57 protein-coding genes (1 of these 57 running past the window's edge) are annotated in these 57,178 nt (G+C 45.0%); 26 read left to right on the plus strand and 31 right to left on the minus strand.

Annotated features, from left to right (window positions below):
• From FIV04_RS17550 to FIV04_RS17575, 6 genes are all read right to left on the minus strand, one after another.
• Positions 1-230, minus strand: partial view of an L-ribulose-5-phosphate 3-epimerase gene (locus FIV04_RS17550; RefSeq protein ID WP_152469913.1) — the beginning only. The gene continues 655 nt to the left of window position 1, outside the view; the window shows 230 of its 885 coding nt (coding positions 1-230); it begins with the start codon at positions 228-230; the stop codon falls past the left edge of the window.
• Between the two features lie 8 nt (positions 231-238).
• Positions 239-886 carry a 3-keto-L-gulonate-6-phosphate decarboxylase UlaD gene (locus FIV04_RS17555; protein WP_152469914.1) on the minus strand — a complete coding sequence of 216 codons (648 nt, stop codon included), beginning with the start codon at positions 884-886 and terminating at the stop codon, positions 239-241.
• 3 nt (positions 887-889) lie between these two features.
• The gene (locus tag FIV04_RS17560) at positions 890-1,711 is read right to left on the minus strand and encodes a pyridoxal phosphatase (RefSeq protein WP_152469915.1); all 822 of its coding nucleotides are present in this window, start codon (positions 1,709-1,711) and stop codon (positions 890-892) included.
• A gap of 20 nt (positions 1,712-1,731) precedes the next feature.
• Positions 1,732-2,430 (minus strand): L-ribulose-5-phosphate 4-epimerase, encoded by a 699-nt coding sequence (locus FIV04_RS17565; RefSeq protein ID WP_152469916.1) that lies wholly within the window; start codon positions 2,428-2,430, stop codon positions 1,732-1,734.
• A 9-nt stretch (positions 2,431-2,439) separates the two neighbouring features.
• Positions 2,440-2,907 carry a PTS sugar transporter subunit IIA gene (locus tag FIV04_RS17570; RefSeq protein WP_152469917.1) on the minus strand — a complete coding sequence of 156 codons (468 nt, stop codon included), beginning with the start codon at positions 2,905-2,907 and terminating at the stop codon, positions 2,440-2,442.
• A 72-nt stretch (positions 2,908-2,979) separates the two neighbouring features.
• Positions 2,980-4,812, minus strand: a complete 1,833-nt coding sequence (locus tag FIV04_RS17575) for a PTS ascorbate-specific subunit IIBC (RefSeq protein ID WP_152469918.1) — start codon at positions 4,810-4,812, stop codon at positions 2,980-2,982.
• A 342-nt stretch (positions 4,813-5,154) separates the two neighbouring features.
• Here FIV04_RS17575 and ulaR point away from each other — a divergent pair, with 342 nt between their 5' ends.
• The 3 genes from ulaR to FIV04_RS17590 all read left to right on the plus strand — a co-directional run bounded on the left by ulaR (position 5,155) and on the right by FIV04_RS17590 (position 7,409).
• Positions 5,155-5,910, plus strand: a complete 756-nt coding sequence (ulaR, locus tag FIV04_RS17580) for an HTH-type transcriptional regulator UlaR (RefSeq protein WP_152469919.1) — start codon at positions 5,155-5,157, stop codon at positions 5,908-5,910.
• A 122-nt stretch (positions 5,911-6,032) separates the two neighbouring features.
• Positions 6,033-7,100 carry an L-ascorbate 6-phosphate lactonase gene (gene ulaG, locus FIV04_RS17585; protein WP_152469920.1) on the plus strand — a complete coding sequence of 356 codons (1,068 nt, stop codon included), beginning with the start codon at positions 6,033-6,035 and terminating at the stop codon, positions 7,098-7,100.
• Positions 7,101-7,166: 66 nt separating this feature from the next.
• A complete protein-coding gene (locus tag FIV04_RS17590) occupies positions 7,167-7,409 on the plus strand; it encodes a hypothetical protein (protein WP_152469921.1) in 243 nt (80 codons plus the stop codon).
• Positions 7,410-7,414: 5 nt separating this feature from the next.
• Here FIV04_RS17590 and FIV04_RS27180 read toward each other — a convergent pair whose 3' ends face one another.
• The 4 genes from FIV04_RS27180 to FIV04_RS17610 all read right to left on the minus strand — a co-directional run bounded on the left by FIV04_RS27180 (position 7,415) and on the right by FIV04_RS17610 (position 9,585).
• A complete protein-coding gene (locus tag FIV04_RS27180) occupies positions 7,415-7,711 on the minus strand; it encodes a hypothetical protein (RefSeq protein ID WP_253895514.1) in 297 nt (98 codons plus the stop codon).
• A 42-nt stretch (positions 7,712-7,753) separates the two neighbouring features.
• The gene (locus FIV04_RS17600; RefSeq protein WP_152469922.1) at positions 7,754-8,092 is read right to left on the minus strand and encodes a Fis family transcriptional regulator; all 339 of its coding nucleotides are present in this window, start codon (positions 8,090-8,092) and stop codon (positions 7,754-7,756) included.
• A gap of 218 nt (positions 8,093-8,310) precedes the next feature.
• On the minus strand, positions 8,311-9,288 hold the full coding sequence (locus FIV04_RS17605; protein WP_152469923.1) for a Gfo/Idh/MocA family protein: 978 nt from the start codon (positions 9,286-9,288) through the stop codon (positions 8,311-8,313).
• 3 nt (positions 9,289-9,291) lie between these two features.
• Positions 9,292-9,585, minus strand: coding sequence for a putative quinol monooxygenase (locus FIV04_RS17610; protein WP_152469924.1), 294 nt, complete (start codon positions 9,583-9,585; stop codon positions 9,292-9,294).
• 112 nt (positions 9,586-9,697) lie between these two features.
• Here FIV04_RS17610 and FIV04_RS17615 point away from each other — a divergent pair, with 112 nt between their 5' ends.
• A complete protein-coding gene (locus FIV04_RS17615) occupies positions 9,698-10,579 on the plus strand; it encodes a LysR substrate-binding domain-containing protein (protein ID WP_152469925.1) in 882 nt (293 codons plus the stop codon).
• Here FIV04_RS17615 and FIV04_RS17620 read toward each other — a convergent pair.
• The 3 genes from FIV04_RS17620 to soxR form a co-directional block, all read right to left on the minus strand.
• The gene (locus FIV04_RS17620; protein WP_152469926.1) at positions 10,571-11,767 is read right to left on the minus strand and encodes a winged helix-turn-helix domain-containing protein; all 1,197 of its coding nucleotides are present in this window, start codon (positions 11,765-11,767) and stop codon (positions 10,571-10,573) included. The two genes, FIV04_RS17615 and FIV04_RS17620, sit on opposite strands and share 9 nt — an antisense overlap.
• A 111-nt stretch (positions 11,768-11,878) precedes the next feature.
• Entirely contained in the window at positions 11,879-12,529 is a 651-nt protein-coding gene (locus FIV04_RS17625; RefSeq protein WP_152469927.1) for a DsbA family oxidoreductase, read from the minus strand.
• A 125-nt stretch (positions 12,530-12,654) separates the two neighbouring features.
• Entirely contained in the window at positions 12,655-13,101 is a 447-nt protein-coding gene (gene soxR / locus FIV04_RS17630) for a redox-sensitive transcriptional activator SoxR (protein ID WP_152469928.1), read from the minus strand.
• 84 nt (positions 13,102-13,185) lie between these two features.
• Between soxR and FIV04_RS17635 the strand changes: the two genes are divergently transcribed.
• Positions 13,186-14,388 (plus strand): MFS transporter, encoded by a 1,203-nt coding sequence (locus tag FIV04_RS17635; protein ID WP_152469929.1) that lies wholly within the window; start codon positions 13,186-13,188, stop codon positions 14,386-14,388.
• 78 nt (positions 14,389-14,466) lie between these two features.
• Here FIV04_RS17635 and FIV04_RS17640 read toward each other — a convergent pair whose 3' ends face one another.
• Entirely contained in the window at positions 14,467-15,264 is a 798-nt protein-coding gene (locus FIV04_RS17640; RefSeq protein WP_152469930.1) for a Cof-type HAD-IIB family hydrolase, read from the minus strand.
• A 120-nt stretch (positions 15,265-15,384) separates the two neighbouring features.
• Complete coding sequence (locus FIV04_RS17645) at positions 15,385-15,924, minus strand: TetR/AcrR family transcriptional regulator (RefSeq protein WP_152469931.1); 540 nt, start codon at positions 15,922-15,924, stop codon at positions 15,385-15,387.
• A 142-nt stretch (positions 15,925-16,066) separates the two neighbouring features.
• Between FIV04_RS17645 and FIV04_RS17650 the strand changes: the two genes are divergently transcribed.
• From FIV04_RS17650 to arsB, 3 genes are all read left to right on the plus strand, one after another.
• On the plus strand, positions 16,067-16,588 hold the full coding sequence (locus tag FIV04_RS17650; protein WP_152469932.1) for an HPP family protein: 522 nt from the start codon (positions 16,067-16,069) through the stop codon (positions 16,586-16,588).
• A gap of 138 nt (positions 16,589-16,726) precedes the next feature.
• Positions 16,727-17,065 (plus strand): helix-turn-helix transcriptional regulator, encoded by a 339-nt coding sequence (locus FIV04_RS17655; protein WP_152469933.1) that lies wholly within the window; start codon positions 16,727-16,729, stop codon positions 17,063-17,065.
• A gap of 130 nt (positions 17,066-17,195) precedes the next feature.
• Entirely contained in the window at positions 17,196-18,251 is a 1,056-nt protein-coding gene (arsB, locus tag FIV04_RS17660; RefSeq protein ID WP_152469934.1) for an ACR3 family arsenite efflux transporter, read from the plus strand.
• 102 nt (positions 18,252-18,353) lie between these two features.
• On the opposite strand, the gene FIV04_RS17665 is transcribed toward arsB, so the two are convergent.
• On the minus strand, positions 18,354-19,235 hold the full coding sequence (locus tag FIV04_RS17665; protein ID WP_152469935.1) for a LysR family transcriptional regulator: 882 nt from the start codon (positions 19,233-19,235) through the stop codon (positions 18,354-18,356).
• A gap of 119 nt (positions 19,236-19,354) precedes the next feature.
• Between FIV04_RS17665 and FIV04_RS17670 the strand changes: the two genes are divergently transcribed.
• The 6 genes from FIV04_RS17670 (at position 19,355) to FIV04_RS17695 (ending at position 26,561) form a co-directional block, all read left to right on the plus strand.
• Positions 19,355-19,786, plus strand: coding sequence for a PACE efflux transporter (locus tag FIV04_RS17670; RefSeq protein WP_152469936.1), 432 nt, complete (start codon positions 19,355-19,357; stop codon positions 19,784-19,786).
• Between the two features lie 546 nt (positions 19,787-20,332).
• A complete protein-coding gene (locus tag FIV04_RS17675; protein WP_150869894.1) occupies positions 20,333-21,187 on the plus strand; it encodes an MIP/aquaporin family protein in 855 nt (284 codons plus the stop codon).
• A 59-nt stretch (positions 21,188-21,246) separates the two neighbouring features.
• The gene (gene glpK, locus FIV04_RS17680) at positions 21,247-22,773 is read left to right on the plus strand and encodes a glycerol kinase GlpK (protein ID WP_152469937.1); all 1,527 of its coding nucleotides are present in this window, start codon (positions 21,247-21,249) and stop codon (positions 22,771-22,773) included.
• A 201-nt stretch (positions 22,774-22,974) separates the two neighbouring features.
• Positions 22,975-23,760: a DeoR/GlpR family transcriptional regulator gene (locus tag FIV04_RS17685; protein WP_032550593.1), complete on the plus strand. Its 786-nt coding sequence runs from the start codon at positions 22,975-22,977 to the stop codon at positions 23,758-23,760.
• Positions 23,761-23,997: 237 nt separating this feature from the next.
• On the plus strand, positions 23,998-25,557 hold the full coding sequence (glpD, locus tag FIV04_RS17690) for a glycerol-3-phosphate dehydrogenase (RefSeq protein WP_152469938.1): 1,560 nt from the start codon (positions 23,998-24,000) through the stop codon (positions 25,555-25,557).
• 194 nt (positions 25,558-25,751) lie between these two features.
• Positions 25,752-26,561: an SDR family NAD(P)-dependent oxidoreductase gene (locus FIV04_RS17695; protein ID WP_152469939.1), complete on the plus strand. Its 810-nt coding sequence runs from the start codon at positions 25,752-25,754 to the stop codon at positions 26,559-26,561.
• A gap of 73 nt (positions 26,562-26,634) precedes the next feature.
• Here the strand turns inward: FIV04_RS17695 and FIV04_RS17700 are convergent, their stop codons facing one another.
• From FIV04_RS17700 to FIV04_RS17710, 3 genes are all read right to left on the minus strand, one after another.
• The gene (locus FIV04_RS17700; RefSeq protein ID WP_152469940.1) at positions 26,635-27,528 is read right to left on the minus strand and encodes a LysR family transcriptional regulator; all 894 of its coding nucleotides are present in this window, start codon (positions 27,526-27,528) and stop codon (positions 26,635-26,637) included.
• A 161-nt stretch (positions 27,529-27,689) separates the two neighbouring features.
• Positions 27,690-27,926, minus strand: a complete 237-nt coding sequence (locus FIV04_RS17705) for a YdcH family protein (RefSeq protein ID WP_150869889.1) — start codon at positions 27,924-27,926, stop codon at positions 27,690-27,692.
• 174 nt (positions 27,927-28,100) lie between these two features.
• The gene (locus FIV04_RS17710) at positions 28,101-28,973 is read right to left on the minus strand and encodes a radical SAM protein (RefSeq protein WP_152469941.1); all 873 of its coding nucleotides are present in this window, start codon (positions 28,971-28,973) and stop codon (positions 28,101-28,103) included.
• 595 nt (positions 28,974-29,568) lie between these two features.
• On the opposite strand from FIV04_RS17710, the gene FIV04_RS17715 reads away from it, so the two are divergent.
• Positions 29,569-30,345: an SDR family oxidoreductase gene (locus FIV04_RS17715; protein WP_152469942.1), complete on the plus strand. Its 777-nt coding sequence runs from the start codon at positions 29,569-29,571 to the stop codon at positions 30,343-30,345.
• A gap of 26 nt (positions 30,346-30,371) precedes the next feature.
• Positions 30,372-31,358, plus strand: coding sequence for an AraC family transcriptional regulator (locus tag FIV04_RS17720; RefSeq protein ID WP_152469943.1), 987 nt, complete (start codon positions 30,372-30,374; stop codon positions 31,356-31,358).
• 62 nt (positions 31,359-31,420) lie between these two features.
• On the opposite strand, the gene FIV04_RS17725 is transcribed toward FIV04_RS17720, so the two are convergent.
• A complete protein-coding gene (locus tag FIV04_RS17725) occupies positions 31,421-32,404 on the minus strand; it encodes an HAD family phosphatase (protein ID WP_152469944.1) in 984 nt (327 codons plus the stop codon).
• A gap of 143 nt (positions 32,405-32,547) precedes the next feature.
• On the minus strand, positions 32,548-33,771 hold the full coding sequence (locus FIV04_RS17730) for an MFS transporter (RefSeq protein ID WP_152469945.1): 1,224 nt from the start codon (positions 33,769-33,771) through the stop codon (positions 32,548-32,550).
• A gap of 151 nt (positions 33,772-33,922) precedes the next feature.
• On the opposite strand from FIV04_RS17730, the gene FIV04_RS17735 reads away from it, so the two are divergent.
• The 5 genes from FIV04_RS17735 to FIV04_RS17755 all read left to right on the plus strand — a co-directional run bounded on the left by FIV04_RS17735 (position 33,923) and on the right by FIV04_RS17755 (position 41,266).
• Positions 33,923-34,690 carry an ABC transporter ATP-binding protein gene (locus FIV04_RS17735; RefSeq protein ID WP_032550602.1) on the plus strand — a complete coding sequence of 256 codons (768 nt, stop codon included), beginning with the start codon at positions 33,923-33,925 and terminating at the stop codon, positions 34,688-34,690.
• Positions 34,691-34,705: 15 nt separating this feature from the next.
• Complete coding sequence (locus tag FIV04_RS17740; protein ID WP_253895521.1) at positions 34,706-35,617, plus strand: iron-siderophore ABC transporter substrate-binding protein; 912 nt, start codon at positions 34,706-34,708, stop codon at positions 35,615-35,617.
• The gene (gene fhuB, locus FIV04_RS17745) at positions 35,614-37,611 is read left to right on the plus strand and encodes a Fe(3+)-hydroxamate ABC transporter permease FhuB (RefSeq protein WP_152469946.1); all 1,998 of its coding nucleotides are present in this window, start codon (positions 35,614-35,616) and stop codon (positions 37,609-37,611) included. The genes FIV04_RS17740 and fhuB overlap by 4 nt, the downstream gene beginning before the upstream one ends.
• A gap of 211 nt (positions 37,612-37,822) precedes the next feature.
• Positions 37,823-38,779: a GntR family transcriptional regulator gene (locus tag FIV04_RS17750; protein WP_152469947.1), complete on the plus strand. Its 957-nt coding sequence runs from the start codon at positions 37,823-37,825 to the stop codon at positions 38,777-38,779.
• Between the two features lie 330 nt (positions 38,780-39,109).
• A complete protein-coding gene (locus tag FIV04_RS17755) occupies positions 39,110-41,266 on the plus strand; it encodes a TonB-dependent receptor (protein ID WP_152469948.1) in 2,157 nt (718 codons plus the stop codon).
• Between the two features lie 77 nt (positions 41,267-41,343).
• Here the strand turns inward: FIV04_RS17755 and FIV04_RS17760 are convergent, their stop codons facing one another.
• Both FIV04_RS17760 and FIV04_RS17765 read right to left on the minus strand, forming a co-directional pair.
• Positions 41,344-42,876, minus strand: a complete 1,533-nt coding sequence (locus FIV04_RS17760) for a phospholipase D family protein (RefSeq protein WP_152469949.1) — start codon at positions 42,874-42,876, stop codon at positions 41,344-41,346.
• A 177-nt stretch (positions 42,877-43,053) separates the two neighbouring features.
• On the minus strand, positions 43,054-44,637 hold the full coding sequence (locus tag FIV04_RS17765) for an ATP-binding cassette domain-containing protein (RefSeq protein WP_152469950.1): 1,584 nt from the start codon (positions 44,635-44,637) through the stop codon (positions 43,054-43,056).
• Between the two features lie 444 nt (positions 44,638-45,081).
• Between FIV04_RS17765 and FIV04_RS17770 the strand changes: the two genes are divergently transcribed.
• Positions 45,082-46,047, plus strand: coding sequence for an aldo/keto reductase (locus tag FIV04_RS17770; RefSeq protein ID WP_152469951.1), 966 nt, complete (start codon positions 45,082-45,084; stop codon positions 46,045-46,047).
• Positions 46,048-46,220: 173 nt separating this feature from the next.
• Here FIV04_RS17770 and FIV04_RS17775 read toward each other — a convergent pair whose 3' ends face one another.
• Positions 46,221-46,739: a lactoylglutathione lyase family protein gene (locus FIV04_RS17775; RefSeq protein WP_150869877.1), complete on the minus strand. Its 519-nt coding sequence runs from the start codon at positions 46,737-46,739 to the stop codon at positions 46,221-46,223.
• Positions 46,740-46,922: 183 nt separating this feature from the next.
• On the opposite strand from FIV04_RS17775, the gene FIV04_RS17780 reads away from it, so the two are divergent.
• On the plus strand, positions 46,923-47,831 hold the full coding sequence (locus tag FIV04_RS17780; protein ID WP_152469952.1) for an AraC family transcriptional regulator: 909 nt from the start codon (positions 46,923-46,925) through the stop codon (positions 47,829-47,831).
• On the opposite strand, the gene FIV04_RS17785 is transcribed toward FIV04_RS17780, so the two are convergent.
• A complete protein-coding gene (locus tag FIV04_RS17785; RefSeq protein WP_152469953.1) occupies positions 47,824-48,387 on the minus strand; it encodes a TetR/AcrR family transcriptional regulator in 564 nt (187 codons plus the stop codon). The genes FIV04_RS17780 and FIV04_RS17785 overlap by 8 nt on opposite strands.
• 93 nt (positions 48,388-48,480) lie before the next feature.
• On the opposite strand from FIV04_RS17785, the gene FIV04_RS17790 reads away from it, so the two are divergent.
• From FIV04_RS17790 to FIV04_RS17800, 3 genes are all read left to right on the plus strand, one after another.
• On the plus strand, positions 48,481-49,014 hold the full coding sequence (locus FIV04_RS17790; protein ID WP_152469954.1) for a dihydrofolate reductase family protein: 534 nt from the start codon (positions 48,481-48,483) through the stop codon (positions 49,012-49,014).
• A gap of 93 nt (positions 49,015-49,107) precedes the next feature.
• Positions 49,108-49,572: an ASCH domain-containing protein gene (locus FIV04_RS17795; protein WP_152469955.1), complete on the plus strand. Its 465-nt coding sequence runs from the start codon at positions 49,108-49,110 to the stop codon at positions 49,570-49,572.
• Positions 49,573-49,651: 79 nt separating this feature from the next.
• Positions 49,652-50,149, plus strand: coding sequence for a hypothetical protein (locus tag FIV04_RS17800; protein WP_152469956.1), 498 nt, complete (start codon positions 49,652-49,654; stop codon positions 50,147-50,149).
• A 77-nt stretch (positions 50,150-50,226) separates the two neighbouring features.
• Here FIV04_RS17800 and FIV04_RS17805 read toward each other — a convergent pair whose 3' ends face one another.
• Genes FIV04_RS17805 through FIV04_RS17830 form a run of 6 tightly spaced genes read right to left on the minus strand, consistent with a single transcriptional unit; the run spans position 50,227 to position 57,151 of the window.
• The gene (locus FIV04_RS17805; RefSeq protein WP_150897395.1) at positions 50,227-51,021 is read right to left on the minus strand and encodes a TrmB family transcriptional regulator; all 795 of its coding nucleotides are present in this window, start codon (positions 51,019-51,021) and stop codon (positions 50,227-50,229) included.
• Positions 51,022-51,079: 58 nt separating this feature from the next.
• The gene (locus FIV04_RS17810) at positions 51,080-51,997 is read right to left on the minus strand and encodes an ROK family protein (protein WP_152469957.1); all 918 of its coding nucleotides are present in this window, start codon (positions 51,995-51,997) and stop codon (positions 51,080-51,082) included.
• 5 nt (positions 51,998-52,002) lie between these two features.
• Entirely contained in the window at positions 52,003-53,778 is a 1,776-nt protein-coding gene (locus FIV04_RS17815; protein WP_152469958.1) for a glycoside hydrolase family 13 protein, read from the minus strand.
• A 17-nt stretch (positions 53,779-53,795) separates the two neighbouring features.
• Complete coding sequence (locus FIV04_RS17820) at positions 53,796-54,629, minus strand: sugar ABC transporter permease (RefSeq protein WP_032550624.1); 834 nt, start codon at positions 54,627-54,629, stop codon at positions 53,796-53,798.
• Between the two features lies 1 nt (position 54,630).
• Entirely contained in the window at positions 54,631-55,914 is a 1,284-nt protein-coding gene (locus FIV04_RS17825) for a carbohydrate ABC transporter permease (RefSeq protein ID WP_152469959.1), read from the minus strand.
• Positions 55,915-55,924: 10 nt separating this feature from the next.
• Positions 55,925-57,151, minus strand: a complete 1,227-nt coding sequence (locus tag FIV04_RS17830) for a maltose ABC transporter substrate-binding protein (RefSeq protein ID WP_032550627.1) — start codon at positions 57,149-57,151, stop codon at positions 55,925-55,927.
• Positions 57,152-57,178: the final 27 nt, after the last annotated feature.

Below are 57,178 nucleotides of genomic sequence, written 5' to 3' on the forward strand. Positions count from 1 at the left end.
CACATCGACTGCAACGGCACTTGATGCTCTTCACACAAGCGGCGTAGGCCATAGACCTCTTCATCGCACCAGTCTAAACGGCTGCGTCTTTCATCAGATTCATCGACCGAAATTTCAAGGAAATCAAAGCCTAACTCTTTCGTTGTTTTTAGCTTCTCTTCCCAACTTAAGTCATTCGGGAGGGCTTTTTCATAAAGCCCGACACGATGGCGCGTTAAGTTTTGGTACATGACGCCTCCTAGTTCCAATAGCGGTTGATTTGCTCTTTCAGTGCTTCAGCAGTTTCTTGACCCTTTTCACCTGCCAACGCGCGGCCAGCAATGAAGGTTTTCGCTTTAATGCCTTCGAATAGGTACAGATCTGCTGGCACGATGCCACCTGTGATAGAAAGCTCGATACCCAGCTCAGACAGAGCACGCATTTTCACTAAGTCCGCTTCTGTCCAGCCCACACCCGCCAACTCAGCGTCACGAGAACGGTGGTAGATCGCTTGTGTAATACCTAGGTCAACCCATGCTTGAGCATCTTCCATTGTCCAATTACCGTAGATCTCGATTTGAATTTCGCCATTGAACTCATCAGCGACTTTCTTACACGCATCAATGGTCGCAATGTGCGCTGCTGCTGAAACTGTAATCCAGTCAGCGCCTGCTTCAAATGCCATACGAGCCAGAATTGCGCCGCCATCTGTGGTTTTCATGTCACACACTAAGATATGGTCAGGGTGGTTTTTACGCAGTGTCGAAACCGCCTTCATTCCTTCAGCAAACGCAAGGATAGTCCCCACTTCAATCACGTCTACGTAGCTCTCTACGTTGTTCGCCACTTCAATAGCAGCAGGCAGGTTCGTTTGGTCTAGGGCTATTTGAATCATTGGTTTAGTCATGGTTTATCCTTTAATTTGTTCACGTATTAGATGGGCAAGGCCATCTTGATTGTTGTCTGTTTTGCATACGGCTTGAGCGTTCGATTTGACGGTGTCGTCAGCATTAAACATCGCTACGCCTAAGCCTGCGTATTGAAGCATTGATATGTCATTGTGATTGTCGCCAATGGCAATCACTTGAGAGGGCTGAAGCCCCAGTTCATTCACGTATTCAGCAAGGCGTAGGCCTTTACTATTTCCCTTGGCGGCAAAGTCGATTCGGTTCAACCACGAACGTTCGCCATTAAAGTGGCCTTTGACCCAAGGCGTTTGCATCAAGCGATCAACCGACTCTTGCTCCCCTTCCACCACAAACTTCCACACAAACTCGGTGTTCTTCGCCGTTTCGGAGAATGAATCCACGCGATAGATATTTGGCTTATGGTGCTCTGGCGCTTGCTCAGCCCACTCTTCCAACGCCAACATGTAAGCGAATGGGTTGTAGTTGGAGTAAGTCATCGCATCGGTGATGTACATCACCATCTTGAGCTTGTATTCCTGTGCTAAGTCGATGAACGTCAGGGCATGTTCATGCTCAATTGCGTTCTGAGTTAAAACGGTCTCGGTTTGGTAGTCATACACGTAGGTTCCGTTGCAGCAGATAATTGGAGTGTCTAGCCCTAACTCATAGTAATAAGGCCTTGCTGCGGTGTGATGCCTACCAGTCACGATCATCACATGGCAATGTTGCTTGGCCTCTTGGATCGCTTTTTTCACTTCAGGATGGATAGTGTGATCATCGGTCAACACGGTTCCATCAAGGTCTAACGCCAATACTTGATACATCGCCTCTCCTCACATCACGCTTATTGCTGCCCGTAGTAAGCATTTTCACCGTGCTTACGTAGGTAATGTTTGTCTGATAGCTCCGGCTGAATCTTAATGCCGCTGTTCAGCGAGCGTGTTGCCAATGCCATTGCCGACACTTCCTCTAACACCACCGCGTTATGTACGGCGTCTTTGGCATCTTTGCCCCAAGAGAAAGGCGCATGCCCCGCCACAATCACACTCGGTACTGCCATCGGGTCGATACGACGCTGGATAAACTCTTCGATGATCACCAAGCCAGTGTTCTTCTCATATTGATCAGCAATTTCGCTGTTCGAGAGCTTACGAGTACATGGGATATCACCGTAGAAGTAATCAGCGTGTGTCGTACCGAGAGCTGGAATATCAATGCCCGCCTGCGCCCAAATTGTTGCACTGCGAGAGTGGGTATGAACAATGCCACCGATGTCTGGGAATGCTTTGTAGAGCTCTAGGTGAGTAGCAGTATCACTTGAAGGATTCAGCTTGCCTTCAATGATGTTGCCCTCTAAATCCACTACCACCATGTCGTCAGCCGTCATGTCACTGTATTCAACACCTGAAGGTTTAATCGCTATCACGCCATTTTCACGGTCAAACTCAGAAACATTACCCCAGGTAAAAGTCACTAAGCCGTACTTAGGAAGCTGCAAGTTCGCTTCTAAAACACGTTGTTTCAATTGGCTATATTTGGACATATCGACTCCTTAAGCCGCTTCAGCTTGTGCGAGCGCCATATCAATCAGGTTCGCCACATCTTGCGGTGTTTTACATGCACGTAGTTTTGAGAAATCTTCATCAAACTCGATTAGGTTCGCGACCTGCATCGTGCCTTCGATGTGTTCTTCTGAATCTTTACCTGCCAAGGTAATCAGCACATCGACTGGCTCGTCTACATCATCAAATAGAATTGGGGTTTCTAAGACTGTTAATGCAAAGCCTGTTTTGATCACGCCATCTTCTGGGCGGCAGTGTGGTAGAGCAAATGCATCGTGAATACAGATGTATGGGCCTTCAGCCGAAATCGCTTTGATGATCGCGTCGTAGTAACGCTCTTCAGCCACACCAGCTTTAACTAGTGCATCAGTACCGATTTTGATAGCCGACTGCCAGTCGGTTGCTTTTGCATTAAGTTGGATTGAGTTGTTGCTAATCAGAGATTCTTTCAAGTTCATTGTTTTGCTCACTTAGTAATTTGTTATTAGTATTTTTATTAGCCCAGCAGCTTTGCCGCTGGGCTAATTCAATTATTTATGGAAGTTGTTTTCGATAAGTGAAATCAGCTCATCACCAAAGGTTTTCACCATGATCATGTTCTTCACTGCTAGCTGCTGTTTACCTTCTGGTAGGTTGGTAATCTTTTCAGCCAGCGCAACCGAAGTAACGATGATGTCGAATGAACCTAAGTGTGATTTGTAGTCTGTGATTGCACTGTTGAATGTGGTTGCTGGAACCCCTTTCTTATCTAAGAACTCTTTGATCTTCTTAGAACACATCATTGAAGAACCTTGACCAGAGCCACAGCACACGAGAATTCTTACTGGTTTCTGTTCAGTGGCGCTGCTCGCTTGTGGAGCCTCAGCCACCGCTTGAGATTTCACAGTCGTTTCTGATTTAGGCGTTTGAGAATTAGGCGCTTCAACCTCAACTTCTACGCCTTCTGGAGTTACTGCTGTCATGGTTTGCGCTTGTTGCGCTTCGCCGTCTTCTTCAGCACGCAGTGCTTTCGATGCGAAGTACATGTAAACACCCGCTAGTGCGACAACAACAAAGAAGAACATGCTAGAGCTAGAGATACCTTGCATGATTGGTGGGAATACGAGAGCCCAGTCAGCCATACCCATCCAGCCGTTAAACTCAGTGCCTGACTGCGCGAAGATGTGAATCGCCCAAGCTGAACCAACCACCTCGATGATGCCCATCACGAAACACATCTTCATCACCGCTTTCCAGCCACCGAAGTGGTTAGCGAACACACCAATCGTTGCGTTAGAGAAGAACATCGGAATGAAGCCAGGGATAATCATGATTGGCGCATCGAAAGCCAACATCGCCAATACTGCTGTGAATTGACCCACAGCACCCCAAAGGAAACCGAATACCATTGCGTTTGGTGAGTATGCGTAGATAGCCGCACAGTCAATCGCAAGAACCGCATTCGGGATTAGGCGTTGAGAAATACCGTTGAACGCTTCAGAAAGCTCAGCAACGAACATACGTACACCGGTTACGATAACTTGAATCGCTACTGCGAATTTCAGACCCGTTTCGAAGATGTAGATAAGCCAGTGCGTGCTACCCGCCATCTCTTGAAGGTTATCAAGACCGAAAGAGAGAAGAATGATGCCGAAGAATGCCGTCATGACTAACGTAGTCGCAGCAATACTGTCGTGGAAGATGTGTAGCCATTTCGGTAGGTTAATGTGGTCTACACTGTCGTTCTTATCACCTAACTTCGGAGCAACTTTCGTTGCAACCCAAGATGCAAACTGCTGTTGGTGACCGATAGAGAAGCCAGCTCCGCCTGTCACTTCTTGTGTAGGCTTGAACATGATGTTGGAAGAGATGCCCCAGTATAGAGCCATCAAAATTGCAGAGTAGATGATGGTTTCCCACATACCTGCGCCAAGCACGAAGTAGAAAACAGCAATCAAGCCAGCTTGTTGGAACATAATGTGTCCCGTAAGCATGATAGTGCGGATACCTGTAACTCTGCGGAAGGCAACCAATAGAATGTTGATGCCCAGTGCCATAAGGACTGCGTATCCAACCCAAGAGTAATTGTCACCCATGGTTTCCATGGTGGCCATCATGGAGGTGTAAGGGTCGATTACCGAGCCTGTCAGTCCATGTATTTCACTCATCTTTTCGATAACAGGTTTAAAACCTGCTACCAACGTTCCCGCCCCCACTTGAACAATCATAAAACCAACTATGGTTTTGATTGAACCGGAGATAACGGTTGTTGCGTCACGTTTGAGAAGGATGTAACCGAGACAAGTTACGATACCAAGCAGCAAAGGTGCTTTGGTCATAACCTGACTGTAAAAAATATAGAAGATATCGTATAAGAACTCCATATCTTTACCCCTGATATAATTTGTATTTTTAATGGTTTGTAGGTTTCAGTGATGTCTTGCTTTTGCTCACGAGACAAACTTTAACAATCAAAAGTAATCATTCAATGCTCATTTATGATTACTTTGATTTATATCAATTATCCACTTCAATAATATGGTTAATTGAGCTTCGGATCACATCAAAAAATAAAAAACACAACAAAAACAATGAGTTAAATAAGCATGTGATTAAAGTCTGATTTTACTTATCTGGATATTTGACAATCACGAACGTGATTATTAGAATCAAAACAAATCAAAAGTAATCATAAAGTTGTCACAAAGACAAATAGAGTGATAAATATGAATGAAGTGCAAAGACACAACGGCATCCTGTCGTTACTGGAAGAAATGCAGACGATTAACGTCTCTCATATTATTGATAATTTTAGTGTTTCACCGGCTACAGCTAGACGTGATATCGCAAAATTAGACGAGCTAGGCAGACTTCGAAAGGTACGAAATGGCGCCGAAAGAATAGAAAACCAAAAGAGAAAGTGGTCACCGCTCAATATCAACAGTACTGAGTTTTATGAAGAGAAAGCTCAAATAGCGCATGCCGCTGCCGAGCTTTGTCAGGCGGGTGACACCGTCGTCATAAACTGTGGTTCAACCGCGTTCCTACTGGGTCAGCAGCTGTGCGGGGATGATGTTCAGATCGTGACAAACTATTTCCCACTCGCTAGCTACTTGATCAACGAAGATCATGACGACGTGATCATCATTGGTGGCCAGTACAACAAGGCACAGAACATCTTTTTAAACCCAGCACCAAACTCATTGGGTGGCTATGCAGGTAACTGGATGTTTACGTCTGGTAAAGGGCTAACTGATGCGGGTCTCTATAAAGCCGACATGCTAACCGCCGTTGCCGAGCAACAGATGTTGGAACAAGTCGATAAGTTAGTCGTTGTGGTAGACAGCTCTAAAGTTGGACAAAGGACCGGAATGCTGTTTTGCGATACTAAGCAAATAGACATCGTAATCACCGGTAAAGATGCCAACCCAGACGTGGTTAAAAAGATTGAAGCTCAAGGGACGCAGGTCATCTTAGTGTAAATCTAATGGGCTAACCCGCCCTCAAATAATAATAAATTTCAGCTCAGTGCCTTAGTCCAAATTAAGGCGCTCGGCTCCCTACATCCAAAATTAATCAAATTATTGAAATAAAAGGTATTATCATGAGCAATGTAAACGAAATCACTCGCGAATCTTGGATCCTAAATACATTCCCTGAGTGGGGCACATGGTTAAATGAAGAGATTGAACAAACTGTAGTTGAACCAGGCACATTCTCTATGTGGTGGCTTGGCTGTACAGGTATCTGGTTAAAATCTGAAGAAGGTGCAAACCTATCAATGGACTTCTGGTGTGGTACTGGTAAGAAGACACAAGCGGTTCAAAAAATGAAAAACCAACACCAAATGATGCGTATGGGTGGTGTTGAAGCACTTCAACCAAACCTACGTACTGCTATCTTCCCGCTAGACCCATTTGCGATTAAAGAAATTGATGCAGTAATGGCATCGCATGACCATGGCGACCACATCGATATCAACGTTGCGGCAGCAGTTCTACAAAACTGTGGCGATCACGTGAAATTCATTGGTCCTAAAGCGTGTGTTGATTTATGGATGAAATGGGGTGTGCCAGAAGATCGTTGTGTTGTTGCTAAAGTTGGTGACGAGATTCGCATTAAAGACGTAAACATCAAGGTTCTAGACGCATTCGACCGTACAGCGCTTGTCACTCTTCCAGAAGGTACGTCTTCTATCGATAAAGACATTCTGGATGGCATGGATGATCGCGCAGTGAACTACTTGGTAGAAACAACTGGCGGCTCTGTTTACCACTCTGGTGACTCTCACTACTCGAACTACTACGCGAAGCACGGTAACGACCACAAAATCGATGTAGCGCTGCTTTCTTACGGTGAGAACCCACGTGGCGTGACTGACAAAATGACGTCTTCAGATATTCTTCGTGCTGCTGAGTCTCTAAACTGTGAAGTAGTGGTTCCATTCCACCATGATATTTGGGCTAACTTCCAAAACGACCCACGTGAAATCGAAATACTATGGAATATGAAGAAAGAGCGTCTTCAATACGGCTTCGCACCTTTCTTCTGGCAAGTGGGTGGTAAGTACACTTACCCAACAGACAAAGGTCGCATGCACTATCAGCACTTCCGTGGCTTTGCTGACATCTTCAAGAATGATCCAGAACTGCCTTACCGCGCATTCCTGTAATCATTAACCTCACTCAATAAGGGAGCACTTTGCTCCCTTTTTTAATATTCAAATAAGGAAGTTGGTATGTTGCTACGTGAATTCAAAGAGCACTTTGAGCGAGGCGACCTAGATGAAGCAGTTGGCGTAATATCCCCAGAGAAGAGTGGCTATTACCTTTTAGTAAAGAGCAGAAAATGGGGCGTACAAAGCTTCCTTGAATCAGGAAAAGCCGCCAAACCTAGAGTATTTAAAACGCAATACGCCTTGATGAATGCCGCTCAATCGATTGGGTTCCAGTGCTCTGATATTCATATTCACGCTTTGTAATAGGATTAATCTTGCGCTCTAAGCACCTTCACAATACGAACCGCAAAGAAAATCACTAGGCTCGTGACATAGATCTTGCCAACCCAAAACCCCAGATTAATAAGCTGATTTTCCTGCTCAATTAAAACTTGGTACTCGGCATTTGAGAGGTAAGGGTCATCAAAAGGAGCAACGCTCGCTCCCCAAAACATCCAAACAAACCAAACCATAACGCCAATGACCAGAAACATCGCTAGTAATGAGAGTTGTTTAAGAGCATCGAGCAGTGTTTGCGTATTAAACAACCATTGAGCTTTTTTCACTTTATGTCCTCTATCGTGGGGGAAACACTTGAAACGAGACGACTAGAGTCTCAAGTTCCACTTGCCTTGGTGGTCACGGTCGCAGTTTTCTTGAGTGTCGTAACTGATGTGTTTATCAGCATTCTTTAGTTTAATTCCAACCTGATTGAATGCATTTTGAATGACCGTAGCGACTTCCTGTTGGCCTCCACTCTCTAAGAAATGGGTTCTATCTTGATTGGTATCGAATACACCAACGATTTTCAGGCTCTGAGGAAAAGAAGAGAAGTTGACCGTATGAGTCACCCACAGAAAACCATCGTAGCTTTTCAACGTATCTTCACAAACGTCGGTGAGTGCGTCTCTGATTTGGTTTTCAATTTTCTTATCCGATTTGCGCATGAAGCAACGTTCCTATTTAACACCTTAAAATATAAGGCTTTTACAACTCACATTTGTTAAGCCGTATTGGACACTGCGGCTGTTTGAATTGCAAAGTATTTATAGGAAATCAAAAGGGAAAATATTTGGGGGAATATGTGAGAAAAAACGACCCACGTTGATTAGCAAAGCTATACAGCAAGGTAATCAAGCATGAGTCGTACATACAAGTCTGAGGGTTAAACGCTCGCTGCTTGTTCCCAATCCGTCAGCAACTTCATGATTGTGTGTGAGTTTTGGTGAGTTGCCATTGGCGCTGCAAGTCCCTTGTTACCTTGCTCAACCGCTTGGCGGATATTGCGCACTTGATAATGGAAGCCATCGCCTTGCGCTTCAACTTTCACTTCACGCTTCGACGTTTCGTAGATCTCAACCGTGAATCTGTTTTCTTCAGTCGGTAACCATGGGTTGCTATCGAGCGTGATACAGCCTTTGCTACCTAGAATCGTAAAACCATGCTTTAGCCCATGGTCTTCTGCAGTGTGGATTTGAGCGGTAAAGCTATCATTGAAGCGCATCATCGCTGACGATTCGCAGATATTACCATCGTGACCGCGTCGACCGATTGCAGAGATCTGTAGGTTTTCAAACACACTCTCGCCAAACTGGTGCTGTGCGACAGAGTGAATCAGAGACATCGGGTAACAACCTAGATTGTACAATGCGCCTTTACTTTCTGGATTCACAAACTGATCAATCGCCGCGATGTATGACGCTTGAATCGAACGTACTTCACCAATATCGCCACTTGCTAGCTCTTTATGAAGCGAAGCGATAAGAGGATGGTTTAGATACATCAAACCTTCAGCAAAAAATACATCCGCGTCTTTAACAGCCTTTAACGCCGCGTCTGTTTTCTCCATATCAACCGACAACGATTTTTCACACAGAATCGCTTTGCCTTTTTGAGCGGCTTTAATCACGTAATCATGGTGAACGTGGTTTGGTAGCGCAATGTAGATGATATCAACCGACTCATCTTCGATTAGAGCGTCATAGCTATTAAAAGTGACGGCTGGCTGATATTGCGCAGCAAACTCGTTCAGTGTTTTCTCTGTACGCCCTGCAACTGCGTACAACTCACTTTGAGCATCACCTTTGATTGCATCAGCCATGACACCCGAAATAAAGCTAGTACCTAGGATTCCCCATTTCATCGCTTACTTCTCCTGCTTCTGAGTTTCAAATGCTTGTACCAGTTCAGTCATATCGGCCTGAATAAAGGCCTGCGTATGAGGCATACCAAAGTGTTGATTGATCGCTTCACGATCAGCGTACTGCTCAAGCAGGATAACTCTATCACTCTGCTTTTCATCATAGGTTGCAATCGCTTGTAAGCAACCCGGTTCACTCTGCATGTCTAAACAGAACTGCTCAATCGCTTCGATGGCTACAGCACGCTCAATGTTTGGCTTTATTCTTAGTTCAGCCGTTACGAAGATAGGATTCGTCATTTTCATCTTTCCACAGTTTTAGATCCTCACCAATATAATTACCCCTTAATAATTGATAAACTCACGTTTCGTTTATTATTTGTAAACTAAGAGTGTTTAATAAGGTTTTATCATGGACAAACTGACTAGCATGAAAGTGTTCGCTTATGTGGTTGAGCACGGCAGCTTCCGACGCGCCGCGAACCACTTTGCCCTCTCGGCAACCATGATCAGCAAACATATTCACTCGTTAGAAGCCGGCCTGAATACCCAGCTGCTTCATCGCACTACACGCAAACAGTCTTTAACCGACTCGGGCAAGCTCTATTACCGCGAGTGTAAACGGATACTGGAAGATATCAGTAACGCAGAAAACCTGATTCAGACACTCGAAAACAAGCCGCAAGGAACGGTGAAAATTAACAGCCCTATCACTTATGGAAAGAAGGTGTTAGCTCCCATCATTGCCAAGTTCTTAAGCCTGCACCCAAGTATTAACGTTGAACTGATGCTCAACAATGACCTCGTTGATCCTTACTCTTCGGACATCGATTTGATTGTGCGTATTGGGGAGCTCACCGACTCTAGTTTGGTTGCTCGTCATCTGGGCGATTATGAGATGATTTATGCCGTTTCCCCCTGCTATTTAAACAACCATCCTAAGATTGAATCGGTCGATGACTTAACTAACCACCCATCTTTAGGTTTCAGTTACTCTAGCCGCGGTGATAGCCAAACTAAGCAGACTGCAATTCACTCTGGAACCTCAGACCACGTTCGATTGCATTCAAATAACGGGGATGTACTTCGCTATGCGGCTTTGCAAGGTGTCGGCGTGTTACTTCAACCTAGAATTTTGGTTGAAGAGGAGTTAGAAAAAGGAACATTGAAAGAGATTTTGCCAGGATGCGCGCCCAAACCGAAACCGGTTCACCTGCTGTACAAGACTAAGCAACTCTCTTTGAAAAATAGAACTTTTGTCGATTTTTTGCTGAGCGAGCTAAACCTAACCTAATAGAGCCTTTAAGCGCTGTGTTAAAACATCACGAACCGCCTGTGGCGTAGACTGATGAACAACGCAATGTGAGCATTGATTAAACGCCATGAAGTGCTTCAGCTCCTGTACTAAGGCTTCAACAAACGACTCAAGCTGTTTAACCTTACTTTCGAGCACTAGGTTGTTGATGTGTAAACACCCTTGTTTACGGTCGACTTTACAATCCATGCGAGCTACCAACTCACCCTGCCACAGCAAAGGCAAGCTAAAATAGCCATATTGACGCTTGGCCTCTGGGACATAACATTCGATCAGATAGTCAAAGTTGAACAGGGCATTCATTCGCTTTCTTTGAATCAGAAGATTATCAAAGGGCGATAAAATTTTGAGCTTACCTCGGCTCAATGGTCGCTTGAGCAGATCGAGTGAATGTGGAAGTAAATAGTAAGTTTGCTGATCAATAGCAACCTCTAACACCTCCCCCTCCTCCAGCATCTGCTGTAACACTTGGTTAAGCAGCGGCTTGACGTTCTTCAGTAGGTAACTCATTTCCGAAACAAGCCCCACTCCATTCGCCTGTAAAAATTGGACGATCAGATAACGAGCGTATTCGTGCTCGCTGGGCACGCTGGTATCAATGTGGCTAGGAACTACGCGCTCGGTTAAATCATACACCTTGTGAAACTTAACCCGCTTAGGCACCATCAAGTCGCCCTGCATAAACAAGGTTTCCAACGCTTGTTTGGCAGGTTTACCGCCCCATCCACCTTTGTTAGCCCGTTCACCCTCAAAGTCTTTGGCCATTAACGGACCTTCTTGCTCAATTCGTTTGAGCACATCGTCCATCAAGCTTTGATCTTTCTTATACCAGTGTTTCAGCTGTCCTGTTTTAAAGCCGTTTTTACGATACAGGCTGTAGCGATAATCACGCATTGGTAGATAAGCGGCAGCGTGCGACCAATACTCAAAGACCTGCTTTTGTTCGAGCAGTACATCAAGATCTTTAGGTTGATAGCGAGCATTTCGATTCCAAAGCGTATGGTGATGAGCACGCTGGACCACTGAAATAGTGTCAATTTGGATATAACCAAGCTGCTCAAGAGCTGACAAAGTGACTGCTTTTGAGGGCTGTTTAACCTGCTTAGGCGGCAACAGTTGAGAGTGCAGAATAATTTTTCGAGCTTGGGCGAGAGACAGCGAATCCATAAAGATCCTGAGAATAACGAAGGGAATAAAAATAGCCTATCGATTCATATGTTTGCTGTAAAACGACGTAGTCACAAAACAGCAAACACTTTCAATAGGCTGTGCAGATGGTTATGACTCTTGTTCTAGCTCTTCGAGTAAGATCTGTTTATACGTTTCTACCGTTTGTGCACCAGTCACAGCGCTGGTTCGGTTGATCACAACCGTAGGAACAGAAGAGATACCTAATCTTTGCCATTGGAACTCTTGCGCCTCTACTTGCTCGATGTAAGAGGCCTGACTCAAGCGCTCAAGCGCTTTTTCTGCGTCTAGACCAACTTGTTCTAACTCGCCTTTCACCACATTGAGATCAGAAAGGTCTTTCTGTTCGCTAAAGTGTGCAGTGAAGAAACGCAGTTTAAGGTCGGTTTGTTTGCCATGCTCATTAGCATATTCAAGCAATACGTGAAGGTGACGAGAATTTACCATTCTCATCTCATCGTAAAAATCGAATGTAAAGCCGACCTCTTTACCACGTTCAGCGATATTTAGACGATTTTGCTGACTCTGCTCCGCACTGATTTGGTATTTACGCATCAGATGCTCACGAAGGTTTTCACCCTCTTGTGGCATGTCTGGGTTTAGCTCAAAAGGCTGCCAAGTAAGCCCAACCTTCTGTTCTAGTCCAAGCTCTTGAATCGCCTTTTCCAAATTCTTGTAACCAACCACGCACCAAGGACACATGACATCGGAAACTACATCTAACTGGATTTTATTACTCATCGTTTTTCACTTAGTACTCTACGTACAGTTATGCTGGTCGAGATAATATAGATAATTATGAACAGTCGTTCAACCATAAATTAGTTCTAGCTTATATACATCGAGTTACCTTGAAAGTACCTTAACTACTCTTGGCTTTCTGGCCTTCCTTGAATCAAACTCCCCCCAGTTTGATGCACACCTTTAGTGTCATCGGGGTTGTAAAGTTTGCATTTCTCCATCGATAAACAACCACAATAGATACAGCCACTTAACTCACTTTGCAGTGTTTTTAAGCTTTGAATCTTTGCTTCTAACTGCTTATGCCAATCCAGAGCAAGTTGCTCCCACTCCTCTTTCTTAGGTGCTCGATGAGTGGGCAGCGTTGCTAGCGCATCAATGATCTCTTGTAGAGACAAGCCGATATTTTGCGCTGCTTTGATTACTGCAATTCTTCTTAGAATTTGTCGATCAAACTGGCGACGATTCCCTTGATCTCGAGTACTGGTGATAAGTCCTTTCTGCTCATAGAAGTGTAGCGTTGGCACACTTACACCAGCTCGCTTAGCCACCTGCCCTACTGTCATATGCATAAACTTTCTCCTAAAAGCCGTTGACCTCAAGTTAACTTTAGGATTTAGAGTAGCCCAAAACGAACACAATTACATGGACAGAGTATGAAAAGTAAAACCCCACCCTACCTCGCAGGACGATTCTTTGATGGCATTAGTTCTGGCCTCTTTATGTTGGCACTACCTTGGTTAATGCTCAGCCAGCCCGGTCAAGGTGAATTCGTCGCACTCACGGCACTGGCTTGTACCCTCACTACTTTCTGTTCAACACCCTATTTCTCAGCTTTGATCGACAGACATTCACGCAAAAACATCTTAGTATGGATGCAGGTCATTCAGTTTATGACCGCATTTTTAGTCGCTTTCATCTACGCTATCGGTTGGGGAAGTTTATGGGTTTTAGGGGCAGCACAACTGGTCTTTTGGGTATCGAGTAACTTAGCTTGGCACACCAATAATGCGTTTACACAGGAAAACTATGACCAAACGGAGTATGCGAAGATCTCAAGTTATCAAGAGGTTGTAATGCAGTCGACGACGCTAGGCGCTGGCGCTCTGGGGGTGATTCTGCTGGAACAGTGGAGCATTATTGAGTTTGGGTTATTTGCAGGCGTTGCCTCTTTGTTAGCCACCTTTAGTTACCTGCTAACCCCTTACCAACGCCGTATAAAATCATCAGTACGCACACCGTTCAAACAACAACTGATTGAGATAAAAACACTCGTTGTTCAATCACCCTCATTCTTTGCCTTTTTAATGGCGTCGTGTCTCTCTTATCCGGTACTTACTTTTCTAAGTCGTCTGGTTCCAATCTGGTTCTCTGAAATCGACATCACTGGTGATTGGTTAGCCCTATACAACATAGCTTTAGGAGTGGGAGCTTTGGTGATTGGTTTATTGATACCTAAAATCCTCAAAATGGCTTCTCATCAAACCGTCATGCAACTGTCGATGCTTATCATGGGCTTAACCTTAGTCGCCATTGGCCAGCTCAGCGATCCGATTTACATCATTGCACTAACCCTTGCACTAGGGGCGTTCAATGCTCTCAATCGAATCGCGAGGACTAACTGGATGCACCATTCCGTAAACATGGCCCATCGAGGACGTGTTGATGGTGGCTTAACCTTATTCGCCACTATGACGCAAAGCTTGAGCTACGTGCTGATCGCCTTCTTAGCCTCAGCTGATGCGATTGTGTACGGGTTTGTAATTATGGGCATCATTGTATTAACCGCAGCGCTTTGGATGACACAGCTCGTTAAGCAGATTAGCCCAGAGTGCACCTTGTCGAATCAATGTGTTTAAGGTCTATAAGGAAGACGCAATAAAAAACCAGCTCATATGGGGAGCTGGTTTTCGATGTACAAATAGGAGTTTGATGGATTAGCTAAGAAGCTTTTCTATTACTTGGAAAACACCCGCTTCTTTATTGCTTGGCGCACTGAAACGCGCAATCTCTTTCAATTGTGGATGCGCATTATCCATCGCATATGAGTGGTAGCTCTCTTTTAGCATCTCGTAATCGTTGAGGTAATCACCAAAGCTCATCGTCTGTTCGTATGTGAAGCCCAAAGTATTCTGTAGATGTTTGATCGCCGCACCTTTTGAGGCTTCCGCATTCATTACATCCAACCAAATTTTAGCACTGACGACGACTTGAAAATCTTCACCAAACTTCTCGTTAATAGAGGGATTCACAAACTCTTGCGAGCCACCGAAATGACAAATCGCAACTTTGATGAATTCATCGTCAACCGCCAGTAGATCATCCACCAGCTCGCAACGGTGGTAGTATTTTGCGAATTCAGTCGTAGCCTGCTCGTCTTGCGTTTCAATATAAGCAGATTTCTTACCGCAAAGAACCAAATGAGCGCCGTCAATCTTGCGCGCCTCTTTGATGATCGCTTGAATTGATGCTTTATCGATCGTGCAGCTATAAAGCTCTTCGCCTTTATGCATCACTAGTGTGCCGTTTTCAGCAACAAACATCATGCGATCTTTAATCGGCGCAAAGGTCTCCATCAGGCTGTAGTACTGGCGACCAGAAGCAGCAGCAAACATAATATCTTGCGTTTCTAGCTTCTCATACAGGTCAAAAAATGCAGGATCGAGCTTACCGTGCTCATTGAGTAGAGTGCCGTCCATATCAGCAGCGATAAATTTAATGTTGTGGTGTGGCATCTTCAAAACTTACCTTAAAATTATTGTCATCTACTCGCCATGGCGAGCCAAGAGCGAGAGTATATCCCAACAAGGAGCTCTATTTCTTGTCCTAAACACGCCTTTCTTTCTGTACCAGAATCAGTACCCAGCCAGCATCAACCAAGTTTTATGGTAATGATCTTTGTCTGCTTCCAACCTTTCAAACTCGCTTCTGACAATCAGACCTTCTAAAAACACCATCATCATTTCTGAGCGAACATCGTCGTTTGATGATGCACTAATCACCTGATCAAGAAGGCTTTTTATCCAAGTTTTATGTTGTTGAGATAAGTGTGCAATCTCGCTTTCTGACTCCTTAAACTCAGCCAGAGCGTGCATGAACATACAGCCCTTAAAATCGTTTTGTGCGAACCAGTTGAAATGCCAGTCCAACAGTGAAGATAGCTTTTCTTGCGAACTCTGAGCTTCAGCTATACAGGCCACTAAACTCTCTTCAAATCTCTGATGACGCCTTGCCAATACCGATTCAATGAGTTTGGTTTTAGAACCAAAATGACGATACATAGAAGTCTTTGAAACACCTGCTTCGTCACGAATCATATCGACGCCCACCGCAGTATAACCAAGCCGATTAAACAAAGACTCAGCCACATCCAAAATCAGATCTTTTTTGCTCATTATTTTCAATCCGTTAGTAACTTTTGAAGACACCGCCTGAAATCCGCGATTGCAAGAAGTGTACAGATCTGTATCATCCAAATCAAACAGTACAGATCTGTACACGTCAAAGTATCAAACTATCCTAGTCGAGGAGATGAGTATGAGAAGTCGATTATCAGGTGGAGGCGCGCTACCACCCAAAGCTGACGCAATGCAAAAGTTAAAAGGATTTGTCGGTGGAACTGCAGGAATTTTAGTGTTGTCTCTGCTTGCGGATTATTCAGGCATACCTTGGTTAATGGCGCCATTTGGGGCCACGTGTGTACTGCTATTTGCCGTGCCCACTTCGCCGCTAGCGCAACCGAGAAACATCGTACTCGGCCACTTCATTTCGGCCGCCGTAGGATTATCTGCTCTATTTGCATTTGGTGATTCATACATCGTCATGGCGATCGCAGTCGGAACTGCCATCATGTTGATGCAACACTTCCGAGCGGTTCATCCACCAGCGGGAGCTAACCCTATTGTTATAGCGCTCGCTGGCACCGCCAATATTGATTGGACATTTCTGATCACGCCGGTATTAAGTGGCAGTTTGGCTCTTGTTTTTATTGGTACTCTGTTAAACAACAGCAATAAAAACCAAGCATGGCCACTCTATTGGCTCGGAGATAAAAACTAATAAATACATGATAGATATAGAAAAATAATAATCAGATAACGGTTAATGTGCGAGTTAGAAAAGATAAATTTGACCGACTCAGTAAATCGGCTTACTATTAATCGTCTTTTAACGATTAGTAGTAAGCGAAACATCACCATGACAGCACAATGCGAAGCGAAGGGTAACTGCGGTATGCTACCACCTGGTAACAGTGAAGCGGAACAAGAGATGGCAGCCCTAGCCAAAGCACTTGCTCATCCTGCAAGAATACGTATTTTGAGTATTCTCTCTGCTTTAGAGAAGGCCGGTGGTTGTTTGAATAGTGACTTGGTTAGCGAATTGGGTCTTGCTCAATCGACGGTTTCTGAGCACCTAAGAATTCTGAAAGCCAGCGGTTTTATTACAGCGGAATCCATCCCACCTAAGATGTGTTACCGCATTGACCGCGACAATATTCAGCGCTTTGAATCTATCTTTAATAGCATATTGAAGTAACAGCCATTATTGGCTAGAAAACAACGATCACACTAAGTGACAGACCGAAAATGGTCTGTTCCCATTAGTGTGTTTTTTTGCCTTAATCAATCGCCTTTCGACGATTAGCGATAAAAATAGAGAGAATAGTATGAAACCGAAGTTGAGTTTTCTAGATCGCTACTTAACACTCTGGATCTTCATCGCCATGGGACTGGGTGTCCTTCTGGGTATTATGTTTCCACAAATTGAACAGTGGAACGAATCGATGTCAGTAGGCAGCACCAATATTCCATTGGCCATTGGTTTGATCCTAATGATGTATCCGCCACTGGCTAAGGTAAATTACAGCCTATTAGGCACCGTGGTTAAAGATAAACAAGCGATCAAACTGTCACTCATCATGAACTGGATCGTTGGTCCAATCTTGATGTTTGTTCTCGCAATTACATTCTTGGGTGACCACCTAGGTTACATGGTCGGCGTTATCCTAATCGGCCTTGCTCGCTGTGTAGCAATGGTGTTGGTTTGGAATGATATCGGTGGCGGTAACAAAGAGTACGGTGCGGCTTTGGTTGCTCTCAACAGCGCTTTCCAAGTTGTGAGCTACAGCTTTATGGCTTGGCTGTTCATCAGCGTATTGCCACCTGTGTTTGGTTACGAAGGCATGATGGTTGATATCTCTATGATTGATATCGCCCATAGTGTATTGATCTACTTGGGTATCCCGTTCTTGGCAGGCTTCCTAAGCCGTAAGATCTTGGTTTCGATGAAAGGTGAACAGTGGTACACAGAGGTGTTCATCCCACGCATTTCTCCAATGACTTTGATTGCCCTATTGGCAACCATTGTTCTGATGTTCAGCCTGAAAGGTGAGATGATTGTTGAACTGCCAATGGATGTACTGTTAATCGCGATTCCGCTGACAATTTACTTCACAGTGATGTTCTTTATCAGCTTCTTTATTGGTAAAAAGATGGGCATCGATTACGACAAGAACGCATCGATCGCTTTCACAGCAACGGGTAATAACTTTGAGTTAGCGATTGCGGTATCTATCGCGGTGTTCGGCATTAACTCTGACCAAGCATTCGCAGGCGTTATTGGCCCACTAATCGAAGTACCAGTTCTGATTTACCTAGTAAACGTCGCTCTGAAAATGAAAGACAAGTATTACTCAGGTCAAACAGTAAAAACGCTTAACTAGTGTAAGCGTATACAATCACTGTTGATACCGAAACCAAAGGCTCATTCCGAAAGGTATGAGCCTTTTTGATTTTTAAACATCATTGAACAGCTGCACAAACATTTAATCGAGCAAACTCTTTAAACCATGCTCCAACCACTTAAGCGCAGGCCCTTTGTTTTTGGTCTTCGACAAAATCAGATCCACTGGAGGCGACCAAGTTTTATGATCAAAGGCGATGTTAATTTCCACCAGCTGCTTCTTAGCTACTTCGTCCCTAACAAGGTGCTCTGGTAGGTATGCCCAGCCAATATCACTGCCCAACAACATCTCTTTAATCACGATAAAACTGTTCGACCACCACACTTTCCCAGCAATCAAAGGGAACTGATCCATCAGCTTGCCCTTATCTCCTCTCAACATTAGCTGTCGATGGGGAAGCAAGTCAGGCAACTTCGCTTCTGGAACACAAGCAAGGGGATGATTGGGATGGCAGACCGCCACAAACGGCAGATGACCAATAAAACAGGGCTCGGAGCCAACATCAAACGTCAAGTCAGTGAACATTAAACCGATATCCGCTTTCTCTTGCTGTACAAACGGGTTCACCTCTGTGGTGGTGCAAGCGATCAACTCAACCTCTGTGGCAGGGAAATGCGCGCTGAACTCTTTCAGTATCGGTGACAAATTCGGGACTAGCAGTGAATCGTCGAGCGCCAATCTAATTAGCCCCTCTTGTTCGTCATTAATGGCATTGACCATCACATTCAAATCTTCGACCTGCATAATGATCGCTTTCACTTGCTTGTATATCTGCTCACCTTCACGAGTGAGTGTCGGTTTTCGAGTTGAACGATCAAATAGCGTGGTATTGAAATCGATTTCCAGATTACTAATACCTTGGCTTACGGCAGATTGGACTTTCCCTAGCCTTCGCGCACTTGCTGAAAATGAACCCAGTTCTACCGCATAAGCGAACATTTTGAGTTGTTCTATATTGTACATACCACCTGCCTTTTATCATCATTAGTGATAGTTACTATCTTTTTATTATCAACATAATCGATATTATTGCCACCATTGAAGGGGACAAATGCCCAACTGAATAGAAAAGAGAGAACAACATGTCACATAAAGAACGAATCTTACACATGGTGCTATTTGAGCTAGTTGCATTAGTTTTAATGGCAGGGCTTGCCACCTACATTACTGGTAACGGCGCTGGGGAAATGGCAGGGTTAGCGCTTGCGATGTCGCTAATTGCCATGGCTTGGAACTATGTCTACAACTACGGCTACGACAAAATCTTTGGAGCGGACAGAACAAAACGAACCAAGAAAACGCGCGTATTACACGGGTTTGGCTTTGAGCTTGGGTTAATGACCGTGACGCTACCAGTGTTGATGTGGGTACTTAAACTCGACTTTCTAACCGTGCTTATCATGGATATTGGCTTAGTTGTTTTCTTCGTGGTGTATGCGATTGGCTTTAACTGGGCTTACGATTCAGCCCGTGATCTTCTGGTCAGCAAAGGCAAAGTAAAAGCATTGGCATAAGGATAAAGATAAGGGAAAGGATCTAGGTGAAACAAAAGCGGTCGTAAAAAGGAGATAAGTACGACTGCTTTCCTCAAACGATACATCGTTACTGCAATTCGATTCTTGACTACGAACTTCGAAAATAAAAAAGTAACAACAATAAAACAAGCCACACGACCACATCACATTTAGAAAGTCCAGTTTCAGTACCAGAGACTCTTGCGCGCAATTTAAACAACCGTTTGATTACATTTCGGTCATCAAGGCAGTAACGTCACAAAATCAAACTCTCGGCTTGTCGTACCAGTTGTGCATTGCAGCGCATACGAGTAGTTTTAGCTCGAAGTGAATGTTCGCAACTGTCATCAAAACAACCATCGAAATACCCACTCCTCTTTCATATGAGTTTCATTTGTGATCAAAGTTGCGCTAATTAACAATAAAACTGCGTTTCATTAACAAATTCATGCTCAAACGCTCATTTTTAATGTTCGTTTGTTTTCGGGTTCGCAAATATATGCACAATACACGTGCTAGACAAGCAAACTAACAAGGACTCGAACAATGACAATAAAAAAACACCCCTCTTTATTCGGCGAATGCTTAGCAGAATTTATAGGGACAGGACTACTTATTTTCTTCGGTGTAGGCTGTGTAGCTGCACTCGTACTAACTGGCGCAGCATTTGGCCAATGGGAGATCAGTATTGTATGGGGCTTCGGCGTGACTATCGCAATTTACTGTACTGCTGGCGTATCTGGTGCACACATTAACCCTGCGGTGACTATCGCACTGGCTATGTTCCACGGATTTGATAAGGCGAAGGTTGTGCCTTACATCATCTCTCAAATGCTTGGCGCATTCTGCTCAGCAGCGCTGGTATACACTCTTTACAGCAACTTGTTTACTGACTATGAAATCGCGAATAACTTCGTACGTAGCAGCCAAGACGCTCTTGCAACAGCTGGTATTTTCTCGACTTACCCACACGCTTCCCTCTCTTTCTTTGGCGCTTTTGCTGTGGAATTTGTGATTACAGCTGTTCTAATGTTTGCCATTCTTGCGCTTGGCGATGAAAACAACGGTGCGTCTCGCGGTGCAATGAACCCACTGCTTATCGGTATTCTGATTGCTGTAATTGGTGGCTCTTTAGGTCCACTAACAGGTTTCGCGATGAACCCAGCGCGTGACTTTGGTCCTAAGCTATTCGCTTACTTTGCAGGTTGGGACTACGCTCTGAGCGGTGCTCGCGACATCCCTTACTTTATTGTTCCAATTCTTGCTCCAATTGCTGGTGCGTGTTTTGGTGGCTGGTTATACCCGAAAGCCATCGCTGCATACCTACCTGCAACGGGCCAAGGTTGTACTATTCCGAATCAATGTGAAACAGAAGAAGAAGCTGAACAAGCTCGTGCTTAACCCCTAAGCCTTCCAACATTTACTAAAATATAGATAACGAAATAAAAAGGATTCTTACCATGACCGAGCAAAAATATATTGTAGCGCTAGACCAAGGCACAACAAGCTCTCGCGCTGTTATCCTCGACCATGATGCGAACATTGTTAGCTCTTCTCAACGAGAGTTTACTCAAATCTATCCAAAAGCAGGCTGGGTAGAGCACGACCCGATGGAGATTTGGGCAACGCAAAGCTCAACTCTGGTTGAAGCACTAGCGAAAGCAGGCATCCGCAGTGACGAACTTGCTGGTATCGGTATCACCAACCAACGTGAAACAACGATTGTTTGGAACAAAGAAACAGGCAAACCTGTTTACAACGCAATTGTATGGCAATGTCGTCGTACCGCTGATATCTGTGAAGACCTAAAAGCGCGTGGCCTAGAAGATTACGTACGTGACAATACAGGTTTAGTCCTTGACCCGTACTTCTCAGGTACCAAAGTTAAATGGATTCTAGACAACGTTGAAGGCGCTCGCGAAGACGCTGAAGCTGGTAAGCTACTGTTCGGTACTGTCGATACATGGCTAGTTTGGAAGATGACTCAAGGCCGCGTTCACGTAACGGATTACACAAACGCATCACGTACTATGCTGTTTAACATCAACGATCTATGTTGGGACAGCAAGCTACTAGACGAAATGGGTATCCCAGCATCAATGATGCCTGATGTGAAACGCTCTTCTGAGGTTTACGGCCAAACTAACTTGGGTGGTAAAGGCGGTACTCGTATCCCAATCGCAGGTATTGCGGGTGACCAACAAGCAGCACTTTACGGTCAAATGTGTGTAGAAGCGGGGCAAGCGAAGAACACCTACGGTACGGGTTGTTTCCTTCTAATGAACACAGGCCAAGAGAAAGTAACATCGAAAAACGGCCTACTAACGACACTAGCATGTGGCCCTAAAGGCGAACCAGCTTACGCACTGGAAGGTGCGGTATTCATGGGTGGCGCATCAATTCAATGGCTACGTGACGAAATGAAGCTTCTGGCTGATGCGAAAGACTCTGAGTACTTCGCAACAAAAGTAGATACGTCAAATGGTGTTTACGTTGTTCCTGCATTTACTGGTCTAGGCGCACCATACTGGGATGCTTACGCTCGCGGTACTATTGTTGGTCTAACTCGTGGTGTTAACTCCAACCACATCATTCGTGCAACATTGGAAGGCATCGCTTACCAAACTCGCGACGTACTAGACGCAATGCAAGCGGATTCTGGCATCAAACTAGCAAACCTACGTGTTGATGGCGGCGCGGTAGCGAACAACTTCTTAATGCAGTTCCAATCTGACGTTCTGGATACAGAAGTTCACCGTCCTGAAGTAACCGAAGTAACAGCCCTAGGTGCAGCTTACCTTGCTGGTCTTGCGGTTGGCTTCTGGGACAGCATCGATGAGCTTCAAGACAAAGCCGTTCTTGATCGCACATTCGAACCGCACCATGACGAAGAGAAGCGTAACCGTCGCTACAAAGGCTGGAAACGTGCAATCAAGTGTGCACAAGTATGGTCTGAGCTTCACGACGATGAAGAAAACGAAGATTAATTCGTTATAAATCGGGTGTAATTTAACCAAAATCATCAAACGAAACTCAAAAGAGCACGCCTGTCGTGCTCTTTTTGCGTTTTAGCCCCGATAACTCAGTATAGAAACTTCTCACATCGCGCCAATTCGCGCACAATAGAGCGAGTATATATTTTCGAAATTGGTGTTCTAGAGCAAGATCTAGGCACATGGGAGCAGTAAGTGAAGCAGATACCAAGGCACCAGCAGATTGTCGATCTGGTGAAAACACAGGGATACGTCAGCACAGACGAACTCGTTGAGAAGTTTGATGTAAGCCCACAAACCATTCGACGCGACCTCAATGAGCTCGCAGACAGCAACAAAATCCGCCGCTACCACGGTGGTGCCACTATCCCTTTAAGCTCAGAAAATACCTCTTACAACACGCGTAAGACACTCAATTTCAATGAAAAAGACGTCATTGCAGACGAGGTAGTCAAACACATTCCAGATGGCGCCACTCTATTTATTGATATTGGTACTACACCGGAAGCTGTCGCTCGTGCCCTCAATAAGAACCATAAACAGCTGCGTGTTGTGACGAACAATATCAATGTCGCAACTATCCTGCTGGCAAACCCTGAGATCAAAGTAATCCTAGCTGGCGGCGAAGTACGTAATAAAGATGGCGGAATCATGGGCGAAGCGACGCTCGATTTCGTGAAACAGTTCCGCCTAGACTTTGGCATCCTAGGTATCAGTGGCATTGACTTCGACGGCTCACTGCTCGATTTTGATTACCATGAAGTGCGAGTAAAACAGGCCATCATCGAAAACAGCCGTAGTATCTTCATTGCTGTCGACCACTCTAAGTTCGGCCGTAATGCGATGGTGAAGTTAGGCAATATTAATCAAGCACACATGGTTTTCACTAACCAGCAGCCGCCAGAAGAGATTCACACCATTCTTAAAGAAGCTGAAATTCCTCTAGAAGTGATTGAAACGCGCTCAGCCCCTTCAGAATAGGCATTGATTTCGCGAATCTATCATTAGCACTCAGATATGTTCGCTTACGCAAAAAACCAGTCTACACTTTAATCAATTGTTAATAAAAGCCTCTATTCGATATCGAATGGAGGTTTTTTTATGTTCAAATCACATTAAACGCGCATAAACGAAAATAAATAGTGACCAAAAACGAAAGTTAAAGTAGGATTTAATGAGTTTCAAAAATGCTCGTTCGCTCACCAAGAGGTCAAAATCATGAGTGCTCAACAACATAATACAAATAATGGTTCATCCTCCACTTTAGATTTGATCGTTATCGGTGGTGGTATTAATGGCGCAGGTATCGCAGCCGATGCAGCTGGACGCGGCCTAACGGTAGGCTTATACGAAGCTAGCGACTACGCATCAGCAACGTCATCGGCAAGTTCAAAACTCATTCACGGTGGCCTACGCTACCTAGAACACTACGAGTTTCGTTTAGTATCAGAAGCGCTAGCAGAACGTGAAGTTCTGTTAAGAAAAGCGCCACACATCGCGCAACCAATGCGCTTTCGTTTACCGCATCGCCCATTCTTGCGTCCAGCGTGGATGATTCGCTGTGGCCTATTCCTTTACGATAACTTGGGTAAACGAACTACGCTTCCAGCAAGTAAAACAGTCAACCTAGCGCAATCAGGCTTGCTGAAACCTGAAATGAAAGTCGGTTTCGAATACTCAGACTGTTGGGTCGATGATGCTCGAATGGTATTGCTGAATGTACTTGCGGCGAAAGAAAATGGCGCTGAAACCCGTAACTACTGTCGCGTAGAAGCAGCACGCAGAGAAGGCGGTGTATGGGTTGTAACGATTCGCGACGTAATGACAGATCAAACATTCGAACGTAAAGCGAAAGCCCTTGTGAATGCGGCGGGTCCTTGGGTGAAACAGTTCTTTGATGATGGTCTTGAACAGGAATCTCCACGTAATATTCGCCTGATCAAAGGTTCGCACATTGTCGTGCCACGTATTCACGATGAGCCTCAAGCGTATATTCTTCAAAACAAAGATAATCGAATCGTCTTCATGATCCCTTATCTAGATAAGTTCTCGATCATCGGTACAACAGATGTTGAGTACAAAGGCGATCCTCGCGAAGTTGCAATCTCGGATGATGAAGTCGACTACCTAATCGATATTGTTAACCAACACTTTGTTCAGCAACTAACTACCGAAGATGTGGTTTGGACATACAGTGGCGTGAGACCACTTTGTGATGACGAGTCTGACTCACCACAAGCGATCACGCGTGACTACACGCTAGAGCTTGATGCTGAACTTGATCAAGCACCACTGCTTTCAGTATTTGGTGGCAAGCTCACGACTTACCGTAAGCTTGGTGAAGCTGCATTGAAGAAACTAGAACCGTTCCTACCAAACATGGGACCAGCGTGGACAGCAACCGATACGCTACCAGGTGGTAACTTTAGCTGCAGTCGTGAACAATTGGCTGACATGATGAACTCTAAGTACCCTTGGGCTTCAAAAGGTCTACTGCTTCGTTACATCACGCAGTTTGGTACTCAGACTTGGGATCTACTCGCTGGTGCAACTTGTGAAGAAGATCTTGGTAAAAAGTTCTCGTCGGAAGCACATGGTGTTTACCAACGTGAAATCGACTACTTGATCACGCAAGAGATGTCTCAAACTTCAGAAGATATGTTATGGCGTCGTACCAAACTTGGCTTATACATGAGCGATGAAGAGCAACAAATGGTGACGGACTACTTAAAGACGACACTTGAGCAAAAAGTGGTGAGTTTTTCTCAAGTGAGCTAACAGCACCTAGCGAATTCGAGCAACCAAAAGCTTAGTCCTCCCCCGACTAAGCTTTTTTATTTTCAACGAAATCTAAAGAGTGTTTTCACCAGCCCGTTAATTATCACCATTTCAAAACCTTGCTATGCTTTATCTCAACGAAACCAAACACATAAACGCTTGCTCACTCAGCGTTTCAATAAGGAATAGATACCATGCAAAAAGTTATTCTGATTACAGGCGCTACTGATGGCATTGGCTTTGAAACAGCAAAAACACTGGTTGAACAAGGTCATCACGTTTTGTTGCACGGTCGCAATCCACAAAAATTAAAAGACGTTGAACAAAAGCTCGCGAACATTTCAGACACAGCAAAGATTGCAAGCTATGTGGCGGATTTATCGATATTGGCGGACGTGGAAGCCTTGGCGAGCAAGGTATTGGCAGAGCAGTCTAAACTCGACGTGCTGATTAATAATGCGGGTGTCTTCAACACGCCAAACCCAATCACTTCAGATGATTTGGATGTGCGCTTTGTGGTCAATGCTCTCGCACCATATCACTTAACCAAGCGACTACTACCACTGTTAGACAGCTCTAGCCGAGTGGTGAACCTATCTTCTGCAGCTCAAGCGCCGGTGAGTATTGATGCGCTAGAAGGTCGTAAACCACTGTCAGATGGAGAAGCCTATGCACAAAGTAAGCTCGCTATCACTATGTGGACTCGCGAAATGGCAACCGAGTTAGCAGACAATGGTCCAATGGTTGTGGCGGTGAACCCGGCATCACTACTTGGCAGTAAAATGGTAAAAGATGCCTACGGAATTGCGGGCGGTGACTTAAGCATTGGCTCGGGTATCTTGGTACGCGCATCGCTATCCGATGAGTTTGCGAACGCTCATGGCAAATATTTCGATAACGATAATGGAGTATTTGCAAACCCACATCCAGATGCCATTCATGGTAATAAATCGCAACTGGTGGTTGAGTCGATTGAACACACGCTTGCACAGAAGCTAGCTTAAGCGAATTACGAACAGCGAATACAATAAAGCCCGCTACGATGCGGGCTTTTCACATTTAACTGTCATCCTGAAACTACATATCCCAGTAGGGTGGCGTCCCATAATGCTCAGAGAAGTAATCAATGAATGCACGCACTTTCGGCGCCAATAGACGCGAACTAGGATAGACAGCCCAAATAGATGGCTCAGATGTGAGCGGGTAGTCGTCTAACACGCGAACAAGCTCACCATTTTTTAGCTTATCGTAAACACACCATGTTGAGGCAATGGCTAGACCGATTCCGCCAATAGCCGCATCTCTCAGAGCCTCACCGTTATCAGTACGGAATGGACCATTCGCTTTTACCGTGACAGGCCCTGTCTCAGTCTGAAACGTCCAGTTCTCAAGTCCGATCAAACTGTTACATTGATGAGCGTTTAAATCTTGTGGAGTGACTGGCTTACCATATTTGATTAAGTAATCTGGAGAGGCACAGATAATACGATCATCCGGCGCAAGCTTTCGAGCAATCAAAGAAGAGTCTTTGAGCTCAGAGATACGAATCGCAATATCAAAGCCACCCTCGACCATATCGACCACTGTGTCAGACAATCTCAAGTCAACCTTAAGCCCTGGGTAAGCTTCCATAAAACCAGCCAAAGCAGGCACCAAATGCAAACGACCAAATGATGCCGATGCCGTTACCCTAAGCGTGCCCGTTGGAGAATCACTGCCGACGCCAATTGCCGAGCGAGCAGCATCTACGCTAGACAACACCTCTTCGGCATGTGGCAGAAATGCTTGCCCCTCTTCAGTCAATGACACTTTACGGGTAGTACGATGCACGAGGCGCACACCCAAATTGTCTTCGAGCTTACTGATATGCGAACTTGCAACCGCTGGTGACAGCCCGAGCTCTTGCCCAGCCATGCTGATGTTATGAGTCGAAGCTAAGCGAACAAACAATTTCAGGTGTTCAATATTCATCTGATTACCAACAAAAACTTGAAAGTCATAATTTAATACTAATTATTATGCTTGGTTTTCGAAGTAATACAATCTCTATACCGTACAAGTTCTGCTACTTCAGACACAAAAAAAGCTCCCGAAGGAGCTTAGTCATTGTGTTTGCTTTATCATTGTCTTGGTTACGCGGTTAGTCGCGCATAAAGCGAGTCTTTAAGCACTGAACGATCGTGCTTCATTTGGTGCATTTGACCATCTTCAATCGGCGAGCCGTTTAGCTCCAATTTACGAATCTCTTTATCTAAGTCGTTGTAGGTTTTCATGTCAGTCGCAAAGTTTTCATTATCCTCTGCAAGCTGAGCAATTTTATCTTTCATTTCTGGGAATTCATGAACAAGAGAGTGGTTTTCACCTAGCATAGAGACCTCTTTCCTTTTGTAGAGCCTTCAGGCTGAAATTAGAGAATGTGTCATAAATACCTTAGCAACTGAGTGCTAAAAACGATGAGATCCAGCACACAGCATCGAACAATATTTAGGCACAAATCGTATTTAAATTAGACGAGAGCGAACACCTCGCTCCCGCCTGTATCCTTACCAAGAATAGGTTTGGATGATGTTTTGTGCTGCCATCGGATTACTGTCAATGGCGTGATTTACGCGCGCTAAGAATTGCTCACGAGAATCCAACAAATACCCTTTCTGAGGAACAATATTGTTGCCATGGTCGCCCCAATAGAAGGTATCTATCTCTAAGTTTTCAAGTAAATACTTTTCTTCTTCAAGGATTTGCAATTGTGTCGGCATAATGAACGTACCGTCTTTGACCTCTTGCTCCATCACGGTTCCCGGTTGAATCGCAAGGGCCATTGGTGCAATGTGTTCCGGCTTGGTGATGTTCAAAATACGCGTGGTCTCAATGATGTGCTCTTTAGAACGTTCACGACCACCTAAGCCAAAGATAAACGACAACAGTACTTCGATGCCTGCTTCTTTCGCCATCGACATACCTTCAATTGCTTGCTCTTGGCTCATGCGTTTTTTAATTCGGTCGAGTACCACTGGGTCGCCAGATTCTAGGCCACAATAAGCCATATCAAGACCTGCACTTTTCAGCTCTTTCAACTCTGCAACACTCTTGCGACGAAAATCGTTCAACCCACTATATAAAGAGATTCTTTGGCTCTCTGGAAAGGTGTACTTGAGCTTATTCAGTACCTTCAACAAGTAATCGGTGCGCGCTGCCATAACATTGCCATCAGTTAAGAAAATCGACTCAACGTATGGGTAGATCTGACGTGCCTCTTCAATATCTTCAAACACATCCTCGATATCACGCACCTTAAAGCGCTTATCATCAAACATGCTACAGAAAGTACAGGTATTAATGCTGCATCCGAGTGTGGTTTGAATCAGGATGCTGCGAGCCTCAATCCAAGGGCGGTAGATTTTTCCCTCATATTGCATAGTGGTGTCTCCAGTTACGCGCTCTAAATGATGCCCAATTGGCGGAGCGCTGTTTTGTTGCGGAGAAGTCTAACAATGAGGAATTAGATTGATAATAGACAGAAATATGAAATCAGTTTATAGATTTAAAATAAAATACCCTCAGCAGAAAGTGAGGGTATTTATGCCGTTGCGACAGAAAAGAACAAAGAAAAGTTAGTTATCACAACCACCTGTATGTACCCAGACGCTGTCATCCTCTGTTGAAGACGACGCAGTAGACTGACACCCAGCGGCGAACAGTATAGTTAGAGATAGAAAAAACCACTTCATAATTTGACCTCCATATTCATTCAATAGAGCTTTAAAAACAGACAGCTCATAGACTCCACTTATATTCGACCTAACGAGCACGGAAAAACTTTCATCGAGGTGTAAAAAAGACAGATTTAAGAGATAGCGGGAGAACCTCATACCAACTCATTCTTCTTAATGTGTCGCCGCATGCCACTATTGTTGGCGCGATCAGATTGCTTGTTGTCGTGATCGGATATTACCTAGATCGCTGCAGTGGCTAATATGTGAACACACCACGAGACAGCTCAAAGGTAGCATCATGACAAAAACAGTACTTATCACAGGCGCATCAAACGGCATTGGTTTAGAACTCGCAAAAATTCATGCTGAAAAAGGCCATGACTTAGTCGTCGTCGCTCGTTCAGAAGACAAACTTAACGCTCTTAAGCAACAATTGGAAAATGCTTACTCGGTCAATGTAGAGGTGATTGCAAAAGACCTATCTTTACCCGAATCCGCTCAGCAAGTATTTAATTACACGCAAGCTAAAGAACTTCAAATCGATACACTGATCAACAACGCGGGTTTTGGTGGGCACGGTAAGTTTGCAGAGCGAGAATTAGTTGATGAACAATCCATGATGCAAGTCAATATGGTGACTCTGACCAACCTAACCCACCTTTACTTACAAGGCATGGTTGAGCGCAATTATGGCCAAATCCTTAACGTGTCATCGACCGCTTCTTTCATGCCCGGTCTATTGCAAGCAGTGTATTACGCAACCAAAGCGTACGTAACTTCATTTAGCCAAGCGATAGCGGAAGAGGTCAAAGACCACAACATCAGTGTCACCGCCCTATGCCCTGGAGCGGTCGATACCGGTTTTGTTGAAGCTGGTAATCTCGATGGTGTCGACATCTGGAAAAATGCTAAATCTGCACGTTCCGTCGCTGAGTGCGGTTATGAAGCGATGCGAAAGCGTGAGCTTGTCGCTTTCAATGAGGCACCGCTTAAATTTATGATTAATTGGATTATCCCTCTTTTGCCACGCAAGATCGCGCTTAAGATTTCTCGTCAAGCGATGGAAAAGAACTAAACCTGTTTTATAGTGAGGCAAAAGAGATGAAACGAGCCAGTAAATTCACCATTCCACCCAATTGGAAAGTGCTCTTTAATGATCTAGGTCTGGATGTACACGAAATACTGGCTCATGCAGGTCTTCCTCAAGGGCTCTTTGAGCAACCAAAAGTGCAACTAACTCCTGCCCAATACTTCCAAATTTGGCATGGCATCGAAGCCGCATCTCACAAGACAGAAATGCCACTCAAACTTGCGGAAGTACTGAGTTTTGAATCATGTGATGTACCAATCTATGCCGCAATGTGCAGTGATAATCTCAACGCTGCACTGGTGCGCTTGCGCGATTACAAACCATTAATTGGGCCGATGATACTCGATATCGAAAAGGACAATACTGCGACGCAGCTTACGTTTGGTTGCTATGGGTACGAGGGGGAATTACCCAAAACACTCAACCTAACTGAAATGGTCTTTATGACGCAATTAGCAAGAATGGCGACTCGCACGCACGTTCAGCCTTTGAAGGTGGTGTTGCCAGGCTTACCTAACCAACTCGCAGCATACGAAACGTATTTTGGATGTGAAATACAACAAGGGGATTTGGCTCAGATTTGTTTCAGAGCCACCGATGCTAATGCTCCTTTCCTGACCCAAAATCAGGCGATGCTCAATATGTTTGATAATGAGCTAAAGCAAAGATTGGAAGCGCAGCAGGCAGAAAACACCACACTTGATCGTGTCTCTACGGTTTTGGTTGGTTCTCTACCGCAAGGAGAGAGCAGTATTGAGTATGTGGCAAAACAGTTAGCCATGAGTAAGCGAACTCTGCAACGAAAGCTATCGGAAGAGAACTACAGCTATCAATGGGTACTCAAAAAAGTACGTCAGGAGTTGGCCGACTATTATTTACAGCAAACGCAGCTGCCAATCATTGAGGTCTCTTTCTTATTAGGATTCCAAGAGACTAACTCTTTTATTCGAGCCTACAGCAACTGGACTGGGACGACGCCTAGCCAAGTTCGAGGCTAATGCCGCTTTAAACATTTATGATAAAAATGGGACAGCCATGCTACCCCATTTCAATAACACCATTAGTACACCTGACACCAATCCGATTTCATATCGATTAGTACCCATTCGTCACGTTGATTCGCCTCATCAAGTGCTTTGTCTAACTTGCCAACATGAGACTCGCGATCGTACTGCCACTCACGTTCCGCATCGGTGTGGTGAACAATCATAGCCATTGAATTTGGTTGGCTAGTCGCCCACTGCATCATCGCTTGATCGCCATCTGAATTCCCGACGGCTAGAATCGGCTTTTTGCCAATAATATGCTGAATGTTCGAGACTTTTCCTGCTTTATCATCAATAGTTAAGATAGAAGAGTCTTTTACAACCGTTGGCTTTCCATCGTTGTAACTGTAGTTATATTTGAGTGCGCTACCGATGATCTGTTCCGTTGGTATATTGTAAGCTTCTGGAGCCCAAACTCGCATAAAATCGACACCGCCACCAGACACAATGTAGGTTTTAAAATTGTTATCTTGCAGGTAAGTCAGCATCTCTTTCATTGGCTGATAGGTAAGCTCGGTATAAGCTTTGTCGAAACGCTCATCTTTGGCGACGGCCAACCACTGGTCGACATCTTTCTGGTACTGCTCCACCGTCATTCCAGAATGCGTCGCTAGAATAAGTTTGAGTAACCCCTCTTCTCCGCTCGACAGAACGCTTTTTATGTCATCGGAGAGCACAGATTTAAATGGCTCTTCTGTTTTCCACTCTGGATGCTCAGATGCCATCTCTTTAACTCGATCCAGTGCGAATGCTAGTTGAAAGTAATACGGTTTTTCAGACCAAAGAGTGCCATCGTTATCGAAAACAGCGATACGATCTTCTACTGGTACATAGGTATCGGCCTGCTTGTCATTCGTTTGCTCAACAAATTTAACGATGGCGGATTTACTGAGGCTGTCCTTCCAAGAAGGCAACAGTGATGAATCACAATCTTTGGCAAAAGATGAAAAAGAGAGAGTGGAAAAAATAGCAACCGACAAGAGAGTTAGTTTCTTCATAGCAACGACCATGTTATTTATAAAATGAAAGGGTTAGCGTTTTCATTTAGCCTAGTTGGTCTACTCTAATTTTCCACTTATGACGACTATAACCACTCTTTATGTGCCAAGGATTATGCTTCAAAATAGTCAAATATCTCTTATCAAGCTTGTCTCGAAACATCCGTTTCTGCGGCTTTTTTCTTACTCTCACCTCTTGTCCACAATGCCAAAGTGACGATCACCCCTGAAAAAGCAATACAAAGATAAATCGGGTACAGTGGATCAATCACAACGCTGAATGCCAACATCGCCGCCACTCCATAACCTATGGTGTGAGACATGGAGATATAACCAGCCACCGTCCCCGGCGAGCTGCTCCACTTATCTGTTGCTGACGCCGTATAAGCAGGCACCAGTAATGCGGCGCCAACTGAGGTCACAGCCATCGCCAACCCAAAGGCCAACAAATGAGGAATGGTGAACAACGACATCCCGACTAGGAAGGCGATTGAGCCAACCCAGTACATCATTCGAGGCGTCACCTTCTCTTTTTTCACAATCCACACTTGGGAAAACAGTGTCATTGAAGCACTGATGCTCAATAAAATACCGATCGCGTCGCTTAGCTTCTCTGAGGGCCATTCAGTAAATGAATAGATCAAAGGCGATAAACTATATTGCAATAACGCAACCGATGCACAAAGTAGCAGCCCAGTAATAAGGTACGGTGATAAGCTTTTATTAGGTAACCAAGATTCGCGTTTTATATTATTGGAGATAGAGGACTCGACCTTTGGAATAGGCAGAATTAACGCAAAAATAAGGGCGATAAATGGCAACAGAACCATCAAAAATAACGGTGCAAAAGGATTCAACTTTAGTGCAAAAATAGAAACAATTGGACCCAATAATCGTCCACTACTTAATCCAATGCTGACCGCTGTTATCGCCTTTAATCTATGTTGTTCTCCGCACAATATTATTGCCCAATGCTGGCTCGCAGGTACCATTCCAGACACGGTACATCCATAAATAACCCTTGCGATAATTAGCCCTAAAAAACATAACGTTACATTAATATCCCCCGATAGACTTATCATAGAGAACACGGCAAGCAACAGAAAACTAATGGTCATTCCCGCTAGTGCTTGGATAACCACTCGATTTGGGCCATGTTTATCGCTATATCGTCCCCAAAACGGGGCTGATGGGAGAAAGAGTAAACTGCCCACAGCAATCAGAGCAGACCAGGTAGGCAGGTCAAAGGCCGACTGCTCTACCAAAAATGGCAGTGATACAAGTAACCCATTTTGCCCAATTCCCATCAGGGCGGAAATAAGGCCAATCGACATTAAGTGAAACTTTTTATTATTTATTGCTAGCATAATTTAAGGGCGTAAATAAGAGTAAATAAACTCGAAATGAAAAACGCCAGATCAGAATTTGTTATTATTGATTATGTGAATAATTATCATTTTAATTTCATTGTGCTAACATTAACGGCTCTTTACCTATAACTCAACTTCATATTTCATTATGTATCAGCTTACCAATGCATCATTTGAAATCGACGGTAAGACAATTCTCTCTCCTACGAGCCTGAATTTTGAGCCTAAAAAAGTCACGACATTACTCGGCCATAATGGGTGCGGAAAGTCGACTTTAATTAAGTTATTAAGCCGTCAAAATAGTCCTACTCAAGGGCAAGTTTCCTTTAATCAAAAACCACTCTCGTCGTTTAGTCACCTTGAGTTTGCGCACCAAGTCGCTTACCTACCTCAGCACCCACCGATCACCGATGGTGTAACTGTACGCGAGTTAGTTTGCTTTGGTCGTTATCCATGGAAAGGCGCATTCGGGCGTTACAGCAAAGATGACTACGCAATCGTCGATGAAGCGATTGAGAAAGTAGGATTAAGCGAATTTTCTCAACGATTCGTCGCCACACTATCGGGAGGCGAGAGGCAGCGTGCTTGGGTCGCGATGTTATTAGCCCAACAAAGCCAATGCATCTTGCTTGATGAACCCACATCAGCGCTCGATGTTGCTCACCAGCACGAGCTCTTAGCATTGATTCGCGAGCTTAATCAGTCATTAGGTCTGACCGTAATCATGGTACTGCACGACGTAAACATGGCCGCTAAGTTTAGTGACCATCTGATTGCATTGCACTCTGGTCAGGTCATAGCGTCAGGTACCCCTCAAGAGATGATGACCCCAGAAACGCTCACCAAGATCTATGGTATGGAGCTCGCACTTTTCAGTCATCCAATAACAGGTCAACCGATCAGTTACATCCCATAAGAAAAGGAACGTGTTGTGAAAAAATTCTTTACTCTGCTTGTATGCACTTTCAGTCTCAATGCTCATGCCTTAGACGTGATTCATGAGATGGGCACCACTAGCTTCGAAACCACACCAACAAAAATAGTCGCACTGGATTGGGCTCTATCTGAAACCGTTCTGAGTTTAGGTGTCGATCTCGAAGGTATTGCTGATGCAGAGGGCTACAAACAATGGGTTGTTCAACCGCAACTTAACAAGCAGGCTGTCGATGTAGGTTCTCGCAGAGAGCCGAACCTTGAGCTACTCACCAAACTTCAACCTGATGTCATTTTGATCAGCAAGCACATGGCCGCAGCCTATGAACCGCTTAACAAAATCGCACCGGTATTGGTTTACAGTATCTACAGTGAGAAGAAACAGCCCTTAGAATCGGCAAAATCGGTAACACGCTCATTAGGTCAACTGTTTGAACGTGAAGCTCAAGCAAAGCAGGTGATTGCCCAAACTGAGCAACGCCTTTCAGCAAACGGTGAGCAAATACGCGCGGCAGGTAACGCTGTTCAACCACTTCTTTTCACACGTTTTATCAATGACAAGACACTGCGAATCCATAGTGAAGGTTCATTGGCTCAAGACACAATCCAAGCTATGGCACTAAAAAACGATTGGAGTGAGCAAACCAACCTTTGGGGGTTCAGCACCGCTGGAATTGAGAAACTCGCCGAGCACCAAAAAGCTAATGTTATGATTTTCGGCCCGCTTACCGACAACGAGCGCAAGAAACTGACAAGTTCTCCACTATGGCAAGCGATGGCTTTCACTCGCAATGATTCGGTTTTTGAACTTCCAGCTATCTGGACATTTGGTGGACTGATCGCAGCACAAAGATTTAGCGATCACATCACCGAGCAATTGACCAACAAACCTTTAAATCAGCAACCATGATCTCAGTTCACGCTTCACCGCCAAAATTTGGTGTATTTGGAATCAAAACAGCAGGGCTACTCGTCACTGCTGTTTTGGTGATCGGTTCACTGCTTCAGATAACCGCCCCATATTCTCAAGGGATTAGGCTCATTTGGGACACCTTGTTTGAGTATGACGCCACCAACTACCAACACATCATTACTCATTTAACCTACCTACCCAGAATCACCGTCGCCCTACTTTGCGGATTTGCTCTTGCTGTCGCGGGATGTGTGATGCAGTTTGTACTTCGAAACCCGATTGCTTCACCGACAACACTAGGTGTAGCAGCGGGCGCAGAGTTAGGCATGGTGCTGGGAATTCTTTTTTTGCCAGCAGGCCTCAATTTCCCAAGCTTCATACCAGCCTTCATCGGCGGATGTTTGGCTACCGGCTTGGTATTCTTGTTGAGCTCAACCCGTGGCTACTCACCACTGCACATGGTGCTTTCAGGTATGGTTGTTAGCCTGTTTTTGGGTTCCTTGAATACCATGCTACTCATGCTGCATGAGCAAAAACTCACTAGTTTGTTTGTCTGGGGAGCAGGCGTACTCAACCAAAACGATTGGACCAGTACCCAAATTTTGTTGCCTTTGATCTGCCTCCCTACTTTACTGCTGCTGATGCTACAACGCCCCCTAGCCTCACTTCAGTTTGGCGATAATGTCGCGACATCCCTGGGCGTTAACATCAAACAAGTTAAACTTCTTTGCTTGTCACTGGCAATTTTCATCACAGCTGCAGTCGTAAGCGAAGTGGGAATTATTGGTTTTGTCGGAATTGTTGCACCTGCCATTGCACGTATGCTCGGCGTGCGAGCACTTGCCAAACAGATCATAACCAGTGGCTTCATTGGCTCGGCTATCTTGCTAACCGTCGATCTAATGATCCAACCCTTTTCTGGCGTAGGTGGTGAACTTCTGCCAACTGGAGCCATGACTGCTCTGATTGGCGCACCTTTCCTACTATGGCTGCTACAACGCACTAAATTGAACTCCGAACTAAAAACTCGCGGTGAACACATTGAACATTTCAAACATGTTGCCACTGGCAAGGTGCTGGTTGCCATGCTGTTGGTACTCGTCGTTGTATGTACGGTTTCAATAACACTCGGGCGAAACCAACTGGGTTGGAGCCTAGAGTCAAGTCCATCTCTGCTCGAACTTCGTTTACCAAGGGTACTTGTTGCACTGTTTGCCGGTATTGGATTGGCCTTTGCTGGCACTATCATTCAGCGTATATCAAGCAACCCAATGGCTAGCCCAGAAGTTCTCGGTATCAGTTCGGGTGCCGCTTTGGCACTGGTACTCGGTACCTTAATGGGTGGTGCGATCGAGCGTGAACAGCAGATGTTATTGGGAACATTAGGCGCAGCATCGGTGACTGGTGTGGTCTGGCTGATGGGGCGTAAACACAACTTTGCGCCGACCCAAACCTTGCTGACAGGTATTGCATTAAGTGCTGGATTGGATGCGCTGCTCAGAATCGCTATGAGCTCTGGCAATGAGAACGCCACCGCACTACTGACTTGGTTATCTGGCTCCACCTACCTTGTCGCATGGAGTGATGTCATTTTGCTTGCCGTCGGCGTTTTGGTGATCGGTTCATTGTCACTGTCGCTGCATCGCTGGATAGAGCTCATCAACCTAGGCGAAGTCACCACAACTAGCTTGGGTATGAACACGACTCTAGTACGCTTAGCTTTGTTGCTGCTCGTGGCGGCACTTACCACGTTATGCACGATTGTAATCGGTCCACTGAGTTTCATCGGTCTATTGGCTCCTCATATGGCCCGCTCACTTCACCAATATCGAGCCATGCCTCAAATGCTTACCGCTGCCGTACTCGGTGCCGTTATCATGGTTTGCGCTGATTGGATTGGTCGAACACTATGGTTCCCATGGCAGTTCCCGGCGGGTCTACTTGCCTCTTTGATTGGTGGAGGTTACTTCCTCTACCTGATGAGACGCTAACGAGATTTCGTGAACCGATATTCAAAGAGTAAGCCCAGTGACCAATAAATCACTGGGCTTTTTTCCCCTCGACACAACGTTTTGTATTTCTGCAACAGAAACACAATTTATGGTATTCGCTCGTGTTTATGTTTACCATGAGCGCAACCACCTGCCTTAGGCGCAACAACCGACCTTAGGTTTCACACTACCCTGAACAGTTTTGGACGATATGGACACATCAGCAATCACACGCCTTCAACGGGATTTACTCTTCAAAATAGTTACGCGGCTCAAAGAGGAGAACGCCGTGGCGGGAAGTAGTTTGAATGAATCCTCTCTTGCTCAGCAGTTTGAAGTCTCTCGAACTCCTATGCGAGCAGTGCTCAAACATTTGTCCGATCAAGGTGTCGCTAAATCTGTTCCATACAAGGGGTTTGTGTTGCAGATCGATGCATGTGATATTGAAACTGGCGAGCAAAACAATCAAGAGCAAGCCCGTCAAGAGCAGCTCTATCTAAGATTACTTATGGACATCTTTTTCGGCGAGATCAGCGATTCATTTTCGGAAAATGAACTCCAGCAACGCTATGATGCCAATCGTGGTGAGGTGCAGTCAGTACTCAGATTATTGGAAAACGATGCAATATTCCGACGCAGCCCAGGCTACAAGTGGCAACTGGATGGTGTACTCAACTCCCTTGAAAGACACACCGAAAGTTACCGATGCCGTTTGATTTTTGAACCTGCTGGTCTGCTTGAAGCAACGTGGAAACTAAAACGCGACGCACTGGAAAAGTGTCGCGAACGCCATGTTCAAGCTATCAAGAGTCCTGAATCAATCACCGCTAGCCAACTTTTCACCTTGAGTGCAGACTTCCACGAAGTTCTTGCAGCAAGCTCCGGTAACCGCTTCTTACTCGGTATGATGCAACAACAAAATCGACTGCGTAAAGCGACCGATTTGGTCTCTATGCACATCCAATCTTCAGTCAGCCGTTCATGCCAACGACGTCTAGATATCATGGAACTCGTTTTAGATGGGAACAACCAAGCAGCTTCAGAGAAACTCGCTCAGCTACTTGAGAATGATGTACGCGTGATGAAGCGTACTTACCAAGATGTGATGAATGTATCTCAAGAACAACGAGAGCAAATCATCAATAGTATTTCTCTAAAAAACAACTGAATAACAGGGCGGCTTCTCACTGCGCCGCCCTAGTCACCCGCCACAAAAAATCAAAAAAACAATTAAATCAAAAACTTAACCAAAATTTAAACTAAAAAAACCAACTATCATCTGCTCGCCTATTGTTGCATTTGAAAATAAATCGCATTTACATATTGTTTTTTCGCAACAAAAACACAATAATAATGATTCTTATTTAGAATCAAATGCAAAAACAAGCATGCGCTTGGTCTAGGTTCAACCGCTTGATTCTCAATAAAAACAATAAAAATAAAGTCATCACGCCAAAGAAATGTGTGCAGCCTTTCATTGATAATTGCAGAGAATAAAATGAAAACCGAAAAAGGAAGTTTCAAACTTTCCACAGTCGCTCTAGCAGTAGCGGCGGTAAGTTCCGTATTCACAGCCCAAGCTCAAGATTACTCGACCGACGAAAAAATGGTTGTGGTATCTAGTCGTACCCCAAAAGCCATTAGTGATATTCCAGGTACTGTTTGGTACATCGAACCACAGCAGATTGAACAAGAATACCGTGGTGGTAAGTCTTTAGGAGAAATCCTAGCAAGCGCTATCCCATCATTGGATGTGAGCAGCGGTGCCCGTACTAACTACGGTCAAAACTTGCGCGGCAGAAAAATGCTGGTGATGATTGATGGCGTATCGCTGCAATCTTCACGTCAAATCAGCCGCCACCTAGACTCTATCGACCCATTTAACATTGAACGAATTGAAGTCCTTTCGGGCGCAACGTCAATCTACGGTGCTGGTGCTTCCGGCGGTGTGATTAATATCATCACCAAAAAAGCAGATGGCGAAGAGCTTGAATTTGAATCTTTTGTTGGCGGTACATCAGGCTTCAACTCAGGTGAAGATTTCGACTACAAAGTTGGACAATCGATCTCGGGCGGCAATGAAACCGTTCAAGCACGCTCGTCAGTTATCTACACAGAAACTCAGGGCTTCTTTGACGCGAATGGCGATATCGTTACACCAGACATTTCTCAAGGCTCTCTGCAATTCAATAAAACTGTCGACTTCCTAACGACCGTTGGCGTCAATGTCTCTGAGACCAAAAAACTCAACTTCCTGGCGCAGTACTACGATAGCCAACAAGACTCTCCATACGGTTTGTACATTGTTGGCCGTGACTTCGTGGATGTTCGTAAAGGCTTTGATTCGGATAGAGAACATGGCACTGAGCGTATCATGCTCAGCGCGTCATATATTGATGAACAGTTCCTCGGCCACCAGCTGATTGCTGAAGCGTCATATCGTAAAGAAGACCAAACTTATACGCCTTACTTCCAATCTTCTGGTCAGCAAATCACCGATGTGATCTCGCTAAAGGCAGCACTTGCGAAAGACTTCAACCGCTTCAACGTTGTTTATGGTGTAGACGCTTACCAAGATACGCTTGAAAGCAACCAAGCACTTTACGATCCGACGATTGCTAACAACTCGGGTAACCTGATCAACAAGACTTTCGCTGAAGTCGGACGCTATCCAGGTGTTGAAGTCGCCTCTATCGCAGGCTTTGTTCAAGCTGGTTTCGATGTCACGAATGACTGGTCTGTAGAGGGTGGTTTCCGTTACCAATACATGAAAAACACCATTGACGACTTCGTTGGCTACCAACAGCAAAAGCAAATCGCAGCAGGTAACGGAACCAGCGCAGATGCCGTTCCTGGCGGTGAAACGGATTACGGTGTTGGTCTATTCAACTTAGGTACGGTTTATCACCTAAACAGTGATTCACAAGTTTGGGCCAACTTCTCACAAGGTTTCGATTTAGCCGATCCTGCAAAATACTACGGTCAAGGCAACTACACCTTAGTGGGCGATCACTGGACACTTAATGACAGCATCAATGTGAATGACTCTAAGATGTCTGGCATCAAGACCAACAGCTTTGAACTTGGCTACCGTTTAGACACAGGTGATTTAAGCCTACAATCTGCGGCTTACTACTCTCAGTCTGACAAGAATGTTAAGTACAACAAAAACACGCTGCTGATCGAAGAGATCGACGACAAGAAACGTGTTTATGGTCTAGAGGCGCTTGCGTCTTACTGGGTACATGAAAACGTTCAGCTAGGTGCATCGGGCCACTACGTTGTTTCAGAAGTGAAAGGCGATGATGGTTGGGAAGATCAATCAGCAGGTGAAGCGAGCACATCAAAAGCGAACGCTTGGGCAGGCTGGTACGAAGCTGACCTATCTCTGAAGGTTCAGAGCCAAACCATGTTTGACTACGAAGATGACAGCGACAACAAGCTCAATGGTTACACCGTCTTCGACCTTGTTGGTACTTACCAACTACCAGTCGGTAGCCTAGGTTTTGGTATCCAAAACTTACTTAACAAAGACTACACCACTATTTGGGGTCAACGTGCACAGATTCTTTACGCGACACACTACGAATCAGCCGCTTATGACTATCGTGGCCGTGGCCGTACTTACACTTTGAACTACCAAGTTAAGTTCTAAGGCACGCATAGACGACAAAGGCTCCTAATTAGGAGCCTTTATTTAGTGGTTATTTCAACGTATCCAGCCTGACCGTTCTATAGATACTTTTCTATCGGTAACAACTGTAGGAATCCCGATTGAGCGCGCTCCCATTGGCCCGTTTCTGGCTCAGAGCTCCAGCTTTGGTCACTGGAATACCAACGCACATCGCCATCTTCTAGATCAAGGCGCCAACTATTATTAATGTCCATCGCTTCACTGATCGTCGAAGCCAATTCACCTGCCACTTTAGGGCTATCGATCAGCAAGATAGACTCTGTATTCAAATACGTTGAACGAAGGTTGAAGTTAAACGAACCGATACTGGCAATTCGTTCATCAAACACCACGGATTTCGCATGCAGACCATAAGCAACATAAGGGGCACACTTTTCTGCATCTTTCGTTGAAGCTTCACATAACTTTGAATCCGGTTTCAACTCAAACAGATCAATGCCGTGCTCTAACATCTCTTGTCGACGACCTGCATAAGCCGAATGGTTGGTTACTAGATCATTAGACGCCATAGAGTTGGTCAACGCTTTAATCTCAACACCTTTATCATTGAGAGATTGCCACTCGGTAAGCTGTCCATCATCAAACACCAAGTAGGCCGACTCCAATAAGATCTCTTGTTTTGACTGTTCTGCCAACTCGCCTAGCATCACCGCAGTCTCTTTAGGTTGGTCGGTTTCACCTGAGTCAACCGGAATTGGTCGGTCATAAACAAAGTGCGCGTCGACCCAAACCATCTCATCCATTAGTTGGTCAAGAAACACTTTCGCTTGCTCTTTTCCTTCCGGTAACGATGGATAGTTGACGTAGCTTGGCGTGCTAAGTCCCTCTAATAATGATAGGTCTGGCGCTTTATCCTCACTGAGCAAAGACACTGGGTAAGACCATTCGCTATTCCAATACTCAACAAAACTCGATTGGATTTCACCAACCACATCACCTTTGACCAGTACATCGCGATCTCGGAAGTTAATCTCGTCAGAGTAATCGAAATACTCATCGCCAATATTGCGTCCGCCGACAACCGAGAACACACCGTCTACAGTGAAGGATTTATTGTGCATACGTCGATTTAGACGAGAGAAATCTGACAAGAAGCTGAACCATTTAGAGAAACCACTACGACTAGGGGTAGGGTTAAAAATGCGGATCTCAACATTCGGATGCGCATCCAACGCATTCAATAATGGCTCCCTTTCGTTCAAGTTGATGTCATCTAACATAACGCGAACCTTTACCCCGCGATCGGCAGCTACAAGTAGTCGACTAGCCAAATAGCCACCCGTGGCATCCGAATTCCAAATGTAGTATTGAATATCAATGCTGTATTGTGCGGCTTCAACTAATGCCAAACGTTGAGACAGCGCATCCCAGCCTGCCTCTTGAACCAGTACTGCGCTGTCGCCCACCTCATCAGGTTGAGCGGGATGTTGCTGACTCACATTCCAAAGAACACCTTGTTTCGGTGCTACAACAGATTCTTGAGCATGATTGACCTGTTCTGGTAATGAAGAACAGCCACCTAATGTAGCGATGAGTAACAAAGAGACACTGATGCGTTTAAGCGCAAGCATTAATTCCATTCCTTAGTCGAGATTGATCTGCAAGCCCTGACGGTTCAGGGGAGAGCAAGTTTATAAGTCCTTATTAATGAAATATATACCAAACTTTGGACTTTCCCCCACTGATTGCGTAATAAATGGGAGCCAATATCTCGGCTCCCACCGTTTCACCGTACTTGTGAAGCCTTGTTACGGCTGCAGCGCACTCAACCTTAGGCTTTGCTCAACACCTGATTCGTGAACAAAGTCTTGGTCATGACTAACCAGAATATAGCCTCCTTGATACTGCGCGAGTGCTTTAGCCAGTATGATCTTCGATTCTATGTCTAGATGATTATCCGGTTCATCGAGCAGCAAGATAGGTTGATTGGGCTGATGACTCACCATAAGCATCGCCAACTTCATCTTTTCTCCACCGCTAAGAACTCGGGCAATTCGATTAACACTGTCACGGCGAAAGCCAATACCAGCGAGCAAAGTACGAGCCTCACTCACACTTAGGTTAGGACACGCTTGCATCAGGTTATCAAGCATTGAAAGAGCGAGATTAATTGCGCCGAAATGCTGGTCGAGATAGCACACCGGGGCGCTAACTTGTAACTCACCATCGACTAGAGACTGTTTTCCACGTAGTACGTTCAACAAGGTCGATTTTCCGATGCCATTTTTCCCTTCGAGATAGAGCTTACTGTTAGAGTACAACTGAAAGGTGATCGGCTCATGCTCAGAAAACGGCAACTGGCCATTAACCACAGACAACACCTTTTTGCTTCGTACATCACTCTGCCCCAAATACAGAGATTGAGATTGGCTTCGCGCGTATCTCGCCTCTAAGTGTTGGGCTTTACCTTCTAGATGCGTGCGTCGCAAGTTCTCGTTTTTTTGGCGATTCGACATATTCGCGGTCGCTTTGCCTTTCTTGGCATCCATCAAGATTTTAGGCTGGCTGCCACTTTTTCGTTGTTTAGCACCCTGAGCTGCTCTCTGTTCCGCTTTCTGACGATTGCGCTGCGCTTGTTTTTCTAGCCGCTTCTGCTGTTTGAGGTTGTGATTGAGTTGTCGCTCTAACGCCTTTTGCTCTGCTTCGTTTTGGGCTGCGTAATCGTCATAGTTACCGCCAAAAGCTCGCAAGCCTAAGGTTGATAACTCCCAGATCTCATTCATGTTTCTCAACAACTCGCGATCGTGGCTGATCAGCAAGATCCCTCCACTAAAGCGCTGCATTGCATCTATAAGCCATTGCTTTGATTCGTAATCTAAGTGGTTTGAAGGTTCGTCTAGTACTAAGAGCTCACACTCACTACCGAACGCTTGCCACAACAGCAGTTTTGCTCGTTGACCGCCACTCAGCTGTTCGCATAGAAAACCCGGTTGTGGAGGTAAACCCAAACGCAACAAATCGTCCTTCAAATGCTGCTCGAAATTCCAATTGTCACCAACCACTTCAAACCAGCGTGGATCACAATCTCCAGATTCAACTTTCTTTAATGCATCTAGGACCTTAGATACGCCTAAGAACTCGGCGATAGTTTCGTCATCATTAAAACGCTGATTGGTTTGTTGTTGATAAAAGACGAAGCTCTTAGGCTCTGACACTGTGCCTTCATAAGGCGCTGTCAGTTTCAATAGCATAGATGCCAGCAACGACTTACCCGCACCATTTGACCCGATAAGGCCAACGCGAGAGTCGGTCATAACACATGAGAGATTTTCGAATATGGCGTCGCCATTGCTAAATTGATGGCTGATATTATTTGCTTGTAAATATGGCATGTATTGCCTCCTGTAAACAGGGACATCAGCCGCAGCAACACTTTACGATTGTGAACCGATACATACAGTAACTCTAAGCAAAGCCATCGTTTAAAAACGATCGTGAGTTATATAACGGTTTGATAGATATGACGACAGTGGGCTACGCCTACTAACCCTGTAAATCCAATAAAAATGTAATAAGTGGATGACAGGTTTAGTGATTCATATTGGCGTAAACTCCTCGATAAATGATGGGTGAATTTTGACCACTTAAAAGACTAAAATCAAGGCTTTTACTTTAGAAATGACACTGGGCTTACTTTCACTAAAAACGGAATGAGCAATAAACTACCAAACCGCGAGCAAGATCTTTCAATCCTCTTAACGTGACCACTGCTAATCTTGTTACCAAGTCAGGCGAACACCACGCCGATTATCAAATACAAGTACTGGAGAGAGACCATGTCTAAAGAGCTATTTCAAAACATCAAACAAATCGGTTACGGCGCAATGGGATTGGAAGGTTACTACGGCCAGAGTGACGACACGTCTGCGGTAAACACTCTAGTACATGCGATTGAGCAAGGCATGATGATCGATACGGCCGATGCGTATGGTGCCGGTCACAATGAAGACCTCATCAAGCAAGCTATTGCGCAAACAGAAACCACACCTTTTATTGCGACCAAATTCGGCATCGTATTTGAAGAAGACCAAACAGGTAGCCAGCTAGACACAGGTTGGGGTTTCCCATTGACCATTAATGGCACCAAAGAGTACGTCGCTCGCGCAATTGATAACAGCCTAGAACGCTTGGGCGTTGAGCAAATCGACCTGCTTTATGCACACTACTTAGATCCGAATGTCCCTCTAGCAGAAACTGTCAGTGCGATGGCCGATGCAGTAAAAGCAGGCAAAGTAAAAGCGATCGGTCTTTCTAATGTCACTGCAGAGCAAGTATTAGAAGCAAATGAAATCCACCCGATTGCAGCGGTACAGTATGAGTACTCACTGTTCCGCCGCGAAGCAGAGACAGATATTCTGCCAGCCATTAATCAGATTGGTGCAGCGCTCGTGTGCTGGTCTCCATTAGGTGCAGGTTTCCTTACTGGCCAAGTTAAAGACTTGGAAGAGGGTGATTTCAGAAACAACAACCCAAAAATGCAGGGTGACAACTTCACGAGCAACCTACAGCGCTTGGAAGAGATTAAAGCCATCGCGGCAGAGTATCAGGTAACACCAGCACAACTTGCACTTGCATGGTTGGTCGCGCAGGGTGACAACATCATTCCGATTCCTGGTAGCCGTAAAACGTCAAGAGTGGACGAAAACCTAGACGCCTTGTCAGTGACTCTAAGCCAAGAGACCTTAGACAAACTAGACCAAATCGCCCCAATTGGTGCTTTTAAAGGCGCGACTCTAGTTTAAGAATTTAATCAGAGACTAATTTCTCCAAAGCACATTGGTTCTCAACGTACATTGGTTTTCAACGCATTTTGGTTCAAAAAACAAATTAGTTCTCACATAAAACAAAGCGCCCGGCTGCAAACAAGCAATCGGGCGCTTTTTAATAACATTTCAATGCTTACAGACAGCTACTATCAATAAGCGCCAGCCGAGTAATGTAATTCATAGCTGTGGCTGTAGATTTCCAAAATGTTGCCAAACGGGTCTTCCATGTAGATCATTCGATAAGGCTTTTCGCCTGGGTAATAGTAGCGCGGTTCCTTCATACGTTTTTTACCACCAGCCGCGACAATACGCTCCGCCAACCCCTCCACATCTGGGTCTTGAACACAGAAATGGAATATACCGGTTTTCCAATACTCAAAATTATCTTCAGGGTTCTCTTGGTTCTTGAACTCGAAAATCTCAACGCCAATACGATCTCCCGTAGATAAATGGGCGATTCGGAATCTTTCCCACCCAGCGCCAAAAACGTCGGTACACATTTCCCCTATGGCTGAATTATCTTCCAGAATCTCTGTGGGTTTCATTATTAGGTACCAGCCTAACACCTCGGTATAAAACTTAACGGCCGCCTCTAAATCAGGGACCGAAATACCAATATGACTGAACGAGCGTGGATAAGTGTGGTTAGTATTCGGTGGTGTGATCATCAGTTACTCTCCATATGCAACAGTTCATGAGCCTAAAATTATAGGCAAGAATAACTAGTTACGATGAAAGCAAATCGGAAGATCGGTCATCTCTTCAATAACGATCAATTGAAGCGAGGATATTGCGAGAACAACCGTGATGGTTTTTAATGAGACAAATACCCAAGTTACCAAGTGTGAAATATGAAATCTCAACTCCAATTCATTCAACATGAAACCGGCCAACTCTCCGATTGTGGTGATGTTTTAGATATCGAGTTTTCAAATCACGCCCTTAGTTGGGATGGGATTGTGCTGGAAAAGGGGCGCTCTCCTCACTTCTACCCAAATAACGTCTCAACCCCTTATTTCTATTTCGCATTGGCGCTCGACAAAGAGCTGAGCTGGAAGGTCGGCGATGGTGAAAACTTAACATCCATCAAAGCCGTCGCTGATGATATTTGGATCAACCCACCTAAGACGCCATTCACTCATGATATTTCGGAGCCTTGCCACTTTATTATTCTGGCAATAGAAGAGAAGCGTTTTCTGGAAAGTTGCCCACTTAATGTCGGAAAAATGAAGCTGCAGTTTTTGAACAACTACAACATTTCCGATCCAACCATTAAGGGCATTATCGATCTGTTTATTTTAGAAGTAATGAACAAGGGACGTAACGGGCAGGCATATGTGCAAGGGCTGTTGGCACTGCTATCAAACCACTACATCCAGAACTACTCTAACTACCAAGACTTACAGAACCTTCAACAGAGCGCATCTAAGTTCGATCAAGGGCAACTCGATAAAATCGATCACTACATCGCTGAGAATATCGGTTCGACGATCTCAGTGGATGACCTTTCAGAGTTACTGCACTGCAGTAAGTTCTATTTCCTACGCGAGTTTAAAAAATTGGTTGGTGAAACGCCTTACCAATACTTAATGCACAAACGTTTGGAACAAGCCAAAGCCAAACTCAGCGCAGACAATCCCAACATCGCCGAAATCAGCCACCAGCTTGGCTTTAATGACCAATCCCACTTCACACGTGTGTTCAAGAGCCAATATGGCATGACCCCTGGTCAGTTTGTGAAGTCAAATTCCGTTAACTAAGCGCCGTTAAAGCTAGGTAATACAGCCCCATTGGTTTCTCTATCATCTCGGCGGTTAGCTCTGTTCTATCTGGATTACAGTTAAGCGCCAGTGCGTACCCGTGAAGATAGTCGACCAGTAAATCTCGCGCTGTATTGGTCTGCGCCTCTGATAAGTTAAGAGGCTCAACAGACGCTTCAAATCGTTGGCTAAACACTTCTACTGGACCTAATGACTTCATCGTTAACAGCGTCTCTAGTAACCCTGGATGATCATTCAGAATCGTTAAATAGCTGACACTCAGTCGGTAGATATTCTCTTTCCAATCAAGCTGTTCACTTGGTTCAACAATATCCTGCATCAGCGAGACAGTTATCGCTTCAAGCAACTCATTCTTGTTTTTAAAGTAGTAATAGATAGCCATCGCATCAACGCCAAGTTGCTTCGCCAGTGCACGAATACTTGGGATCTTCCCGTCTTCTCGCATCATGACTTTTGCGACCGATAGAATGCCTTCAGCACTGAGTTGGCGATCCCCCACCTTAGGACGACCACGTTTTTGATCCTTGACACTCATGGGATCTCTCCATAAACTTTAATTCTACACTGTAGAATATTTTAATTTATCTTTAACAAGAAGCCAAGCTCTGGCCTAGATTTGGAGTAAAAGATGTCGAATATTGTATTTATTGCAACCAGCCTTGATGGGTACATCGCAGACAAAGAAGGTGGTATTGATTGGCTGCATTCAGTGCCTAATCCAGACAACAATGACTTAGGCTATAACGCTCTGATGGAACGTGTTGATGCGCTGGTTATGGGCCGCAATACAATGGACATTGTTCTGAGTTTTGGTATCGACTGGCCTTATACCAAGCCGGTATATGTGCTTAGCAATACACTAACGAAAGTGCCTGAAGAGCTGGAAGGCAAGGTATTCTTGGTTCAAGGAGAGCTCAGCAGCATCATTAGTGATCTCAATGAGAAAGGATTAAAGGATCTTTACATCGATGGCGGCGTAACGATTCAGAACTTCTTAAAAGAAGATCTTATTGATGAGATGATCATCACCACAATTCCTATCTTACTTGGCGGCGGTTCTCCGTTGTTTGGAGAGCTCGAGTCCCCTCTCAATTTTGAGCTGAAACAGAGTGAGACTTACTTGGGTCAGATTGTTCAAAGTCATTTCATTAGAAAACGCTAAGCCTCAACGTTAGAAGTTCATCTGAGCCTAACCGAGTTGTGATATTCTTGAGTGAGTTATTACAAACCCAATTTTTCAATCAGTTAGGCTCTCATGGACGATAGATCGCAACGCTACTTAGACAATTTCCTCAGCTCACTTCCAGAACAAACACGGAATAAGTATCACTCTTTCAGCTCTGACTACTTTTGCGGCGACGAATACAATGCCAATTTGTGTGCTGAGCTTATCAAGCAAGGTAAGAAAACCGCGACCTGCAGCATGGCTTACTGGTACGAGTCTGGCGAAGAGCCGATGCCTACCGTTGGCCACTTACAAGTGGTTGTCGATTGGCATGGCAATCCGGTGTGCATTATAGAAATAGATACCGTCACTCAGTGCCCATACAACGAGGTAACCGAAGAGTTTGCCAAAGCAGAAGGTGAAGGCGATTTGTCATTGGAGTGGTGGAAAGAGGCACATTGGAATTTCTTTTCCAAAGAGTGCGCTGAACTCAGTATTGAGCCGCGTGAGGATATGATGCTGGTTCTTGAACGTTTCCATGTGGTACATCAATAAATAACAACACGACACCCTGTTAAGTCAATCATTTTGTCAGTACCATTTGAGCTACATTTCTCAAACGGTACTGTTCCTTATGAAGCTCCTCGTCGACCGCACTGGTGAACAATTTCTTGAAATCATAGAAGAATCGGGAGATTCACTGCTCGTTCAGTTCATTAGCAATGAAGGCATTCGTAAGGGTAAGCCATTCAAAGATACGTTAAGCGGACTGTTTCTCACAGGGTGGAAACCGCGTACAACATCGACAGCCATTGGTTTAGAACGCTTCAAGCAAGGCAAGTTGCAAGACCCAAAAGTCAGCTTCGCACTGCATCAGCTCTATCCTCTTGGTCGTGATGTGAAACTACCAAGTGGAGAGGTTGCCACCATTGCCAGCTACGCCAACACACACGTCGATGGCTACTATATGTTCGTTAGGCTAGAGGGTGAGTTGAAACGCTTAAAGATGACTCCAGATTGGGAGTTACAACCATCAGAAGTTAGGTTGGCACTGCCTTATTACCCTGCGCCAAGAAGCAGAGAAGAGCTGCAGAATATCGATGATTTCGACGCATGGGCCGGTGGGTTTTAACCCAAATCACAGCTTAAGTCAGTCTCTCGCCTAAAAACACGTTTCCAAAAAAGCCGCGTTGATACGCGGCTTTTTCGTTATTGTTTCTTGAGGTCATCAAGAACCATGGAGTTGTGCTGTTCGTGGATCGTATTAACGCGAACTCGCTTTTCAGGCTCTAGACGCTCATATTCAGTAAGATAAATATCGCTATGGATGTGCTCAGCAATCATCTTAACAATCAGTCGGTTATTTGAATACAAACCCAGAGTTTCTTCACGGTGTGAGAACATCAGCGCTAGCTTCATATCAGCGACACACATAAAGCGGTGAGAAGGGTATTCTGTCTCTTCGTTCTCTGAGCGAGAGTACAGCTCAATCTTTTCGTGCGGCTTGGCCATTTTGTTAAACGAAAAGCCGATTACTCGAACACCACGCTCAATTGCATCGCACAACTCTTTTTCAAATAGGTTCAGATTGAAATCGGTATTGAGGTAAATTTCCAAATTCGCTTGATTGATGATCTCTTTCGCTTTCTGCAGAAGGTTTTCGAATCCAGTCAGGTTGTAGACGAACTCCTTCTCTTCCTGAAGCATCATCTTTGACAGTTCAGTCTTAAGAATATTGATATTTTCGACGGTCTTCTTTTCGATTTGGCTAAAGATCAATTCCGGTGATTTGGCTTCGTACTCTTTGGTGTCACCATCGGACATAAAGATATAACCATTGTTATATAGGTTATCAATCGATGAGTAGACTGATGAGCGAGATAGAGAGATCTCCTTGGCAATCTTATACCCACTCGCACGACCATTCTTAAGCAAATTAATGTAAACAAGTGCATCGGTTTTGGTGAATCCAAAATCCATTAATTTGATCACTAACTCTGACACGGGTTGTCCTCTGAAACTATTCAATACTTTCTTCCTGCTAAGGTTACCATTCCTGCAACTATGAGCGTAAATGATTGTTGTTATTTTTTATTGCCATAAGAGCCGCGCCGTAGGCAAATACGAAGCTATCCTGCGAGTTTTGAGAAATGACAGGTAGCGAATCTGATGAGTGATACCGCGATAAAGCAACCCTCAACTCTTTATTGAGTGAAGGGTATGTGGTTGCAAATCCAGAAAGAACGAGCTGCTTGGGAGCCAGTTCTTCGATTGGCAATAATAGGCTGCGTGCCAACTGATCGATGAAGGCTCGATATACCCGAGTGGAATGGATATCGCCCTCCTCCACACCAGAAAAGATATCCACCAAGGATCTGTCTTGCAGCACCACTTGGTGATATTGACGTTCAATACCGTCTATTGATAAGAACTGCTCGATACAGGCTTCTCTTCCACAGCGGCATACTGGTGTTAAACCATCAATTAACCATTGAAAGTCGGGAAGGGGTGAATGCGCCCAATGACGACACAATGATTGGGCTGACCACTTGCCGTTTTTGTAGAAACTTAGGCTACAGCCAATGTCGAGCGACAAGCTCAGAACCGAGCTATTATCAACATCGAGAATATTACAGTCTGAAGCCAAGCCGGCTTGTGAAGTGCTCACTACAGAGCAATCAAAACCGAAGTGGTTACTTAGGTCGATGGCGAGCTGTGCCGCGTTAACCTGCGACAATCGACTGTTTCTACCATTAGAGAAGGTTTGTAGGTGCTCACATACACTAATGACGACTGTCGTTACCTTGCCAAATCGCCAGACGTTACTTGAAACTAGCTGCTTCAAGCGTTCCGATAGTTTGGGTAAATCATCTGGACAGTTTTGGACATTACGATACACCTCTCGCCCTGAAGAGGTGTTCGTAACAGAATGGATAGATTGGGGATCGATAGAGATCCCCATAACAACAGAGTCACTCATACTAGCTACGCTTTTTCAATCACGAAGCCAAACGCATCCAGCGCGTGAACTTGTCCATCTAACTCAATGAACTTTGACTGGTCACTATTATTAAGAATGAACAAGTAGTCAGAGCGTCGGTATGCGATACAGCTTTCATCCTCAAGCGGAATCCATTCTAGGTTGGGTTGATTAAACTCTGGATTGTTCTTTCTCATCGCGATGAGTTGCTGAATAAAGCCTTTAAAGTCCAAATCATGGTTCGCTTCATCCCACTCCATACACTTACGGTTGTTCTCGCTACCCATGCTACGGCCACCATCCATACCAATCTCACCACCGTAGTAAATACATGGCGCACCCACTTGAGTGAACATGAACAAGTAGGCCAATTTGGCGCGACGCTTATCGCCCTGACACAGAGATAAGATACGCGTCGTGTCATGGCTATCGAGCAAGTTAAACATCGCTTCGTTGACGTTTCTTGGGTAAGCCAGATACGACGTATTGACCGCGTTAACAAAGCCCTCTTTGTCCATCGCAGACAGAGCAAAGTAGTCCGTGATCGCTTGTGTTAGTGGGTAGTTCATTAATGAATCGTACTGATCACCTCGTAACCATGGCATCCCTTCATGCCAGATCTCACCCAGAATATAACAATCCGGATTGATGCCTTTGATGACAGTGCGAAAATCGCGCCAAAAGGCATGATCAACTTCGTTTGCCACATCTAAGCGCCAACCATCGATCTTGAATTCCTCAACCCAATAACGAGCAACATCAAGTAGGTAAGCGCGACACTCTTCGTTTTCGGTGTTGAGTTTCGGCATCTCTGCCACGTTCCCGAATGTTTCGTAGTTTAGATTCCAAAAATCCCACTGATCTTTGGGTGTTTCTGGGTAGACAGGAAATTGATTCACCCAGAACCAATCGGCGTATCTAGATTTTTCGCCTTTCTCGACAACATCTAACCAAAGTGGTGATTGAGCGCCGATATGATTGAATACCGCATCCAACATCACCTTCATACCACGCTGATGCGCCGCTTCAACTAATGCTTTGAACGCTTCGTTGCCACCAAAGTGAGGATCCACGTTGTAGTAATCAACGGTGTCATATTTATGGTTGGCATTAGCGGTAAAGATTGGACACAAGTACAAGCCATTCACGCCTAAGTCTTGCAAATAGTCGAGCTTGTCGATCACGCCCCATAGGTCGCCGCCCATAAAGTTATCCGATTTAGGATCGGTGCCCCATGGCTGGACATTGGCTGGCGAAATCTCTGGTCTGCCGTTGGCAAAGCGCTCTGGGAAAATCTGATACCAAATGGTATCTCTCACCCAGTTCGGTGTGTTCAAAACATCACGTGGATTGATGTATGGAAAACAGAAGAAGTTACTTAAATTACTTAGCTCAACTTCCGCCTTCTTAGGATCAGATAAGTCCGCACAACGCTTCTCACCAAACAAGATTTTCTCACCACTCTTGCCATAAAGAATGAATCCATATCGGCTACGACGCTTAGGCGGCTTAAAGGCAGCAAACCAGTGGTCATGATGCTCAGTTTCACCTTCGTGAACCATCGGGACTTCGTTACCCCCAACCCAACCATGAGCATCGCTGCCACCAAGGTTACCGCCATCTAAACCGCCCTCAGCCCAGTGGTAAGGGTCACCTATCCATAGAGCGACACGCTCGATTTCGCCTTTCGCGCTACGCAATCTCAGATGCAAAGTCTCATTATCGTAGGCGTAACTGTCCGCACTCTTTGCCGAGTGTGTAAGCGCACTTTTTGTAATCATTGTGTATTCCTAGCTTTTTATTCTTTTACTGCACCGCTGACGAGGCCGGTTGTAATATGTTTTTGTGTTGCAACAAACAACAAGGTGATTGGCACGGCTACCAATAGAGAACCTGCTGCAAAGAGGGTGAAGTTTTCTGCCGAGTTAGAGGAGATCCAACTAAAGATTCCGATAGCCAGAGTCATCTTCTCTTCACTTCTTAGGATCAGAGTTGGCAATATGAAGTCCATCCAAGGGCCTGTGAACGACACCAAGCCAACAAACACCAAGATAGGTTTGGCGAGCGGAAGGATTATCTCCAAGAAGATGGTCATATGCCCTGCTCCATCAATCTTTGCCGCCTCATCAAGCGATGTTGGAATCGCATCGAAGTAGCCCTTAACAAGCCAGATCATGAAAGGTAGAGAGCCTGTAACATAGACAAACAATAGCCCAGCGTAGGTATCAATCAGCCCCATTTTGGAAAGCAGAATGTAGATCGCCGTCATCGATAGGAAAGCTGGAAACATCTGCAGTACCAAGATACTCATCATGATGTTTCGCTTACCGTTGAAACGATAACGAGAGAAGATAAACGCCGATAGAGTCACCACAACCAACGAGATAATCATGTTGGCCGTTGCCAAGAAGAAGGTATTTTTGTACCACTCAAAGTAGGGAGTATCGTTGAACAGCGCTCGGTAATGGTCCAAGGTAAATTCAATACCCGTAAAAGAGGAGCTGAAAAGGTTGTTACCTACCTTGAACGATGCCAGCACAGTCCAAATAACTGGCCCCAAAACCAAAAGCGCATTTGCCGTTAAGAACAGATAAACAACTGCTGTCCCAACCTTGCCAATAAACTTATCCATGTTACATACCTACATCATCTTTAAATGAGTTCATGCGACGGAATTGCCAAATCGCAATCACCGACAAGAACAAGAAGATCACAATCGAGATAACCGACGCGATTTGATACTGCTGGAAGTCGAGAGTCAGTTTGTAAATCCAAGTAATCAAGATATCGGTGTGTCCTGCAAAGCGATATTCAGGGTTGATTGGTCCACCCTCGGTCAGTAGGAAAATCGCTCCGAAGTTATTGAAGTTATGAGCGAACGTCATCACCAAAGATGGCGCAACTTGGTGAAGTACCATAGGTAAGGTGATCTCCCAGAACTGCTGGAATTTGCTCGCACCGTCCACTTCACTCGCTTCGTATAGATCTTCAGGGATATTGGTCAACGCGCCTGCAATCAGGAGCATGAAGTAAGGAGCACCGACCCAAACGCTCACCGCAATTACGGTAATCTTGGCAATAAAGGGATCCGACAAGAAAGCGACCGAATCAAAACCCCAGCTGTTCAGTGCTGCATTCACCGGGCCAATGCCATTAAGTAACAAACGGAACATCAATAGAGTGACAAAAGCCGGAATTGCGTAAGGAAGAATGAAGACAAAGCGCCATGCCTTTTTCGCTTTAATCTTCTTATTCTGCAGTGCCAACGCAAGCAAGAAGCCAAAACCACAGGTACAGACCGTTGCGAAGAATGCCCACATTACCGTCCACGATGCGACGCCGAAGAATGTGCTCGACCAGATCTTCAGTTCAAACAGAGCAAAGAAGTTCTTAAATCCAACCCAGTCCACCAAGTTCTTTGGTGGGATATGGTGTGGAGCTGAGTAGTTAGTAAACGACACCATTACCGTAATAATGATCGGCATGATGATAAACGCGATGCTCGCAATGAACGCAGGCGACAACATAATGAATGCAAACTTGCGATCGTAGATGTCTTTCAGTTGTTCACTCAGAGACAGTTTTGACGTCTGAGTAAGCTTCGCATCACGTACATTTGATACGTACAAACAGATAAACAAGAATGAGTAGAGCAGCGCAATCACACCCTCAACCAACATGAAGATCGAGTTATCACCTTGTGTGATGGTAAAGCCTTTACGCACTTGAGCGACATCACCCAAGGTCACAAGGCCTTTAAGCGATTCCATGATTTCAGGGAAGATCAGCAGTGTAACCAATTGGATGGCGAGAAAAATCCCGCCTTTCAACCAGTGCCCCTTTAAAATCTGTGTGCTCCCCATAATCAGGAGAGCAGCAGGCAACCTAGGGGCTGCCTTAGTCTCAGATAACAACATAGATCCTCTTCTACTCTTGTAGTTCAATCTGTTCAGTAATAATTGAACGAGCGCGGTCAAGAACGGCTTTTGGTGACTTATCATTTACCCATAAGTCGGTAATCGCGCTGGCCATTGGTGACCAGATAAAGCCCATTTCTGGCAGTGAAGGCATCGCGTCAGAGTAGAAACCTTGAGTGATGATGGCGTAAGTCGCTTCATCCGCATTAACAATAATCTCTTCCATCACAGCTTGAACAGGTGGAATCGACTGAGTCATTTGGTAGCGCTTCTTAAGCATGGCTTCTGTCGATAGGTAATCAGCAAACAGTTGCGCCGCTCTAGGGTATTCGGTGTAAGAAGAGACCACTGCGAGTCGAACGGTTGAGAAGGTACGTGGCTGCTGACCTTCCAGCTTTGGCATTGGTACTACACCAAAATTCACGCCCGAATCTTTATAACCTTGAATCGCCCAAGGGCCATCGATGATCGCACCCACTTTCCCTTCACCAAAGAGGCCTCGACGAACTTGCGGGTTACGCATATCAATTGGGTTTGAACTATTGGCTACGCGTAGGCTCTTCATTGCCTCGAGCCCTTTTTGCGCTTCTTCTGAATCAATACCGATATCTTTAGCGTCGGTGCCGTTGTTACCAAACTCGTAAGCGCCGTATAAGGTCACAAACATACGAGACTCATAGTAGTTTTGGATATCCCAAAGCAACGCATACTTGTGTTCTTGCTTGTTATTAAATGATTTCGAAAATTCAATAATCTCCTCAAAACTCTCTGGAGCTTTCGGAAGCAAATCTTTGTTGTAGAAGAGAGCAGTGGTGGCAAAGCTGACCGGAAAACCATAGCTCACACCTTCAGATTTGGAAGCGCTGATGGCATTTTGCATAAAGGTACTATCGATTCGCTCTGCAGAAACAAGGTTCTCCATCGCACCACCAGCAACCACCAAACGCCCTAGTAAGTCGTGCTCAATTTCTGCCACGTCAGCCACTCGAGCTGACCCGCCATCCTGAATTAGGCGAGAAGCGGAATCGATAGGTGCAAGTCCACGAAACGAAAAGTCGACATCGTAGCCGAACTCTTTATTGAAAGAGTCTGCTGCGTACTCCATGTATTCAACGGTTGTTTTATCCGTCCAAATGAGCAGATCAGCACCTTTCTCTGGTGTTATCTCTTCAGCGCTAGCCAACCCAGACATCAATAGCGAGGCCAATAGCGTTGTTCTAAATAGCTTTTCTTTCATACTCACACCGCACAAGTTAAATTTAGT

Origin of the sequence: Vibrio sp. THAF190c, assembly GCF_009363355.1 — a bacterium.
GTDB classification, from domain to species: domain Bacteria; phylum Pseudomonadota; class Gammaproteobacteria; order Enterobacterales; family Vibrionaceae; genus Vibrio; species Vibrio fortis_A.

What these genes read in the sequence shown, in the direction of transcription:
- FIV04_RS17555 (WP_152469914.1), bottom strand. Translation starts at nt 886, where the DNA reads ATGACTAAACCAATGATTCAAATAGCCCTAGACCAAACGAACCTGCCT.
- FIV04_RS17560 (WP_152469915.1), bottom strand. Translation starts at nt 1,711, where the DNA reads ATGTATCAAGTATTGGCGTTAGACCTTGATGGAACCGTGTTGACCGAT.
- FIV04_RS17565 (WP_152469916.1), bottom strand. Translation starts at nt 2,430, where the DNA reads ATGTCCAAATATAGCCAATTGAAACAACGTGTTTTAGAAGCGAACTTG.
- FIV04_RS17570 (WP_152469917.1), bottom strand. Translation starts at nt 2,907, where the DNA reads ATGAACTTGAAAGAATCTCTGATTAGCAACAACTCAATCCAACTTAAT.
- FIV04_RS17575 (WP_152469918.1), bottom strand. Translation starts at nt 4,812, where the DNA reads ATGGAGTTCTTATACGATATCTTCTATATTTTTTACAGTCAGGTTATG.
- ulaR (WP_152469919.1), top strand. Translation starts at nt 5,155, where the DNA reads ATGAATGAAGTGCAAAGACACAACGGCATCCTGTCGTTACTGGAAGAA.
- ulaG (WP_152469920.1), top strand. Translation starts at nt 6,033, where the DNA reads ATGAGCAATGTAAACGAAATCACTCGCGAATCTTGGATCCTAAATACA.
- FIV04_RS17590 (WP_152469921.1), top strand. Translation starts at nt 7,167, where the DNA reads ATGTTGCTACGTGAATTCAAAGAGCACTTTGAGCGAGGCGACCTAGAT.
- FIV04_RS17600 (WP_152469922.1), bottom strand. Translation starts at nt 8,092, where the DNA reads ATGCGCAAATCGGATAAGAAAATTGAAAACCAAATCAGAGACGCACTC.
- FIV04_RS17605 (WP_152469923.1), bottom strand. Translation starts at nt 9,288, where the DNA reads ATGAAATGGGGAATCCTAGGTACTAGCTTTATTTCGGGTGTCATGGCT.
- FIV04_RS17610 (WP_152469924.1), bottom strand. Translation starts at nt 9,585, where the DNA reads ATGACGAATCCTATCTTCGTAACGGCTGAACTAAGAATAAAGCCAAAC.
- FIV04_RS17615 (WP_152469925.1), top strand. Translation starts at nt 9,698, where the DNA reads ATGGACAAACTGACTAGCATGAAAGTGTTCGCTTATGTGGTTGAGCAC.
- FIV04_RS17620 (WP_152469926.1), bottom strand. Translation starts at nt 11,767, where the DNA reads ATGGATTCGCTGTCTCTCGCCCAAGCTCGAAAAATTATTCTGCACTCT.
- FIV04_RS17625 (WP_152469927.1), bottom strand. Translation starts at nt 12,529, where the DNA reads ATGAGTAATAAAATCCAGTTAGATGTAGTTTCCGATGTCATGTGTCCT.
- soxR (WP_152469928.1), bottom strand. Translation starts at nt 13,101, where the DNA reads ATGCATATGACAGTAGGGCAGGTGGCTAAGCGAGCTGGTGTAAGTGTG.
- FIV04_RS17635 (WP_152469929.1), top strand. Translation starts at nt 13,186, where the DNA reads ATGAAAAGTAAAACCCCACCCTACCTCGCAGGACGATTCTTTGATGGC.
- FIV04_RS17640 (WP_152469930.1), bottom strand. Translation starts at nt 15,264, where the DNA reads ATGCCACACCACAACATTAAATTTATCGCTGCTGATATGGACGGCACT.
- FIV04_RS17645 (WP_152469931.1), bottom strand. Translation starts at nt 15,924, where the DNA reads ATGAGCAAAAAAGATCTGATTTTGGATGTGGCTGAGTCTTTGTTTAAT.
- FIV04_RS17650 (WP_152469932.1), top strand. Translation starts at nt 16,067, where the DNA reads ATGAGAAGTCGATTATCAGGTGGAGGCGCGCTACCACCCAAAGCTGAC.
- FIV04_RS17655 (WP_152469933.1), top strand. Translation starts at nt 16,727, where the DNA reads ATGACAGCACAATGCGAAGCGAAGGGTAACTGCGGTATGCTACCACCT.
- arsB (WP_152469934.1), top strand. Translation starts at nt 17,196, where the DNA reads ATGAAACCGAAGTTGAGTTTTCTAGATCGCTACTTAACACTCTGGATC.
- FIV04_RS17665 (WP_152469935.1), bottom strand. Translation starts at nt 19,235, where the DNA reads ATGTACAATATAGAACAACTCAAAATGTTCGCTTATGCGGTAGAACTG.
- FIV04_RS17670 (WP_152469936.1), top strand. Translation starts at nt 19,355, where the DNA reads ATGTCACATAAAGAACGAATCTTACACATGGTGCTATTTGAGCTAGTT.
- FIV04_RS17675 (WP_150869894.1), top strand. Translation starts at nt 20,333, where the DNA reads ATGACAATAAAAAAACACCCCTCTTTATTCGGCGAATGCTTAGCAGAA.
- glpK (WP_152469937.1), top strand. Translation starts at nt 21,247, where the DNA reads ATGACCGAGCAAAAATATATTGTAGCGCTAGACCAAGGCACAACAAGC.
- glpD (WP_152469938.1), top strand. Translation starts at nt 23,998, where the DNA reads ATGAGTGCTCAACAACATAATACAAATAATGGTTCATCCTCCACTTTA.
- FIV04_RS17695 (WP_152469939.1), top strand. Translation starts at nt 25,752, where the DNA reads ATGCAAAAAGTTATTCTGATTACAGGCGCTACTGATGGCATTGGCTTT.
- FIV04_RS17700 (WP_152469940.1), bottom strand. Translation starts at nt 27,528, where the DNA reads ATGAATATTGAACACCTGAAATTGTTTGTTCGCTTAGCTTCGACTCAT.
- FIV04_RS17705 (WP_150869889.1), bottom strand. Translation starts at nt 27,926, where the DNA reads ATGCTAGGTGAAAACCACTCTCTTGTTCATGAATTCCCAGAAATGAAA.
- FIV04_RS17710 (WP_152469941.1), bottom strand. Translation starts at nt 28,973, where the DNA reads ATGCAATATGAGGGAAAAATCTACCGCCCTTGGATTGAGGCTCGCAGC.
- FIV04_RS17715 (WP_152469942.1), top strand. Translation starts at nt 29,569, where the DNA reads ATGACAAAAACAGTACTTATCACAGGCGCATCAAACGGCATTGGTTTA.
- FIV04_RS17720 (WP_152469943.1), top strand. Translation starts at nt 30,372, where the DNA reads ATGAAACGAGCCAGTAAATTCACCATTCCACCCAATTGGAAAGTGCTC.
- FIV04_RS17725 (WP_152469944.1), bottom strand. Translation starts at nt 32,404, where the DNA reads ATGAAGAAACTAACTCTCTTGTCGGTTGCTATTTTTTCCACTCTCTCT.
- FIV04_RS17730 (WP_152469945.1), bottom strand. Translation starts at nt 33,771, where the DNA reads ATGCTAGCAATAAATAATAAAAAGTTTCACTTAATGTCGATTGGCCTT.
- FIV04_RS17735 (WP_032550602.1), top strand. Translation starts at nt 33,923, where the DNA reads ATGTATCAGCTTACCAATGCATCATTTGAAATCGACGGTAAGACAATT.
- fhuB (WP_152469946.1), top strand. Translation starts at nt 35,614, where the DNA reads ATGATCTCAGTTCACGCTTCACCGCCAAAATTTGGTGTATTTGGAATC.
- FIV04_RS17750 (WP_152469947.1), top strand. Translation starts at nt 37,823, where the DNA reads ATGGACACATCAGCAATCACACGCCTTCAACGGGATTTACTCTTCAAA.
- FIV04_RS17755 (WP_152469948.1), top strand. Translation starts at nt 39,110, where the DNA reads ATGAAAACCGAAAAAGGAAGTTTCAAACTTTCCACAGTCGCTCTAGCA.
- FIV04_RS17760 (WP_152469949.1), bottom strand. Translation starts at nt 42,876, where the DNA reads ATGCTTGCGCTTAAACGCATCAGTGTCTCTTTGTTACTCATCGCTACA.
- FIV04_RS17765 (WP_152469950.1), bottom strand. Translation starts at nt 44,637, where the DNA reads ATGCCATATTTACAAGCAAATAATATCAGCCATCAATTTAGCAATGGC.
- FIV04_RS17770 (WP_152469951.1), top strand. Translation starts at nt 45,082, where the DNA reads ATGTCTAAAGAGCTATTTCAAAACATCAAACAAATCGGTTACGGCGCA.
- FIV04_RS17775 (WP_150869877.1), bottom strand. Translation starts at nt 46,739, where the DNA reads ATGATCACACCACCGAATACTAACCACACTTATCCACGCTCGTTCAGT.
- FIV04_RS17780 (WP_152469952.1), top strand. Translation starts at nt 46,923, where the DNA reads ATGAAATCTCAACTCCAATTCATTCAACATGAAACCGGCCAACTCTCC.
- FIV04_RS17785 (WP_152469953.1), bottom strand. Translation starts at nt 48,387, where the DNA reads ATGAGTGTCAAGGATCAAAAACGTGGTCGTCCTAAGGTGGGGGATCGC.
- FIV04_RS17790 (WP_152469954.1), top strand. Translation starts at nt 48,481, where the DNA reads ATGTCGAATATTGTATTTATTGCAACCAGCCTTGATGGGTACATCGCA.
- FIV04_RS17795 (WP_152469955.1), top strand. Translation starts at nt 49,108, where the DNA reads ATGGACGATAGATCGCAACGCTACTTAGACAATTTCCTCAGCTCACTT.
- FIV04_RS17800 (WP_152469956.1), top strand. Translation starts at nt 49,652, where the DNA reads ATGAAGCTCCTCGTCGACCGCACTGGTGAACAATTTCTTGAAATCATA.
- FIV04_RS17810 (WP_152469957.1), bottom strand. Translation starts at nt 51,997, where the DNA reads ATGAGTGACTCTGTTGTTATGGGGATCTCTATCGATCCCCAATCTATC.
- FIV04_RS17815 (WP_152469958.1), bottom strand. Translation starts at nt 53,778, where the DNA reads ATGATTACAAAAAGTGCGCTTACACACTCGGCAAAGAGTGCGGACAGT.
- FIV04_RS17820 (WP_032550624.1), bottom strand. Translation starts at nt 54,629, where the DNA reads ATGGATAAGTTTATTGGCAAGGTTGGGACAGCAGTTGTTTATCTGTTC.
- FIV04_RS17825 (WP_152469959.1), bottom strand. Translation starts at nt 55,914, where the DNA reads ATGTTGTTATCTGAGACTAAGGCAGCCCCTAGGTTGCCTGCTGCTCTC.
- FIV04_RS17830 (WP_032550627.1), bottom strand. Translation starts at nt 57,151, where the DNA reads ATGAAAGAAAAGCTATTTAGAACAACGCTATTGGCCTCGCTATTGATG.